Origin of the sequence: Flavobacterium filum DSM 17961 (genome assembly GCF_000425465.1) — a bacterium.
In the GTDB taxonomy this organism is placed as follows: Bacteria; Bacteroidota; Bacteroidia; order Flavobacteriales; family Flavobacteriaceae; genus Flavobacterium; species Flavobacterium filum.
Genome location: NZ_AUDM01000011.1, coordinates 1 through 57671 on the forward strand (window position 1 = coordinate 1; position 57671 = coordinate 57671).

The window sequence follows — 57671 nt, forward strand, 5'->3', positions numbered from 1 at the left end:
TGAAGTTCTCACAGAAAACACCGAAAACACAGAATAATGAATGATACAATATGGATTTTGCCATTAAGAAATTAAGGAACGATGCTTTTGAAAACTTGCCAGGGAAACGCAAATTGGACGGATTTGCTGAAGCAAAACGTGGATTTGAACAGATTTTAATAGCTTCGCTATAATGGATTGGAACGGAGGGGTTTGGTAATCAATTGATATTGGTTGAAACCTGAAACTTCTTTTTACTTCTGCTACCCTAGCCCCGATTGTAGTGAAAAGCCCGGATTGATGGGGTTGTGTGAGACTTGATTTAACAAAGCGACCAAAGGAAGCTCTTGGTAAAGCTTAGACGAACCAAGCCCAACAAACGGACTTGTAACGAAAAGCGGGATGAAGCTTCTGAAAATTACTAATCGAAACGAATGGCTTTAACCGGAGAAATTTTGGTAATAATATAAGATGGAATGAGTAAAACAATCAAACTGACTAGAATTGTACCCAAATTAAGCAATAGAATAAACAGCCAATTAAAATAAACAGGTGCTTCGCTTACATAATAGTTTTCCGGATTTAATTTTACGATTCCGAATTGTTGTTGGAGGAACATCAAAACTATGGCAATCAAATTTCCCCAAAGCAAACCTCTTACTATAATATGAAAGGCATTGAAAAGAAATATCTTTCTGACTGTCCAATTGTTTGCTCCGAGTGCTTTTAGGATGCCAATCATTTGGGTTCTTTCTAAAATCAAAACTAACAACGCCACCACCATATTAATAGTAGCCACCGCAATCATGATGACTAAAATTACTACAATATTGAAATCAAACAACAACAACCATTCAAAAATGAAACTGTATTTTTCTACAATTGTTTTACTGTCAAACATATAAGATGTTTGCTCATATACTTCTTCGCCTTTTTGTTCAATTTTATTAAAATCGTCGATGAATACTTCAAACGCACCTACTTCGTCGGTCCTCCATCGATTAATTCGTTGCACGTGACGAATATCGCCAAGTATGAAAGTGGCATCAAATTCTTGAAAGCCAGAATTATAAATTCCCACAATGGTAAAAACACGAAGGTTTGGCATTTCATTACTATCTTCTTTCATGAAGAAGGTATTGAATTTATCGCCTACTTTTAGAAACAAGCGATTGGCAAGATATTCTGAAATCAGCACTTCGGCATTCAGCTGCTCTTTTACATTAGGGATACGACCGTCTATAATATACTCTTCTAAATTTTCCCATTTATAATCGCTACCAACACCTTTGAAAATGACTCCTTCAAATGCTTTTTCGGTTCGGATAATTCCGGCTTTACTGGCTACTGCTTGAATATGATTGACTCCTTGAACCGTTTTAAACTCTGGATAAAAATCTTGTTTTTTGGAAATAGGATCTTTGCTTACTTCCGATTGATTGTCATCAAAATTGGAAATAATAATATGCCCGTTAAAAGCCGAAACTTTTTGGCGTATTTTTTGTTGTAACCCCAAACCTGTTGCTACGGAAATAATCATCATAATGATTCCGATTGCAATAGCGGTAATTGCAATTTTTATAATTGGCTTAGAAATACTACTTTTATGCAGTTTTGAAGTAGTTAATCTTTTAGCGATGAAATATTCTACGTTCAATGGATTATGATTTGTTGCAAATATAGATTTTTTTTGAGTGGCTGAGATACTAAGTAAGTTTGTGGCTGTTTTTTTTAATTATTTTTAGTATGAAATATTATTTTTTGAGTTTGGGTTTGATTTGTTTAATGATTTGTTGTGGAGGAAGTAAGAAAATAGAAAATAGAGAAAAGAAAATAGATGACAACGAAAAAAACAAAGAAATTTCAACGCTTCATGAAGTTTCAACATTCGCTGACTTAAAGACCGGAGCGGAAAATTATACTACCTATTTACCTATTTTAGCGGGAAAGAAAGTTGGTGTAGTAACCAATCAAACCGGAATTTTAAAAATCGAATCTGAGAATATTGTTATTGAAAATGGCACTAAAGAATATCAACGTATTTTTAGTAATGTACATTTAGTTGATTTTTTAATTGAAAGAAAAGTGCAGGTGCAAAAAATTTACGCACCCGAACACGGTTTTAGAGGAACGGCTGATGCCGGAGAATTAATTAAAGACGGAAAAGACACTAAAACCGGATTACCCATAATTTCACTTTATGGCGACAACAAAAAACCAAAACCAGAGCAATTAACCGGAATAGATCTGATGGTTTTTGATTTGCAAGACGTTGGTGCTCGTTTTTACACCTATATATCTTCTCTTCACTATGTTATGGAGGCTTGTGCGGAAAATAATATTCCGCTTATTGTTTTAGACCGACCCAATCCGAATGGAAATATAGTTGACGGACCAATTTTAGAAAAAGAATTTACGAGTTTTGTGGGCATGCATCCGATTCCGGTTTTACATGGGATGACCATTGGCGAATATGCTCTAATGATTAATGGTGAAAAATGGTTAAAAAATGGTGTTCGATGTCAATTGACTGTAATCTCATGTTTAAATTACAATCGAAACATGAAATATAGTTTACCTATAAAACCTTCACCAAATTTACCAAACGATCAATCTATCAATTTATATGCAAGTTTATGTTTTTTTGAAGGAACGAATGTGAGTGTAGGTCGCGGTACGGAAAAGCAATTTCAAATTTATGGTTCGCCATTTTTATCCAAAACAGATTTTAGTTTTACCCCAAAACCAAATTTTGGAGCCAAAGACCCAATGCATAATGGAAAACTATGTTATGGAGAAGATTTAAGTACCATCGAAAAAGTAAATCGTTTGGAATTAAAATGGCTCATCAAAGCTTATGAATCAACATCCGATAAAAAAGTATTTTTTAATTCGTTTTTTGTGAAATTGGCGGGAACAAAAAAACTTCAGGAACAAATTGAAAAAGGTGTTTCTGATGTGGAGATTAGAAAAAGTTGGGAGAAAGGGTTGAATGAGTTTATGAAAGTGAGGGAGAAATATTTGATTTATTAAATATATCTTTTACTATCCCACGGTTGAAACCGTGGGTTAAGTTTGCCTAGTTTAGTTTGAAAATAATCCTAAAATTAAGCTTTACAAATCTATTTGGATAGTAGGATTGATTTTCAATAAATCATCTACAAATTCTTTTTTTAGTTTTGGTGAAATTAGTACTTCATCATATGTATTATAAACAATTGCAATTCTATCTAACGATAATGCCGGAGAACTTAGTGGATTATTTGTTTTGTATATTCTTTTAATAGAATGAATATCAATTTTAATCCACCAAACTTTTAGCATTGTTCCTTCAATTATATATTTTATTTTTGAAAACATCCAAAACATAAAAAATAAAATTGAAATCATAGTGATTGACAAACCATATTGTTTTGTCAAAACACCTTCCACAATTGGATAACCAAAGATTCCCAAAATTAACAGTATTAGCCACCAATCTATTTTTGATCTATACGTTTTCATATTATAAAGGTAACTTTTTTTTCATTTCTTCCACAATATTATATGCGGCAGGACAAATGGCAACATTTTTCAATGTTAAATCTGATATTTGTTGAAATTTTTTACGATCCGTATGTGGAAATTCTCGACAAGCTTTTGGGCGAACGTCATAGATGAAACATTTATTATCACTTTCTAAAAATGTACATGGAAGCGACTTTAACACATAATCGTTGTCCTCATCAATTCTAAGGTATTGGTCGATGAATTGTTGTGGTTTTTGTTTAAAATGCTTTGAAATTCGTTCAATATCAGCCGAAGTAAAAAGCGGACCGGTTATTTTGCAACAATTGGCACACGCTAAACAATCCGTTTTTTTAAATTCGGCTTCATGTAAATCTTGCATTACATAATCCAAATTTTTGGGCGTTTTCTTTTTTAGCTTATCAAAATACTTTTTGTTTTCGATATGCTTATCTTTGGCAAGTTTAGCCAATGTGTCAATTTGAAAATGTGCCAATGTGTCAATTTTAAATTACTGCAAAGTTAAATAACTTTTAAACGCTTAAACTGCTATACTTTTAAACTTTTTATGAAAGACCTCTTTGGAAAAGCCATTCTAGACTATCAAACCGGAAATGATCCTGAAGATCTGATTACTGAAACATCTATTTCTGAAGCAGATGAAATGAGTGTGGCTTATTTGTTTCGTAGTTTTAAGGATATGCCAAAACTGGAACAAAAAGCTTTATCACTTTCCAAGGGAAAAGTTCTGGATGTTGGTTGTGGAGCCGGAAGCCATTCTTTATATTTACAAGAAAAAGGTTTAGATGTGAATTCGATTGATATTTCTGAAAACGCTATAAATGCTTGTCGATTGAGGGGTTTAACGAATTGTTTTGTTTCGGATATTTTATATCTGAATTCCTCTGAAAAATTTGACACTGTTTTATTATTAATGAACGGAACCGGAATTTTCGGCCAATTAAAAAACATAACAACCTATCTAAAAAAGTTAAAATCACTTTTAAATAATGGTGGTCAAATACTAATCGACAGTTCCGATTTAATCTATATGTATGATCAAGATGATGACGGTGCGTATGAGGTTCCGGTCGATAAATATTATGGAGAATTGACTTTTACCGTTCATTATAAAGGAGAAACCGAAAAACCTTTTGATTGGTTGTATTTAGATTACAATACACTTCAAAATGCTGCTCATGCAAACGGTTTGAATTGTGAATTAATTCAAGAAGGTGAACATTATGATTATTTAGCGAGATTGAGTTGTGTCTAATTTTATTGAATTGTAAGGTTTTGTGTTGATTCACAAGGTTTTAAATAGCTATTTAATTCGGTCATCCCACGTTTAAAACCGTGGGTTAAGTTTAACGTAGTTTATTTAAAAACAATTGGGATTTTTAATTCTACACTTACGGGATTACCATTTTTATAGGCCGGTTTCCATTTTGGAAAATTAGTAAATCCATTCAAGACTTCCATTGCAGTATCTACATCTTTGTATTTTACTAATTTAATTTTTTCCATTTTTCCTTCGGTATTAATGACAAATGAAACGATTAATTTTTCACCACCTTTGATTTTCGTTTTATCCAGTTGAGTCATCAAATACGTATAAAACATATCCATTCCACCAGGAAACTCAGGCTCCAGTATTTCTGAATTCAAATACACTTCATCTTCGCCTTGAATCTGTGCAAATGAAGGTGAAAAAGAAAAAACAAAAAGTAGTAAAAGAAAATAAAATCTCATTAAGGTATATTCAAATATTTATGTGTTTGCAACGACACTCTCCATTTTGGATTTTTCATCACATAATCAACAATTAACGGTGTCATTTCTTCTTTTTTGCTCCACTCCGGTTGTAAAAAAAGAATAGCATTTGAGTTCACTTGAGCTGCTTGCTCTTCGGCAAAAATAAAATCGTGTTTGTTATAAATGATAACTTTTAATTCATTTGCCATATCATAAGCACTTTGAACAGGAAGCTTATTTTTCTTTGGCGAAAGACAAAACCAATCCCATTTTCCGGTTACCGTATAACATCCGGAAGTTTCGATGTGAATGTTGATACCAACATTTTTCAATTTTTGAGTTAACGGATTCATATCCCAAGTAAGCGGTTCACCACCGGTAATTACAACAGTATCCGAATATTTTTTTGCGTTTGAAACAATAGTATCTGTTTCCGTGGGCGGATGAAGTTCTGCGTTCCAACTTTCTTTTACATCACACCAATGGCAACCTACATCACAACCACCAATTCTGATGAAATAAGCAGCTGTCCCTGTATGATATCCTTCGCCTTGAATGGTGTAAAACTCTTCCATTAACGGAAGCATTTCTCCTTTTTCAACCGCTAATTGTATTTCTTTTTGAAGCATTTTTTCTGAAATAAGTGTGCAAAGATAAGGAAATGGATGGTTTGATTATTCGATTTTTGGATTGTCAGAAAAAAAGAAGGCTTTTTTGAAATGTTATTTTTTGAATCATTTCCTTTTACTACATTTGAAATATAAATCTTTTATCATGAGTAAAGTCGAAGAATTCAGCACACACATTAAAAACGGATATGTTTGCAAAGGTGATTTTATAACGCTTGGTGGTGCCATGTTAGATGGTGTTCCGGTAGGTGGAGAAGCACATGTTAATATTGCTTTAAAAACCTTAAACCGTCACGGATTAATTGCCGGAGCAACCGGAACAGGAAAAACAAAAACCATCCAAGTGCTTTCGGAACAACTTTCTCAAAACGGAATTCCGGTGTTGATGATGGATATTAAAGGAGATTTTTCCGGAATTGCGATGCCGGGAATTGAACAATCTTTTATCACTGAACGTCATGCTAAAATCAATTTAGGGTATGAAAACAAAGGTTTTCCGGTGGAATTGATGACCATTTCCAAACAGAATGGGGTTCGGTTGCGAGCTACTGTTTCTGAATTTGGTCCGGTTTTATTCTCAAGAATTTTAGATTTGAATGATACGCAAGGTGGCGTTGTTGCGGTTATTTTTAAATATTGCGACGACCATCATTTGCCTCTTTTAGATTTAAAAGATTTTAAAAAAGTTTTACAGTATATAACCGAAGAAGGTAAAGCCGAAATTGAAAAAGAATACGGTCGGATTTCCACTTCTTCAACGGGTTCGATTTTACGAAAAATCATCGAATTAGAGCAACAGGGAGCCGATTTGTTTTTTGGCGAATTATCATTTGATATTGACGATTTAATGCGAGTTGACAACAATGGAAATGGATATGTAAACATCATAAGATTAACTGATATTCAAGACAAACCGAAGTTGTTTTCGACGTTTATGTTGAGTTTGTTAGCCGAAATTTATAGTACCATGCCGGAACAAGGTGATGCAGGACGACCCGAATTGGTTATTTTTATTGATGAAGCTCATTTGATTTTTGACCAAGCCAGCAAAGCATTGCAAGATCAAATTGAAACTATCGTGAAATTGATTCGTTCCAAAGGAATTGGAATTTATTTTATCACGCAAAACCCACAAGACATTCCGGCTGGGGTTTTGAGTCAGTTGGGTTTAAAAATCCAACACGCGTTGCGAGCTTTCACGGCAAACGACCGAAAGGCGATTAAAATGACGGCTGAAAATTATCCGTTGTCCGATTATTACAAAACGGACGAAGTAATTACGCAACTCGGAATTGGAGAAGCCTTTGTAACAGCCTTAAATGAAAAAGGGATTCCTACTCCACTAGTTGCCACAATGCTACGTGCACCAATGAGTCGCATGGATGTGTTAACGCAACCTGAGATTGAATCACACATTGCCAACTCTAAATTGGCAAAAAAATACAATGAAGTGATTGACCGTGAAAGTGCGTATGAATTACTAAATAAAAAAATAGCTTCTGCTGAAGAACAAGCCGCAAAACAAGCTGAAGAAGTGGCCAAACAAAAAGAAGCTCAAAAAACTACATCCACTACCGCTCGAAAAGCTCCTGAGAGTCAGACCACAAAAGCAGTTGTAAAAGTGTTAACGAGTGCTACTTTTATTCGAGGGGCTTTGGGAATTTTGAGTAAGATGTTTAAAAAATAAAAAAAGGTAATGGGTTAAGGGTAAAAGGTGAGCAAATATAGCTCGAACTCATTACCAATTACTTATCACCCAAAAAAAATGAAAGGATTCTTCACCATCGGACTACTTATACTTTCCAATATATTCATGACATTGGCGTGGTATGGTCATTTGAAATTTAAAGAGTTGAAATGGTTTGAAAATGCCGGATTAATTACGATTGTTTTAATCAGTTGGGGATTGGCTTTGTTTGAATATTTCTTCCAAGTTCCAGCCAATCGGATTGGATATGAGGGAAATGGTGGTCCGTTTTCCTTATTGCAATTAAAAGTAATTCAAGAAGTGATTACGTTGGTTATTTTTGTGATTTTTTCAATGCTGTTCTTTAAAACCGAAACGTTTAAATGGAATCATTTTGCGGGAATGTGTTGTTTGGTGTTGGCGGTTTATTTTATTTTTAGAAAATAGAGAAAAAAAACAGAGAATAGACGTTATGAAAAAATATTTCATCCAAAAATCGCCATTCATTGTTCCAACAACTGATGGAAAATTAATCGAAGAACATTTCGGTAAAGCTTCCGATGGCAACTGCAACATTTCCATCGCTCACATGATTGCTCCGCCGCATTGGAGTGAACCATTTCAAACGCCTGAATTTGATGAATATACTTTTATCATTAAAGGAAAAAAACAATTTATTATTGAAGACAAAGTAATTGTTTTAGAAGCTGGTCAATCCATCAAAATTGAGAAAAACACACGTGTTCAATATTCCAATCCGTTTGAGGAAGTGTGTGAATACATTGCCATTTGCCAACCAGCATTTGATTTTGAGAAGGTGCATCGGGAGGAAGCGTAATTTATTTTGAAAGTAGCGAAATAATCTTCACTTCTACTGCTTCGCTATCCCAAATGGTTTCAATATTTTCCATTTGCATCACTTCTTCCATGATTTTATTTTGGAAATCGCCTATGGCTAAAGCTTCGGAATAGGGTTGCAAACTAAAGGTTACTCGGCTATACAATGGCATCCATTTATCTGGATGTTTATCGGAAAACCATTTTTCAATTTTCTTTTGCAATAAGAATTTTTCATCTGCTGTTTTGGCACTCATTTCCATGAAATTGCGGTAGGAAAGTTCGGCAATTGCATCCGCGTTGGGTTTTCGGGATTTTTCATACGCTTTGAAAATAGCTTCCCAATCATCGCCGTATTTTGCAATCATTTCATTTAAAACCGTGATGTCTTCAAATCCGGCATTCATTCCGTGACCATAAAAAGGAACAATGGCATGAGCCGAATCGCCAATTAAAGCCACTTTATCGGAATGCGTCCAAGGAAAACACTTCATCATGACTAAATAACTAGTTGGATTTTTAAAAAAATCTCGCACCAAATCCGGAATTACTTCTTTCGTATCAGGAAAAAACTCGGCAAAGAAATCAACTAAGGTTTTTTCGTCTTTCAAGCTTTCAAAAGAATTTTCACCTTCAAACGGCATGAACAATGTACACGTAAACGAACCATCCAAATTGGCCAAAGCCATCAACATGAAATTTCCTCTAGGCCAGATGTGTAGCGAATTTTTATCAATTTTGTGCGAACCATCCGGATTGGCAGGGATATGCAATTCTTTATAGCCAATATGCAAAAATTCTTGTGAATAATTGAACATACTCTGACGTTGCATCCGATGGCGAATTCTGGAAAAAGCTCCATCTGCACCAAAAACTTTGTCGTATTTTAAATCGGTCCACTCACCTCTTTCGGTTTCTCCGATGTGTAAAGTCGCATCTGCCAATGAAACATCCCAAATGCGGTGTTCAAAAAAGAACTCAACTCCGGCTTCTTCTGCCAAGTCAATCATTTTTCGGTTCAAAACCCCACGGGAAAGCGAATAAATGGCTTCCCCTTCTTTTCCGTAATATTGGTAATTGAGTTTAGAATCTTTTAAATGAATGGCACGCTTATCAACCGGAATTCCAATTTTTTTGATTTCCTCGGTCAAGCCGATATCTTCCAACGCTTTCCAACCTCTGTTTGACATCACCAAATTGATAGAACGACCGGAAAATTCAACAGTGCGAATATCCGGACTTCGGTCTAAAACATGAACGGTATGCCCTAATTTTTTGAGGTAAATTGCCAATAAAGTTCCCACTAAACCGGAACCAACAACAGCAATTTTTTGTGGCGTTTGCATGATAAAAATCAAAAATTGGAATACAAAAGTACGGAATACCAAAAGATAAAACGACCTAAAAACGGGAAAATTTTGACTCAGAAAATATTTTGTTTAACTTTTTTATTTATTTATTAAACAATTTGTACTTTTGAAAAAAATTGCTTGTGAAAAAGTTTACCAAAGAAGCTATTCAAGAGCTTCCTAAAATTCCACGATTGAATTTGATTAATAGTTGTACCGGCTACAAATCGGCTAATTTAATCGCCACAAAAACAGCTGAAGGAGTTTCCAATGTTGCCATTTTTAGTAGTATCACGCATTTAGGAAGCGATCCTGCTCTATTAGGATTTATTCTTCGGCCGACAATTGTTCCCAGAAATACCTATAAAAATATTAAAGATGTAGGGTTTTTTACGGTGAATCATATTACGGAAACCATGATTGCAGACGCTCATCATTCCTCAGCTAGTTATGATGAACATATATCCGAATTTGATAAAACCAATTTGGAAGAAACGTATCATGAAGGCATTTCCATTCCGTTTGTAAAAGGTAGTCCGGTTCAAATTTTATGCAAATACCTCAACGAATATGACATTAAAGAAAACGGAACGATTCACATTATCGCTTCTATCGAAGAATTATTTGTTGAGGAAAACTTGATTCAAAAAGACCATTGGCTTCGATTGGATGAAGAAAACGTAGTAACTATTAATGGATTAGATGGCTATTGTGTCCCAAAATTATTAGATCGATTTGATTATGCCCGACCAAATGTTCAAACAAAATCCATCCTTTAAAAATGGCTCATAAGAAAGTACATCTTCCTCAAAAAAACTGCAAAACCTGCGGACTTCCCTTTTCCTGGCGAAAAAAATGGGAAAAGAATTGGGAAGAGGTTTTGTATTGTAGTGAGCGGTGTAGGAGGAATAAAGTTGGGAGTAAGGTGTAGGGAGTTTTCAGTCGCAGTCACAGTCGCAGTTTTCAGTTTAGTAGTAACCTTTAACCAATTACCTATAACTCATCACCATAAAAATGAACAATCTAGTTTGGTTTCGAAATGATTTACGCGTCAATGACAATCATTCCCTTTTTCAGGCATGTCAAAAGAAAGGAAAAGTGATTGGGGTTTATTTTCTGGACCCGAGACAATTTGAAATGACGCGTTATGGATTTAAAAAAACAGAAAAATTTAGAGCTAAATTTCTGTTGGAAACGCTTCGAGATTTGAAAAATAATTTAGCCGCTAAAAATATTTCATTGCTTATTTTTCATGATTTACCCGAAAATGTATTGCCAAAATTGGTAAATGAATATCAAATTTCTACTGTTTTTCTTCAGAAAGAATGGACGCAGGAAGAAGTCAATGTCAATAACAATGTCAAAATCAATTTAAATGGCAATGTCAATGTCAAAAACAACAACAATGGCAATTTCAAAAATCAAATTTCAAGGGTTGAATTTGTAGAAACGTACGACCAATTTTTATTTCATCCGAGTGATATACCGTATGCTGATTTTTCCAAAATTCCGGAAGTTTTTACAGAATTTCGAAAGAAGTGTGAAAAAGAATGTAAGGTTCGACCTTTAGTTGAAATTTCGGTTCAACCCAAAGAAAATTTGGTGGAAACATCCAATATAATTCCGAGTTTGGAAGATTTGGGATTGGAATCGTTCAAGATACATAAACATTCTGCTTTCCCTTTTCGGGGCGGAGAAACTTCAGCTTTGAAACGTTTGAGTCACTATTTTTTTGACAACGAAAAATTATCCCAATACAAACAAACACGAAACGGATTAATTGGCACCGATTACAGTTCTAAATTTTCCGCTTGGTTGGCCAATGGAGGCATTTCTGCTCGAACCATTTATTGGGAAGTTCAAAGTTATGAGCAAGAAATTTGTAAAAATGAAGACACGTATTGGTTGATTTTTGAATTGATTTGGCGGGATTATTTCAAATACATTTCGTTGAAACACGGCAACAAAATCTTTCAACTCGATGGTATTTTAGGAAAAAAATATGATTGGAAGTTCAATGAAAAAGCACTTCGTCAATGGATGAACGGCAATACGCGTGAGCCTTTTGTAAACGCCAATATGATTGAATTGCAACAAACCGGTTTCATGAGTAACAGAGGTAGGCAAAATGTGGCGAGTTATTGGGCCAAAGAATGGGAACAAGATTGGCGAGTAGCTGCGGCTTACTTTGAAAGCATGTTGATTGATTATGATGTCCATTCGAATTATGGCAATTGGATCTACAATGCCGGTGTGGGAAATGATCCGAGAGACCGAAAATTCAACATCAAACGCCAAGCGGAAATGTATGATGGGGATGGAAAGTATCAAAAATTATGGTTAGGTTAAATTAGTTTCAATTGACAATAAACATTTAAAGAAAAGTTGACACGGATTTCACGGATTAACACGAATTTAAAAATTTCACAGAGCAACTCTCAACTTGAAAACTGAAACTTGAAACAAAAAAAAGAGATTGCTTCGTGCCTCGCAATGACTATGAAAACACTTCGACTTATTCTCGGTGATCAATTGAATCACAACCATTCTTGGTTTCAACAAACCGATGAAAATGTCATCTATCTGATGGCAGAAATGCGTCAGGAAACCGATTATGTGAAACATCACATTCAGAAAGTCGTGGCGTTCTTTTTGAGTATGCGGAATTTTGCTTCGCACTTAAAAAGTAAAAATCATCAAGTGGTTTATTTTGAAATTGATGATATCAAAAATCCGCAACATTTAGAAGCATTAATACAACAAACTATTGAACATTATTCCATTCAAAAATTGGAATACCAATTGCCGGATGAATTTCGATTGGATGAGCAATTGAAGCAAATTTGCCAAAATCTCTCTATTCCAACAGAAGTTTTTGACACGGAACATTTTTATACAACCCGAACCGAATTAGCCGAATTTTTTCAAGGAAAGAAATTGTTATTGATGGAAAACTTCTATCGCATGATGCGAAAAAAGCACGACGTTTTGATGGTTGGAGCCAATCCGGTTGGAAATCAATGGAATTTTGATCACGACAATCGAAAAAAATACAAAGGCGAAGTTCCGGTTCCGAAGGCAAAAATTTTTCCAAAAAATGTGGAAAAAGTGATGCATCAATTGGAAAAAATGGAGGTTAAAACCTTTGGTTCTATTGATGTGGAAAAATTCAATTGGCCGACTTCACGTGAGGAATGTTTGGAGCAATTGCATTATTTCTGTCATCATTTGTTGAAACATTTTGGCGATTATGAAGATGCGATGCACACGGAAGAGAAATTTCTGTTTCATTCGAGATTGTCGTTTGCGATGAATACTAAAATGCTTTCGCCAAAGGAAGTGATTGAGCAAGTTGTCAATTACTATTATCAAAATGAAGCTGAAATTACCCTTTCTCAAGTAGAAGGTTTTGTGCGGCAAATTTTAGGTTGGCGAGAATATGTCCGCGGAATTTATTGGAAAGAAATGCCGAATTACGGACAAATGAATGCATTAGAAAACCAAAACAAATTACCCGATTTTTATTGGACAGGAAAGACGAAAATGAATTGCATGAGTCATTCCATTTCACAAAGTTTGGAAGAAGCGTATGCACATCATATTCAACGTTTAATGATTATTGGCAACTTTTCATTGCTTACACAAATGCACCCCGATGAAGTCGATGCCTGGTATTTAGGTGTTTATATTGATGCCATTGAATGGGTGGAAATGCCAAATACACGAGGCATGAGTCAATATGCCGATGGTGGAATTTTAGCCACCAAACCCTATGTTTCTTCGGGTAGTTACATTAACAAAATGAGTAATTACTGTGGAAGTTGTCACTATAATGTGAAAGACAAATTGGGCGAAAAAGCGTGCCCGTTCAACAGCTTGTATTGGAATTTTTTAGATGATAAAAAAGAGCATTTTAAAAACAATCAACGAATGGCGATGATGTTGAATTTGTTGAATAAGATTCCGGCGGAGGAATTGTTTCAGATAAAATTGAAAGCGAAGGAGATATTAGAAAATTTAGATGTTATTTAGACTTTGGTTTAAACACCAACTTTCTTGCACTTGCTTCAATTTCCTTTTTATTCATTTTCATCTTTCTAAATTTCCCTTCGTTATAAATCACTGCTTGATCGTCATAATGCTCACTCAACGGATTTCCCGATTGTCCTGTGGGAAGAATGCTCATACTGTTTTCAATATCTGAAAAGTCAATTATTCTTCGGGTGGAAGGTCCGGCTTTAACTTGATGATTTCCAGATTCAGTGAATGTAAACATCAAATTATTGATGACTTCATTGGAACCATTAATTTCAAACGGACCCACATTGAAATAACTTCGTAAAGCAGCGACTTCACCCAGTGGATGTTTGTGTTCTACTGTATGCACTTTATTCCAAGTCCATCCGGAAACTTGATTGCCCAATTTTTTTTCTAAATGTGAAATGGTTTGTTGAAAAGAATGCGTCAAAATTTCACTTCGCGTTTCTTTTTTATCCGACGTAGTTTTATTGTCCCACCAAGGTGAAGTTTCATTCGCAATTTGAAACGCAATCATTTGCTTCATTATATGCGTATTCAATAAAATCATAAAACGGTCTTTTCCTAATTCGTCTTCAAAGGTGTTTTGGAGATAATGATATAGAAATTGGTTGTAAATGGTGGGAGCAATATCGGTTAAAGCATTGCTTCCATTCCACTTTTTCAATTGGTTTAAAGCATTTTTTTCAATTTCAGATAAATCGTTTTGATTGATTCCATTTAAAATACTTTTTATGATTGAAGGTGAAACCGACGATTGATCATCGTTAATCATGTTCATAAAATCTTCTTTCGTCCAATCGTTTTTGGGTTCGAGTAATTGAACAATTCGTTTCGCACGATCTTCCGGCAAATAATAACCGGGATACAAATAATCATTTATCCGTTCTACTTGATTGTTGGACGAATAAACATAGTTCCAATCCGGATTAATGGCATACGGATTTTCGGAAAAATCGTAGTATTCTTTTTGCTCATCTTTCCCATTCGAGCCATCTAAAATAAAATTGACGTTGACATTTTTGGGCATTTTATACAATTTCCCGGAGGTAATCCAAGCGATATTTCCTTTGGCATCGCCGTACATGATATTCAATCCCGGAGCAGCAATCAACTCGATACTTTGATGAAAATCATTTAAACCTTTGGCATGCGAAAGTGAATAAACGGCATCCAAAATTTGATTTTTATGTTGCAAATACGTCCACCACATCGAGATGGGTTTGTCCTCCTTTAAACCTTCCACCAAACCGTTCATTAAAGGCCCGTGATGCGATTTTTTAACTTTTAAAACTACATCGGAACTGTCTTTTACTTTGATGGTCTTTTCAGCGACTTGATAGTTTTTAAATCCTTCCGGCGTTTGGTATTGGTTTTCATTTTCGGGATTGTTGGTTTCTAAGAACAAATCCATATCATCGTTTTCAAACATCGTCAATCCATACGCATAGTCACGATTATGTCCTAAAAGCGGAAACGGAGTTCCTGCTAAATAATACCCATACATTTCATAATCGGGCGTAACAATATGAGCTTCGTACCAAGTGGCCGGTTGCGAAAACCCAATGTGTGGATCATTGGCAAACAACACTTTTCCACTTTTTGTTTTTTTAGGGCCAACGACCCAGCTGTTACTACCAATAAAAGGAGGAATGGGTGATTGCTCCAACAATGAAGCTACTGATTTAGAAATTTCAGCATACGCTTCTGATTTCCCTTTGAAGCTTTTTAGTTTCGTATGAGCCAAAGAACCATCAATACCAAAATCTTTGAGGTAATCCATTCCCAATTCATCCCGAATATCGGTCAATAATGGATCGGTTTTTTGAGCCATAGCAAAGCTAAAAGCCATATATCCAAAAATGTTATACACGTCTTTGATGGTGAATTTTTGTTTTTGAACACCAACTAATTGAAACTCGATAGGCGTAGGCCCTTCATCTAAAAACTGATTGATTCCATCAAGATAGGCTAAGGTCAATTGATAACTTTCACTGTTTTTATCCAATTGAGCAATGGCTTTTTCGGAATCTTCGTCAATCCCTAAACCGGAGAAAAATTTGTCATTTTTAAGCATTACCGAACCAAAAATTTCGGATAATCTTCCCGGAGCAATGCGTCGCATGAGCTCCATTTGCCACAAGCGGTCTTGAGCATGCACATAACCTAAAGTGGTCATTGCATCTTTTTGAGATTGAGCGTAAATGTGTGGAATTCCGTATTCGTCAAAATAAACGGTGGTTTCTTTTTGGATAGAATTTAATACCACTTCGCCATCGTATTTTGGCGTTAAAAAGTAGGCATAACTTCCAACACCTATAGCCAAAATTACAAAAAGGATAAAAATGATAACTACAATTTTTTTCAGAATTCGCATGGGAAAGAATTTTGATTTAAAGTTACAAAAAAACCATTAAGAAATTAAGATTCATTAAGCTTTGATGCTCAATTTCATAACTTCTTAATGGTATAAAGTTTAAAAAATATTATTTACGTGGAAAGCTGATTTTCTCTCCTACATTCATTTTATTGTTTTTAGCTAAAGCACCACACATGTGAAATAACATTCGGGCTCCAACGTTTCCATCCCAATCATCATTTTCACCGGGAGCGACTTCAACCAAATCAAATCCGATGATTTCTTTGTCTGTTTCAGCTAAACGACTTAACAAATAAGCGGCTTGTTCAAATGAAAACCCGCCCGGAACAGGAGTTCCTGTGTTGGGACAATACCAAGGATACATCCCGTCAATATCAAAACTGATGCAGACTTTTTGCGGTAATGCCGCGATAATGGCATCGCATTGTTGTTGCCATGTTTTCCCTTCAAACGTTTCCTTTTTTAGGTCAGAATCGGTGTGAATGACAACTCTTCCGTTCTCTTTTTTTACCACCTCAACTTCTTGTTCGCAAAAATCACGAATACCCACTTGCACAATTTTTGAAATATGCGGAATTTGCAAGGCGTTATACATGATGGAAGCATGCGAATACGTGAAACCTTCATAGGCAATTCGCAAATCCATGTGAGCATCTAAATGAAGAATTCCGAAGTTATCATGTTTTTCAGCTAAAGCTTGGTAATAGCCTAGCGGTGTGCTGTGATCGCCTCCTAACAATACCACTTTTTTACCGTGATTTAGCCAATGTAATGTTTTTTCACGAACGGCTTCTACCATATCGGAACAAGCGTAATTAATTTTATCCAAGTTTTTTTGCAAACCGGGATGATGTTCAATTACCGAACCACTTTCAAGTGCTTCGATGATGGGAGCTGCTTTCTTTTTATATTTTTTTGAATTCTTTTTAACTCCTTTTGGCGATTCGTCTAAAAAGATGCCTAATTTCCATAATTCAGGAAATTCTTGGTGGTTTAAATCCACTTGAAAAGAAGCGTCTAAAATGGCTTCCGGCCCTTTTGAAGCACCGGAACCATAACTTACTGTTACTTCCCATGGAACAGGAATTACGATTATTTCACTGTCTTCAATGGAAAAAGGTAAGCCAAAAATGGTTGCATCGGCTAAGCCGGGTTGGCTAGGGTCGAAGGATTGGAGGATTTCTTGTTTTGTCATTTTTTGGATTGTTAGATTGTTAGATTGTTGGATTGTTAGATTGTTGGATTGTTTGAAAAACCAGACAATATGTTAATCTAAAAAATCGTATTTATTTTAATGTTGACATGAATTTTGCAATCATTAATGTAATTATATGAAGTTCATCTGATAAACCTTTTAAATCAGAATCATTCAAATAACCAACATCATTGGAAACCAACAACTGGGTTTCAATTTCATAGCATGAGCCAATTGCATTTTCTAAGAAAACTAAAAAATGTTTATTTGATGATTTTGCAGAGCCCTCGGCAATATTTGATGGAACAGATATAGCTGCTCTTCTCAATTGACTTATTAACCCGTAACGCTCAGAATCAGGAAAACTTTGGGTCACTTTGTAAATTGGTGTACAAAATTTTCTACTTAATTTCCATATTTCTAAATCTTTGTATCTATGCATATTATCTTGATTTTCATATTATTGGATGTTAAACTACTCGATTATCAAAACTTTCTAAAAATCCAATAATCTAACAATCCTATTTACTAATTCCTGCTTTTAATATTTGTCCAAATTCATACATGTCTTCAAAAGAGCAGTAGAACGGTGCAGGAGCTAGACGGATTACGTTGGGTTCACGCCAATCGGTGATGACGCCGTTTTTCATAAGATATTCAAATAATGCTCTGCCTTGACCGTGAAGATAGACTGATAATTGACAAGCTCGTTCTTCTTGGTTTTGGGGAGTGATGATTTCAAATTCGGTTCCGGCGATTTCGCGGTCAATTTCGTGGAGGATGAATTCTAAATAGGCCGTTAAGAGATTTCTTTTTTGAATTAATTTTTTCATGCCCACTTCGGCAAACATTTCAACTGAAGCTAAATAAGGTGCTAAGGATAAAATTGGTAAATTACTGATTTGCCATCCATCGGCTCCGTGAACGGGATCAAAATCGGGTTCCATTTTGAAACGACGCTCTTTATTGTGTCCCCACCAACCCGCAAAACGAGGCAAATCGTTGTCATGATGATGTCTTTCGTGAACGAAACAACCGGAAGCATTACCCGGTCCGGAATTCATGTATTTATAGCTGCACCAACAGGCGAAATCTACGTTCCATTCGTGGAGTTCGAGTTCAATATTTCCGGCGGCATGAGCCAAATCCCAACCTACATATGCACCGGTTTTATGTCCTGCTTCAGTGATGGTTTTGATGTCGAACACTTGTCCGGTATAATAGTTTACCCCACCAATTAAAACTAAGGCCAACTCCTCGCCTACTTCTTCAATTTTGGCAATGATATCTTCATGGCGAATGTTATGTTCTCCTTCTCTACGTTTGATTTCAACTATGGCATCGCTTGGGTCTATCCCGAGGTGTCGGGAGTGGAATTTCACTTGACTTTGAAACATGTATTGGTCGGAAGGAAAGGCTTTTTCTTCGCAGATGATTTTGTATTTTTTGGGTGTAGGTCGATAAAAAGAAACCATCATCAAGTGAAGGTTTACCGTTAAGGTATTCATCACTGTGATTTCGGAGGGTTTTGCTCCTACGATTCCACTTAACGGATTGGCAAAACGCTCGTGATAATCCCACCAAGGTTTGTCGGCATAAAAATGACCTTCAACGGCGAGTTTAGCCCAATCGTTCATGACTTCATCTACATACGCTTGAGTGCGTTTGGGTTGCAATCCAAGTGAATTTCCGGTGAAATAAATCACGTTTTTACCGTTTATACTGGGAAAAATAAATTCGTCACGGTACTTAAAAAGTTCGTCTTGTGCGTCTAATTGTTGGGCAAATTTGCGTGTATTTTGAAAATTCATGTAGTAGTTTGTTTGTTTGGTAAAGGTAATAATTTTTTGGATTGTAGGGACAGGTCGCGACCTGTCCGTACGGGGAAAAAGAAGAATTTTTATTCGAAAGAAGAATTTTTATTTGAAACACCATTTGCGTTAGGGATTGAAGCGGAAAGCCCGGAGCACCAAAACACATATTTTCTTTGGTTAAAAAAGCGACCAACGGAAGCTCTTTTTAACCTCTAGAAAATTGTGTTTTGGTGTGAGGACTTGGAGTGAAAAGCCCGTAATACGCCCAAAAAAAATCCCAACCGGAAAAGATTGGGATTTTGTATTTGAGAATCTGAAATGATTCCGAAATTTCGGAACAGATTAAATAATCAACATGGCATCACCATACGAGTAGAATCTGTATTTTTCTTTGATGGCTTCTTCGTAGGCTTTTTTCATTAAATCGTGTCCACAAAAGGCCGAAATCATCATTAAAAGAGTTGATTTTGGCGTATGGAAGTTTGTTACCATACAATTAGCAATACTGAAATCGTAAGGCGGATAGATGAACTTATTAGTCCAACCTTCATAAGGATTCATTGTTCTTGCAGAAGAAACCGAACTTTCGATGGCTCTCATAGAGGTTGTTCCGATACAGCAAACTCGTTTTTTGTTTGCAATGGCGTTATTTACCACATCACAAGCTTGTTGGGTAATGATTAGTTCCTCAGAATCCATTTTGTGTTTGGATAAATCTTCCACCTCAACCGGATTGAAAGTTCCCAAACCAACGTGTAAAGTCACTTCAGAAAAATTGATTCCTTTGATTTCAAGGCGTTTCATCAAATGTTTAGAAAAGTGCAAACCGGCAGTTGGAGCCGCCACAGCACCTTCTACTTTGGCATAGATGGTTTGGTAACGTTCTTCATCTTCGGGAGTAACTTCTCTGTTGATGTATTTTGGGATTGGGGTTTCACCCAACTCGGTTAATTTATTTCGAAACTCGTCATATGAACCATCGTATAAGAAACGAAGGGTTCTACCGCGAGAAGTGGTATTATCGATAACTTCAGCTACTAATGAATCATCGTCTCCAAAATACAACTTATTCCCAATACGGATTTTTCTGGCCGGATCAACCAACACGTCCCAAAGACGTTGCTCAGCGTTGAGTTCACGCAATAAAAACACTTCGATTCTGGCTCCGGTTTTTTCTTTGTTTCCGTACAAACGAGCGGGAAAAACTTTGGTATTGTTCATAATCATTACATCACCATCATCAAAATAATCGATAATGTCTTTGAATAATTTGTGTTCAATTGTTTTTTTTGCTCTGTTCACCACCATTAAACGAGATTCGTCACGGTTTTCTGCTGGAAATTCTGCCAATAATTCGGCAGGTAAATTGAAGTTAAAATGAGATAATTTCATATATAGTGATTAGTGAATAGTAATTAGTGAATAGTTTCACTAATTCTAAAATTCCGGTGGCAAATATACGATTGCGAAATAGGGGTTGTCAAGTGTTTTGTGGTTTATTTTTTTAATAAGTGGCTGAGTCGCTGAGTTTCTGAGTTTCTGAGTTTAATTTTTTGTGAAAATTTGGTTTATTAACTAATTTGAAATCCGAATTTTTCAAGATCATCCCAAAAAGTAGGATAAGATTTTGAGACGACTTCGGCTTCTTCTATACTAATAGGTGTCTTTAAGGCTAATGGTGCAAAGGCCATGGCCATGCGGTGATCTTGGTAGGTTTTGACGCTGATTTTTTTGTTTATTTTTTCTGATGGTTCCAAAGTTAAACTATCATTGGTAACAGAAACATTAGCTCCAAGTTTTGTCAATTCATTTTTTAACGCTTCTAATCTATCCGTCTCTTTGATTTTAAGTGTGTGTAATCCGGTTAAATGGCAACCCATTCCTAGTCCGAAACAGGTTACGGCGATGGTTTGGGCGATATCGGGGGAATTGTTTAGGTTAAAGGTGATCGGTGATCGGTGATGGGTGATTGCTTTTGAAATTGTTATTGTTTGATTGATATTAAAAATCGTTTCTACTCCGAAACTTTTATAGATTTCGACAAGGGCAGCATCACCTTGTAAACTGTTTTGTTTGTAACTTGAAAGCGTAACTTGGGTTCCGATTGGAGATAATGCGATGATGGAATACCAGTAGGAAGCGGAAGACCAATCCGACTCGATAGTTAGGAGTTGGGAGTTAGGAGTTGGGAGTGGATTAATTTTGATTTTATTTTCAATAAAAGATGTTTCTACTCCAATTTCATTAAGTAACGCCAATGTCATTTTGATGTAGGGAATTGACGTGATTTCTCCTTCTAAAGTTAACTCGAGACCGTTTTCAAGTTTGGGTGCAATTAATAATAAAGCTGAAATATATTGACTACTCACGTTTGCTTGAAGAGCAACTTTATTTTGAGTATTTTTTTTGCCTTTGATACGAATGGGTGGAAAACCTTGATTTTCTATGTAACTGATTTCGGCACCTAGTTGTTGAAGAGCTTCAACGAGAATTTTGATGGGACGCTCTTTCATTCTTGACGAACCGGTTAATATTACTTCATTTCCTTCTTGGATGGCAAAATAGGCGGTGAGAAATCGCATGGCGGTGCCGGCATGGTGGATGTCGATTATGGTTGTCTGTTGTCTGTTGTCTGTTGTCTGTTTTTGGATGGCTTTGAGCATTACATCAGAGTCATCAGAATTAGAGGTGTTTTCTAGAACTAAGTTGGGATATAGTGCTTGGAGCAATAACAATCGGTTGGTTTCAGATTTGGAACCGGTGATTGTAATTAACGATTGCTGATTGTTGATTGCTGATTGTTGAAGTTTAACATCCATTATTTAGTCACAACTTTAAGTCCGATGATGGAGATGATTAGGGTGCTGATAAAAAATACACGCCAAAACGTGGCAGGTTCTTTGAATAGAAATATACCAACAAGCACACTTCCAACGGCTCCGATTCCTGTCCAAACAGCATAAGCGGTTCCGATGGGTAATTCTTTGGTTACTTTGACCAGTAAAACCATACTGATTGTAAGGCAGACTAAAAATCCGCCATACCACAACCACATGGTTGTTCCGTTGGCTTCTTTGGCTTTGCCTAAACACGCGGCAAAAGCCACTTCAAATAAACCGGCGATGATAAGTAGAATCCAGTTCACTTCTTTTTTCTGTTTCTTATTTTTTCAAAGATAAACAATTCGGCCAAAGCCATGGAAACTGCCCAAAAAAGTATAAAAAACCAGGGATTATGGTTTTCATCTTGCAAAAAATAAGTCATTAACCAACCTATGAGTCCGTAAATAATCAAAGCGGTTATGAAATGAATGACTTTCTTTTTCAATCTATTTCAATTTCTCGTTATTGTGATGACGGTCGTGGTCACGTTTGGTTTTCAAGTCCATTTTTTTATCAAATGCAGCTTGCAAATCAACACCTGTTTGGTTGGCGAGGCAAAGCACTACAAAGACCACATCGGCTAATTCTTCGCCAAGATCTTTATTTTTATCGCTTTCTTTTTCGGATTGTTCGCCATAACGTCGGGCGATGATTCGGGCTACCTCTCCTACTTCTTCGGTAAGTTGAGCCATATTGGTTAATTCGTTAAAATAGCGAACACCGTGGTTTTTGATCCAGTTGTCTACTTCAAGTTGGGCGTTTTGGAGGTTCATTTAAATATGTATAAAAAATAACTAATTAAGTATGTTTTTAATTCCCTCAAAAGTAACAACAAAAAATTATTTTACAGCTTTTTTAACACCACTTGTTCATTTTCTTTGTCAACAATTTGCTTGAAAAAATCTTTAACAGCTTCATATTCTGTTTGAGCAATGTAGGAAACTAAAATTTCGTATTGTACCATAATTTGAATACTTTTTTCGGCTTTTTGTATAACATATTTATAGCTTCCCATATTGTCCGGTAATCCAATATTAATGGATGTGGGAATGGTTTCAATTGAATATCCGTCTGGAATATTTATGGTATAACTATATTTTGACTTAGTTGGATAAATGAAATCAATAGGAAATGCTCTTGTTTCTGAAACAAAGGGATTTGATTTGGTTGTTTGAAAGAACAAAGGCTTAAACAATATAGAATTCCCAACTATATCTGCACTTTGATCAGCCGAAAATGAATATGTTTCGTTTATTGGTTGATAAATTTCTTTATCGTTAGTTACTTCATAATTATCTAAAGATAAATTTTTATAATTATTTTCTAATTCATCTAACCAATTCTCTTTAGACTTGCCTATAAAATTTTCTCTAAATCTTTTAGCTTTATAGTTTGTCAATTGTCTTCTAAACTTGCCGGTAAGTTTTGCATTTGAATCTAATGTAAAACTAACAAAACCGTTATCTTGGCTTGGTGTAGTAACAAAAAGTGAAATTTCTTCGTTATCACCATTCTTTTTGATTAATCGTCCTTTCCAATTCAACGCTCTTTCAGGCAACATATTAACAGTTGAAAAAGGATCTGTAGCGTCCAAAAGAACCATTCCATTTGGTAATGTTACACTTGCCACTACATAATTAAAACCATCTCGTGTTGGAAACAAAGGAATTCCGTGTTTTCGCGTGCTTACTAAAACCGGATTTGCATCAAAACCGGAAGCATTTAACATATTAATTAAATTTAGATTGACCTCAGCTGTATTTCCAGAACCAAGTTTATATGCTTCTTTTACACCAGTTTTACAAGTAAAACCATTTTTTTCATTCCATTTTACTTTTTGTTTACAAAACTCTAGAATTTTTACTAATTTTTCTTGTTGAGAAGTTCCCTCACTTAAAATTAGATTTAATTCATTTTCAAAATAGCCAGTTTTTTTTAATTCTTTACCAAAATCTTCTCTGAAGAAAATGGATTTTGCTACATCCTCCCAGGATTGAGCATAGTTATTAAAATTACCACCAGGAAACTTTGTAGATTGCAACTCCATACTATAGGAAGAACGGTAATTGTCCATATTTGTAACATATGGTTCTTCTTCAAGCGACGGAATATTTCTGGAGATTATTTCATAAACATTATTTATATAAGGTATTTCTTCTTTATATGCTTTAGCTTTTGATGATCCTGAATTTTCAAACCCAGTGTATGTGATTTTACCTTGAGAAGCATATTTTTTTAGATTCAAAGGTAAATATCCTTTTATATTTGGTCTAAACACATAATACTCAGGAATTGAAATCTTTATATCTAAAACATTCAAAGGAATTGAATATTGACATAATATTTCATCAATATTTTGACTAAATGGTGAAGTAACTTTGTATCGATATTCAATTATACAGCCAGGCTTTAAATTTGGCATTGTAAACTTAACCTCTGTGGTGTTTTCAGATATTTTATTTTCAAAAACCTGGTCTTTTTTTAATTTTGTTTCAACAATTTTACCATTTTCAATATTATATGTAACACCATCAACTCTAGAAATAAATTCGCTATTTGTTGGTATTCTGTATAAATACTCTGTGCTTTCCGCATATGAAAAACCTTCTTGTTTATAAATTTTTATTCTAAAAATAATATCTTTTATTTGAACAAATTGCCCTTTATTTTGGTCAAATTCATAATAAACGTGTTGCCTTTTATACAAAATGGTAGCATTTGCATTTTTATCTGTTTCATGTTCTTTTTGTTCTAAATCTGCTATTGTAATTTTTTCTAATTTAAATTCTTGTGCAGTTGATATCAAAAAGAAAAACAATGCATTTAAAATAAGTAGCTTTTTCATATTTATTAGTTTAGTTGAATTAAAAATTTGGCATTATCAAATTTGTTTACTTCGATTAAAAAATTTCTGAAATCATTATAATCAGTATTGTTATGTTGAGCCTCAAAAAGTGTAAACTTTCTTTTATAAACAATTTTATGTTCATTAACGGTTATGTCAAATTGATATATACCGAATTTTGTTTCAAGCAATGTGTTTTGTGGCAATGCTTCAATTTTTGAATTTTCCGGTAATAAAAATTCAATTTCGTCAAATTCTGTAAAACCTCTCTTGATGTTTACAGGTTGCTTTCTTGTTCGAATTTTATCCGGAATATTTTCCCATCTTGAAAACGGATTTACATTTACAATCAATTGATTTGCATTTTTAAGAGCAAATTTTTCCACTTCTAAATCGAATTTTTCTTCCCAAGTTTTTGCTTCATTATTCCTTTTGGTTGAAAATTCTTTTAGCATAATCGGATTATAATAATCCCAAATTTCTCTATAAAAATCTTTTCGTTCATTTTCTGTTTTGTATTCTAAAGCATATCTACTCTCAACAGTTATCCCTTTAAAAACCTTGTCTAAATTCGCTTTCATTTTAGCATCAGAAAACAAAGCAACAGTAGCTTTTGAATAGATAACATTCTCTTTTTCATCATACTTTTTTGTTTTTTCAATCTTGCCTCCTTCAGGCGTAACGACTAACACTTTTCTATCTTCATTACTTGAACCAATTTCTCCAAATGCACTCTTTTGACTAGTACACTCTAACCAAATATTTTCTTTTCCGGGAATACACAATATCATGTGATTTCCTTGTAAAAATGGCATTTCAGTTATAAAATCTTTTTTATCCGCATCATTTGAAATAATCGTATGATATGCATTTATACCCACCGCTTTTAATAATGCAAAAGTGTAGTTGGTCAAACCTTTACAGTCACCATAACCTAATCTATCTACATCGGCTGCTTTCATGGGCTGCCAACCACCTATTCCTAATTGAATAGACACATAACGTGTTTTATCTTGTACATATTTATACACTATTTTTGCCTTTTCCTCATCAGTATTTGCATTTGAAGTCAATTGCTTAATTTTTTGTATGGTTGTTTCAGGTAATTCAAATTGTGTTTTGTAAAGGTCATCATAAAACCATTTTCCTAATTCTTCCCAATTATTGGCTTTTCCTTCTTTTCCTTTTAAACTAAAATGATTTAAAGCAAAATACGATATTGGAAAAAATTCATGGCTAGGAATGCTGTAACTTTCTCTTTTTAAAGATTTTAAATTACTCAATCGATAAACAGTTGCATTACCTTCATTCTTCTTTTCCACTTTAAAATTTTCAAAATTTTTATCTAAAACATTGCATTTGATTTCTGGTTGAACAATCAATTCAAAAGAGGCATTTTCAATAGCAATACCATAATTTTCAAACGGTGACCATCTTGGCAGAAAGGCAGTATCAGACGATTCATAACTGTAATCAAATTGAATAATAAAAGGATAATTTATTGGCGTATATTCAATGTATTTTAGTCTATCATCTGACTGAATGGTGATTGCATCATTTGAAGATACATCCTTAAAATCATTTTTTTTGAATTTTTTAATTTCTATACCGTAGTTGTTGTAAATCTTAACTTCTAATTTTTTGATGGAAGTCTTATCATCATAATTCAAATAAGGTATGTTCTTTTGATAACCTATTTCATTATATACTATAACGGTTTTAGTGACTTGATAAGCATATAAATTAAATTTTTTGATTTCTAATTTCTCCTCAAGTTTTTTAATCACAGCATCTGCATTCTCTTTAAGTTCAGCCGAAACATCGATTGAAGTTAAATTTTGGGCATGAGATATGATTTGAAAAAGAAGAAAAAAGGATACAAAAAGACGTTGACACATATAAATACATGAAAAATTATGCAATGAAAATTGCGTGATATACTTTTTTTGGAAATTGTGTTTTTCAAATTTAACACAATTTTTGTAAAAAACAAATTACTCTTTGTTTTTCGTGTCGATTAGAATCGTAACCGGTCCATCGTTTAAAAGTGAGACTTTCATGTCTGCACCAAACTGCCCGGTTTGTACTTTTTTTGCTAAGTCTTTTTCGACTTGTTGAATAAATTGATTGTAAAGTGGAATCGCAAATTCGGGTTTTGCTGCTTTAATGTAAGATGGCCGATTTCCTTTTTTGGTAGAAGCATGAAGTGTAAATTGACTTACAACGATTATATCTCCATCTATATCTTTCACGGATAAATTCATCACGTCATTTTCATCACCAAAGATGCGAAGGTTGACAATTTTAGACGAAAGCCATTCGATGTCTTCCTTAGTATCTACTTCTTCAATTCCCACCAAAATCAATAATCCTTTTTGGATGGAAGCCACAATTTCTCCATCAATGGTTACTGATGACTGTGAAACTCTTTGAATAACGGCTTTCATTTATTATGATAGAAGTTCAACTCCTTTAGTTTTTCAATTAATGAATTTTTAAACTTTATATATGATGATAAATTATCTAATTTTGACAAATCAATACTCTGTCCAATTATTTGATATAAATCTGATATATCTAAGCCTTTATTTCTCTTTCTTTTTGTTAAATCTTCTTTGGAAAGTCTAATTATATCTTCAATTAAAAATTTAGGATTCTTAATTAATTCAGGATTAAGATGAATTCCTAGTTCTGCATCTGTTTTGGCTATACCAATTTCGTCTTTTAATAAATCTCTATCAGCTATCATCCAAGATTCTGTCATTTGTATTGGAACAATTGCAACTAAGTTTTTACAATATTCATCATTACCCTTCTGTAATAATAATTCTAAAGCAGGATTAATTTTTGTATTTAAAACTAAATCATCATTTTCATCATCTGAATCCGTATGAATAAATAAAAGTAAAATTCCGTATTTTTCTTGACCTAGCTTAGATGCATATTGAACTTGTTCGTTAAAACTCATTCCTTTTTTATTAAAGTCTAAAATTACAAGTTCTGTTTCAATGTCACCGGTGCAATCATAGGCTATTTCAAATAGTGTTCTTTCAACCACACTAGACAAAAATCTAATATCTGTTTTTCCCTCTGTATATAATCCGGCTAAAATAAAATTACTCATGGCGTTTAAAAAATTGTATCTTCAAATTGTGCGGTTTTTAAATAATCATTCACTAAGGACAACGTTAATTTTCTATCTTGCTCAGAAAAAATTAAACTTAATTGTTGAATAGAATTATCTTTTATAACCGGACTTATTTTTGTTGAATTAAGCTTTAATCTTTTCCCATTTAATTCAACAATGGAATTTCTCATTTGAGCATACCATATACTAACATTGGAATCTTTTTTCCAAGTTTCCATATTCCCCACTAAAACCGGAGAATGGGTGTTGACGATGACTTGTCGTAATGGAATATCAATTTCGTTAAAATCAACTGTTAAATCTTTTAAAAGTTCAGTCATGGCTTTAATTCTAAAGGGATGAATACCATTTTCAGGTTCTTCAAAGCAAAGTAATCCTGTATGCTTTTCATCATATTCTAATATGCACAATGCCAAAACTCTTAAAGTTCCTTCTGAGAGAACTCGTGAAGAGAATTCTTTTTTATCAACGTCTTTAAGTTTGATTAAATATTGTTTATTTTCATTATCATCAATCACATCTACCTCAACAAAATTTGGTAAGAAACTATTTAGTTTTCTTGAAATTTCTTTTAAAGAATATTTATCTGTTTGTTTAATTCTAAATAATGCCGCAGCTAGATTTTTCCCACTTACAGAGATAGTGTCTTCACCATTATTTTTGCTCGTAGCTTGTCTTAAATCTTCCGGATTTAATTGCAAAAATTTCCAACTTTTCATTTCTTCTTTGGCTGCTAATACGTGAGGAAAATCTACGGTATCAAAACTACTTAAAACAGTTCTTGTTGCATTACTTAGAGGGAATCTTCTTTTATTTCCAGTTGTTCCATCTTGTGGTACTTGGATTATATCTATTCCATTTTCATTTACACTTTCAATGTAAGGAATTCCTCTTTTGCCAGTACCTACCTTAGGTCTCCAAAACTCTAAAGATTTTTTTGGGAGAATAGTTGTAACCCATTTATCTTCTTGATGATTTAATTTAAAAAGATTTTCTTTAGAAACAGCCAAGTCTTGAATTCCAGATTGATTAGTTATTCTCTTAATTGAAAGCTCATATCTAAGTCTTGTATATTTTAACTTAGCTTCATTTCCCCAGGCGTCTTTAACATTTTTATTAACTAACATTTCTATGACAAATTCCATTTCATTAGCATAATTGTCATCTCCATATTGCGTAAATAATTCGATAAATTCTCCTCTTTGTTCACTAAATGCTCTCTTTAAATTATCAGTGTCAGCAAGTCGAGATAACAAAGTCAACGCATCAAACAAATTGCTTTTACCTGAGGCATTTGCTCCTGCAATCACTGTAAATGGGGTGAATTCCATTTCAAAATTATGAAAGGATTTAAATCCGTTAATTTTGAGATATGTTATCATAGTAAAGAAAATTTAATTTCAAATATAATGCTTTATTAATCAAAATCCTGATTTCTTCCCTCTGCATAAATGTCATTTCGGTATTGTTCTTCGTCACCTTCTAAAATCTGGAGATAACTTTTGTATCGCGACCATGCAATTTTGTCGTCTTCTAAGGCTTTTTTTACCGCACAATGCGGCTCATCTTTGTGTAAACAATTATTGAATTTACATTGATTTTCCAACGCAAAAAACTCCGGAAAATAGCCTTTGATTTCTGATTTTTCCATGTCCACAATACCAAATCCGCGAATTCCGGGCGTATCAATAATTTTTGCTTCAAATGACAAATCAAACATTTCAGCAAACGTTGTGGTATGCTGTCCTTGTTGATGTAAGTCAGATATTTCTTTTGTTTTTAAATTCAGATTAGGTTCTAAAGCATTGACTAAAGTTGATTTCCCAACTCCGGAATGACCGGAAAACATACATACTTTTCCTTCCATCATTTTTTTTAGTTCTACTAATCCCTTTCCGGCTGTAGCCGAAACCCGAAGGCATTCATAACCAATTTGAGAATAAATGTATTGCAAAAACAATTGATCATCCAAAGTTGCATCATCGTAGGTGTCAATTTTATTAAAAACCAACACAGCTTTGATGTGATAGGCCTCGGCAGTAACTAAAAATCGATCTATAAAACTCGTAGTTGTTACTGGATTATTTATCGTAACCAATAAAAAAACAATATCAATATTGGAGGCAATAATATGCGTTTGCTTAGAAAGATTAACCGACTTTCGAACAATATAATTCTTTCTATCATGAATGTTATGAATATTTCCGGTAACCGCATCAGAAGTTTCATCAATTTCAAAATCAACAACATCGCCCACCGCAATTGGGTTGGTACTTTTGATTCCTTTCATACGGAATTTCCCCTTAATCCGGCAATCATAAAACTGATTGTTTTCGGCTTTAACGGTGTACCAACTCCCGGTAGATTTATAAACGATTCCTGTCATCTAATTTAATAATTCTTACAAAGGTAAAAAACATACTTTGAATTGTAGTAAAAACTAATTTATATAAAAAAGGTTGCCCTTTTTTGGACAACCTCTCTATTTTAGTTTTCTAGAATCAACCTTCCTAATCTGTCTTGCTTTTTTCTGGAAGAGTAAGTGATTAATTCATTTTGACTTTTTCTATAATAAACACCCGGCCTTAAAACTAATTCATTTTTAATAACCTCTTCAGGATCCTTTCTGGTAATAGAACCTTTGTCATCAAAAATAAATAACGTTGGTACTGCATTATTATAATTTCCAAGTGATTTTATTTTTTCAATATCTGTAATACCTTTGTTTTTTACGTTATCATTAAAAATTATATTCAAAATACCATTTTTATAAATTGGAATTGCACCTAAATATTCCGGTCCTTTACCCATTTGTGTCAAAGGTATCATAATTGAACCTCCAACTGTAAAACTTCCACTACTTCCTGAAAATCCTAAACCAATAGACATTGTTGTAATTGCTGCAGATTGTTCTTTTGGAAGCACATTACTCCAATCTAACGAACCGTCAGGTTTTAATGAAGTTATAATAATTTCATTTTTAACATATGTTACAGGTGTAAACGCAAGAGGACCAATCCCCTGAGAACTTCCCACTATAACTAATTGATATTCAGACAACACAATTAAACCGCCATCATTTTTTTCAATAATATGTGTAATATTATACAAAGGCTTAACATCTTTCCCCTTTTTAGCTCTTCTTTCCCCTAATAACTTCACTTTTGTAGGGTAATCAAACTCATTGAACTTTAGATTATCATTAGTATTATTCGTCAAATTAACCGTTGCATTATAAATCCCTTTCAGTTCTTTATTTGCCTTTCCATTATCTCTAACACTAGAATAAAACCCAACCAATTGTAGCGAATTATTATTAGTAGACATCATTTTACAGTTAATGATTTCTTTTCCTTTAATATTGATATCAACAACTTCTTTTTTATATCCATTTGCTCTTTTAAAAACATGGACTTGAAATTTTTCAACTTGTTCTTTCTTTTTACTATCTCTATAACTTTCATTAATAACAATAAAAACGTCATCTTGATAATTCAATTCAAAATCTGATATAGAAAATTCAAAATCTTTTTTATTGTCATCAAAAACCACCTTTTCTTCATATTTAAATAAAGTAGTTAAATAATCATCAAACAATCTTACATCATATTTTACAGCGTCTTCTTTTGGGAATTTTGATGCATGCATAATTAACAAAGCACCTTCATCCTGAGAAAGTTTGAAATAAAAACTACCCCGTTCAGATTTTTTAGCAACTGAAGCATCAAAAAGTGTAGTTGATTTTTTACTCATTACACCTTTTTCAGAAATTTCAGAACCAACTAAATTAAAAATTTTATCTTTTTTGTTAAAAACACTACCAATAGCATATAACTTCCCGTTTAACAAGAATATATCTTCAAAATCAATCTCTCTATCAGAAATTTGAGGGATTACTATTTGATTAGAAGAAATAGGTTTCATAGAAGCCGATTCAAATACTTTCAAAAAGTAGTCTTCTTTATCTTTCAAACCTAATGCATAAATTTTATTGTTGTGTTCTCCTATGATTTTGACAATTTTTTGTTTGTCTTCTGGCAATTCTTCTCCATAGGTCATGCTGATTTTTTCAATTTTGTTCTGTGCATTTCCAATTAAACTTACCAACGCAATAAAAACAAAACTTAAAAGAAATTTTCTCATTTTTCTGTTACAATTTATATGTTATAATTAAAACTAATATTGCACAATAGTACGAAAAACATGATGATTTGCAAATTATATTTCTCTCATTTATTTATAATCTTCTCTTGATGATCGATACTTTCCTGATGAATTGCTTTAAAAAGTTGCACTATAAAATCTTCACTCAATCCTTTTTGACTTCCTTCTGCAATCATTTTATCTAAAATTTCTTGCCATCTTCTATTTTGTAAAATCGCTACATTTTTTTCTTTCTTCAATGAACCAATTTGATCCGCAATCTTCATTCTTCCTCCTAAAATCTCTAGAATTTTACTATCAAATTCATCTATTTGAGTACGTAATTTATTCATTCTCATCGTATAATCATCGGCTTCATCGGTTTCTTTCCGAACGCGTAAATCGTGGAAAATTTGTTTCAAAACAGTTGGTGTCACTTGTTGAGCTGCATCACTCCAGGCATTATCAGGATCAATATGTGTTTCGATGATTAATCCGTCATAATTCAAATCCAAGGCTTGCTGCGACACTTCCTGAATCATATCTCGCTTTCCGGTAATATGCGAAGGATCACAAATTAAAGGCAAATCTGGAAATCTGTTTTGCATATCAATCGCAATTTGCCACTCCGGATTATTACGGTATTTTGTTTTTTCATACGTTGAAAATCCACGATGAATTACGCCTAATTTTTTGATGTTGGCATTATACAATCGCTCTAAACCACCAATCCACAAAGATAAATCGGGGTTGACAGGGTTTTTTAGTAGTACAATTTTATCGGTTCCTTCCAAAGCATCGGCAATTTCTTGAACGGCAAAAGGATTCACGGTGGTTCTGGCTCCAATCCACAACACATCGATATCGTGTTCTAAAGCTAATTTTACGTGAGCCGCATTGGCAACTTCTATTGCCATAAGCAAACCTGTCTCTGCTTTGGCTTTTTGCAGCCATTTTAAACCAATCGCTCCTACTCCTTCAAATCCGCCGGGTCGAGTTCGTGGTTTCCAAATTCCGGCACGAAAAATACTTACATCAGAATTTTTTAATTCATGAGCAATTTTTACTACTTGTTCTTCAGTTTCTGCACTGCAAGGTCCTGCAATTACTAACGGATGATCTAATTGAAAATCGGTTAACCAGTTTTTTAAATTTTTATCGTTTTTCATAGCTGTTATCGGTTATCGGTTGTCGGTTGTCGGTTGTCAGATAACTGATAACGGACAACAGACAACTTTTCATTTTAAAATTTCTTTAATTCTGTTAGTGTTTTTCATTTCATTAAAAATGGCTTCGTAATCATCTGATTCTAAAAATGATTTAAAAGATGATAAATTAACGATATACTCTTCTAACGATTTGACAATTTGTTTTTTATTTTGTTTAAAAATGGGTGTCCACATTGAAGGTGAACTTTTAGCCAATCGAACAGTACTTTCAAATCCACTTCCGGCCATATCGAAAATATCTTTTTCGTCTTTTTCTTTTTCGATAACGGTTTTCCCTAGCATAAATGAACTGATGTGCGACAAATGTGAAACATACGCAATGTGTTTGTCGTGCGATTTTGGTTCCATATAGCGAATTCGCATCTTCAAATTTCGGAATAATTCTAATGCTTTTTCTTGTTTTTTATAGGCTGTTTTTTCAATTTCACAGATAATATTCACCTTGTCTTCAAATAAATTTTCAATGGCCGCATTTGGTCCTGAAAACTCTGTTCCTGCAATGGGATGTGTCGCTAAAAAATTGCTTCTTCTAGGATGATTCTCTACTACTTCGCAAATTGGTTTTTTGGTTGAACCGACATCAATTACAATTGTATGGTCTGAAACGCAATCCAGAATTTTCGGCAAAAGTAGCAAAGCTACATCAACCGGAACAGCTAAAATGACAAAATCCCCATCAAGATCATCGTCTAAATTTCCTTTTTGATGAATTAATCCCAATGATAATGCCTCGTTGAGATGATTTTCATTTGAATCAATTCCAACAATTAGTGCGTTTTCATACAACCTTTGAACGTCCAAAGCCATTGAACCACCAATTAATCCTATACCAATAATTGTTACTTTCATATCAAAATCGTGCTAAAGCTTCCTTAATTTTTTCTTCTTCGATACACAACGAAAACCGAATATATCCTTCGCCATTACTGCCGAAAATTGTTCCGGGTGTGATAAAAATATCTTTTTCCGATAAAATGGCATCAATAAATGCTTCAGATGAAATTACATCGTTTGGAAGTTTTGCCCAAATGAATAATCCAACACTATTTTTATCATACGAACAACCTAATTTTTCAACCAATTTAAAAAGTAAATTTCTTCGTTTGGTATAAATTTCATTTTGACTTTCAAACCAATCTTTATCTAAATTCAAGGCTTCAATTGCTCCTTTTTGAATTCCATAAAACATGCCGCTATCCATGTTGCTTTTCACTTTTAAAACGGAATCTAAAAAGGTTTTGCTCCCCAAAATCATTCCTACTCGCCAACCTGACATATTGAACGATTTGCTCAAAGAATTAAGCTCCATAGCGACATCTTTTGCTCCTTCCACCTGAAAAATAGACATAGGATGATCATTCAAAACAAAACTATACGGATTGTCATTCACAATTAAAATATGATGTTTTTTTCCGAACGCAATTAATTTTTCAAAAACTTCAATTGTAGCATTGGCTCCGGTTGGCATATGCGGATAACAAACCCACATGATTTTGACTTTGGTTAAATCTAATTTTTCAAGAGCTTCAAAATCTGGAAGCCAATTGTTTTCTTCCATTAAATCATAAGAAACAGGCTTAGCTTGCACTAATTCTGTAACAGACGCATAGGTTGGATATCCCGGATTTGGAATTAAAACCTCATCCGATTTGTTCAAAAAAGCCATTGAAACATGCATGATTCCTTCTTTGGAACCCATTAAAGGCAAAATTTCGGAGGCAAAATCCATCGAAACATTAAACTGATTTTGATAGAAAGTAGCCATCGCTTTTCGAAGTTCAGGTAAACCCTGATAACTTTGGTATTCATGAGCTTTTTTATCGTTCATGGAATGTTGAATGGCATTCACTACAGAAAAATGCGGCAATAAATCCGGACTGCCAATTCCCATATTAATGATTGGTTTTCCTTCGGAAAGCAATTGATTAACTTCCCGCAATTTTTTGGAAAAATAGTATTCTTGAACCGAATTCAAGCGGTCTGCGGTTGCTATCATAATCGTGCATTTTTATATTCGCCTAATACTTTAAAATGTCTGGTTATTTGTTGTAAATTCATTTTTGCTTTTTCGTAAAATTCATATTTATCAAAAACAACATCAATAAAAAATGAATATTGAAAAGGTGTTTCAATAATAGGTAATGATTGAATTTTGGTCATATTTAGTTGACAATCGCTAATCATTTTCAACACAAATGCCAAGTTGCCGGGTTTGTCTTCCAATTCAAATTTCAAGGAAGCTTTATTGATTTCGTTTTTTGGAATTTCTTTATTCACCGATTTTACGATGACAAAACGAGTGGTGTTATTTTTTATGGTGTGAATATCTTTTGCCAAAATCTCCAAATCATATAAATCTGCTGCTTTTACACTTGCAATTGCGGCCACTCCGAGTAAGTTTTGTTCTTGAATGTGTTTGGCTGTTTCGGCTGTATCAATGCTTTCAATTAATTTGATATGCGGATAATTGGAAAAGAAAACAGCACATTGCAACAACGCCATTGGATGCGATTGCACTTCCTTTATATCTTCAATTGTTTGACCTTTTAATGCCAAAAGGTTATGATGAATGTCTAAATAATATTCGCCAATAATATGCAAATTGTTAGCGTCAATCAAAGCATAATTTGGAATAATCGAACCGGCGATAGAGTTTTCTAACGCCATAATTCCTTTGCTTGACTTATCGTTGATGACATTTTTAACCAGACTTTCAAACGAATGACACTCTACCAAATCAGTTGGTTCAGAAAAATAATTTTCAGTCACTTGATGGTGAAATGAACCTTTTATACCTTGTATTGCTATTTTTGTTATCATATAAATAAAAAAATCCCGACTCAAATTGAATCGGGATTTATATTTGTTGTGAATTAAAAATTTACCTTACATAACACAATACCAATCCCGATTTTTTTCCAAAGAAAAAATAAAAGAAATTAGTAAAATAATATGTGTTGTGTGAAATCATTATTTGATTTTGAATGGCTAATATACTAAATTATTTTAATTAAAATACTTTTTAGAAAAAAAAGGAGTTAAATAAAAAACTTTACTTTTGCCTTAAATCTGTCTTACATGTCAATAGAAGTTAAAAATATTTCAAAAATGTATGGTGCTCAAAAAGCATTAGACAACATTTCATTTTCTGTAAAAAAAGGAGAAATAGTTGGTTTTTTGGGTCCAAATGGAGCAGGAAAATCGACATTGATGAAAATTTTGACCACTTACATTACTGCTGATGAAGGTAGTGCTTCGGTGAATAATTATGATGTAGCTAATGCGAATCAAGAAGTTCAGAAGATTGTTGGCTATCTACCGGAACACAATCCGTTATATTTAGATTTATTTGTTCGGGAATATTTGGCTTTTAATGCGGATGTGTATAAAGTTTCCAAAAACAGAATTCAAGAAGTGATTGATTTGACTGGTTTGACCCCTGAAAGTCACAAAAAAATCGGTCAATTATCAAAAGGATATCGTCAACGTGTTGGTTTGGCTACAGCTTTGTTGCACAATCCGGAAGTATTAATTTTGGATGAACCAACAACCGGATTAGATCCGAATCAATTGGTTGAAATCAGAGATTTGATAATAAACATCGGAAAAGACAAGACTGTTTTTCTTTCTACGCACATTATGCAAGAGGTGGAAGCTATTTGTGATCGAGTAATCATTATCAACAAAGGAAAAATTGTTACCGATAAAAAATTGGATAAATTAATCTCTGATGAACAAGAACAAGTGATTGAAGTAGAATTTGACAAGCCAGTTTCAGAAGAATTGTTTAATTCATTATCCAACTTTAAATCTGCTAAAAAAATCAATGATTCTGTTTGGGAGATTACTTTTTTATCTTCAGAGGATATGCGATCAAAACTATTTGATTTTGCCAATGAAAATGGCTTGAAAACCCTTCAAATTCATTTGAAAAGTAAAAATTTGGAAGCTATTTTCAGAGAAAAAACAAAAAAGTAATTAGTTATAAATTATCCTTCCTTGATAGTGTCTTGTTACATTAACTGATGAAGGAGTAGAATGGATAACTAAATTCCCTGTTGCATATAAATCCCCTGTAATGTTTTGAATTACATTCACATGCATATCATTAAATCCTCTGTGGTAAAGTCCAAAATTTGTAACTTCTAAATTTTCAGCTCTCAGAATACCATTACCATTATAAAAACCTACAAAACAATCAATGGTTTTTCCTGAAAGATAATAATTTGCTACATTATTATTACCAATACTTAATTGATTACATTCTAATTCTAAAATAAAATCACCTGTACCCGCACCGTCTAAACCATCACCGTCTTTATCCATAGCAATTAAGGTAAGGGAAGGATAAGTTAACAATCCGTCTGAAACAATTTTTTGTTCCGTTTTTGATTTAATTTCAAGGATATTGGGTGCCGTAATGTAAACGATTGTTTGTCCGTAATCACGAACCCAATTACAAGTTGTATTATCTTTTAACAAAAGTGTATTGTCAATCACTTTTACATCAATATCATCAATCAAATTTTCACCTGAACGAACTTCAACTTTATAATTTTCACCCTGTTTGATAACCAAACCAATCCCTTTATATACTCTAATGTTTTCAAAAGAAGTTACTTCTACCTCTTTAGTAACCATTCTTCCGGTTGATTTTACACAATCTGCAGGATTGTCACAGCTAAATATCAATATAGAAAACAATAATATGTAAAACGCTTTTTTCATAATTTAAAGTCTAACACCAATTAAAAATTCCATTGCTTCTGCTAAAAAAACATGCGTTTTGATTGATAAACCGGTATAAATATTTTTGGTGAAATAATATTTCATTCCTAATCGATCATAAACAGGAATATCAGATTTATAAGGTTGATATACATAATATCCCAATTGAGCTTCTAATGAAATACGATTGATAAATAATTCATACCCAACAAAAACACCAACTCTTTTATAATCAGTATCAATAGACACATCTTCATCGGGATAAGCAATGGCCATAAATTTAATATATTCTTTATAGGATTGCGTAAAAAAAACTTCTGTACCTAATTGAAAAGCACTTTTTCTACTGATACGTTTGTCAACATAAAATGCTGGATGATAGAAAGGCTTTTGTCCGCTTCCAATAATAGGACTTTCACTAATTCCGGCTCTTAAAACAAAATTATACTTTATTGGTTCTGTAACTTTTTGCTTTGGCAAAGAATCAACATGTTTTTCTAGTGGTTCTTCGAAATTATAGGTAACACCAACATTTATTCCATATGTATTTACGCCACTATTTGGAGCTTTTATTCTTCCGTTTGAAAAATGGGTAAACAATAATCCCGCTTTTAAATCAAACTTATCGAAAATTTTTGTTGTATAATTTAATGCGAAATTGGTATTTGCTACGATTTTAGAACCAAAAGCAGCATTTTTGTTATTGTCTTCTTTATCATGAGGATCAGTAGTATAAGCAACTCCTTGTGCAATTTTAAACTGCAGATGTCGATTTAAAAAATAAAAATTATAAAGAGCTCCGGCTGCATATACTTTTCCTAAAATATCATTTTTAAAATCTTGATAAATAAAGTAGCCCCCATAATCCGGATAATTAAATGCTCTTTCCCATTCTTGATGTCCATACGTTTTTTGATAAACGCTCACAAAAACTCCATCAGGGTGTCCTTTTAAAAAATGTTGTAAATCATCGGTATGAGGTAAAACATTACCTTTAAAATATGTCACATCCAATGAAGTAGTTTCTGTTTTTTCTTGAGCAAACAAAAAATGACAAAAAAATAGGCAACTGAAAAATATCCTCATTACAAAAAGTTATACCCGCAAATATAACAGAATAAAATTAGTGTAGAAATTTTATTGCTTCTTCAAATTTCTGCTAAAAAATATCCTTCGCAATTGCTTTGATGTTTTCAGCTTTTCCCATTGAATAGTAATGCAAAACTGGAATTCCGGCTGCAACCAATTCTTTGCTTTGAGCTGTACACCATTCGATTCCGATTTGTTTGACAGCTTCATTGTCTTTTGCTTTTACAACAGCCATTATCAAATCATCTGGTAAATCCACTTTAAATCGATGCGGAATTAAATTCAATTGTTTTTTGGTGGCAATGGGCTTTAATCCCGGAATAATGGGCACGGTGATTCCGGCAGCTCTGCATTTAGCAACAAAATCAAAAAAACGTTTGTTATCAAAAAACATTTGAGTAATAATGTAATCGGCTCCGTTTTTTATTTTTTGTTTCAGAAAATGAATATCGCTATCCACACTTGGAGCTTCCATGTGCTTTTCGGGATAACCGGCAACGCCAATGCAAAAATTTGTACACGATGAATTTTGTAAATCTTCATCCAAATAAATTCCTTTATTTAGATTATGAATTTGTGTGACCAATTCCGAAGCATATTCATTTCCTTCTTTTTCGGGCTTGAAATAAATTTCGTTTTTCAAAGCATCTCCACGAAGAGCCACGACATTATCAATGCCTAAAAAATCTAAATCGATTAATAAATTCTCCGTGTCTTCTTTTGTAAAACCACCGCACAAAATATGCGGAATAGCATCTACCTCATATTTATTTTGAATTCCGGCACAAATTCCAACCGTTCCTGGACGTTTTTTTACAATTTTCTTTTGTAATAATCCGCTTGGCAATTCTTTGAATTCGTATTCTTCCCGATGATAGGTTACATCAATAAAAGGTGGATTGAACTCCATCAACGGATCAATCGAATCAAAAATAGATTGAATATTTTGCCCTTTTAATGGCGGTAAAATTTCAAAGGAGAATAAAGGTTTGCCGTTGGCGTTTTCGATATGTTGGGTTACTTTCATTTTCGGTTAACTGTTATTGGTTGTCGGTTGTCGGTTAACAGATAACGGACAACAGACAACGGTTTTACTCTGCTATATTTGGCGAAAGCCATTTTGTCGCCATTTCTATACTGATGTTTCTTCGTTTTGCGTAATCTTCTACTTGGTCTTTTTTTATTTTTCCTAATCCGAAATATTTGCTTTCCGGATGAGCAAAATAATATCCTGAAACCGATGCTGCCGGCCACATTGCCATGCTTTCGGTTAATTTTACACCTATTTCTTCTTCTACATTTAACAATTTCCAAATGGTTGGTTTTTCCAAATGATCCGGGCATGCGGGATAACCCGGAGCCGGACGAATTCCGGTATAATTTTCTTTTATTAAATCCTCATTGGATAATTTTTCATCAGAAGCATACCCCCAAATTTCTTTTCGCACTTTTAGGTGTAAATATTCAGCAAAAGCTTCTGCTAATCGATCGCCTAAAGCTTTTACTAAAATGGAGTTATAATCGTCTAATTGTTTTTCAAATTCGGATGCTTTTTCATCTACACCAAATCCGGTTGTCACACAAAAACAGCCGATGTAATCTTGAATTCCGCTTTCTTTTGGAGCTATAAAATCGGCAAGAGCGATGTTTGGTGCTCCGGCAGTTTTTTGAGATTGTTGACGTAATGTGATAAAAGTTGTAGAGACGTTGCATGCAACGTCTGTACCAATGATTATATCATCATCATTTATCGAATTTGCTGGAAAAATACCCAAAATTCCTTTTGCTGTAAACCATTTTTCATTGACGATTTGTTCTAACATTTTTTGAGCATCTGCAAACAAATGAGTGGCTTGTTCTCCAACTACTTCATCGGTTAAAATGGTAGGATATTTTCCATACAATTCCCACGATTGAAAAAACGGTGTCCAATCAATGAAATCGACCAATTCTGATAACTCAACTTCTACGGTTTTTGTACCGATGAAATTGGGTTTTGTTGGCTGATAATTTTTCCAATTGAGTTGTAATTTGTTTTTTCTGGCTTCGGTTATCGATAAGAAATTCTTCTCTCTACTCCTATTTAAATAACCTTCACGAAGATGATCATACTCTTCTCGAACCGTTTTTGCATAAGCTGTTTTTGTTTCGGTTTGCAATAAATTTGTAGCAACTGTAACTGCTCGTGAAGCATCATTTACGTGAACAACGGTTTCTTTATATTCGGGTGCAATTTTTACAGCTGTATGAGCACGAGAAGTTGTTGCCCCGCCAATCATAATTGGAATTTTGATGTTTAATTTATCCATTTCTTTCGCCAAATAAACCATTTCATCCAACGATGGTGTGATTAATCCGCTTAGACCAATGATATCCACGTTTTCACGAATTGCAGTTTCGATGATTTTTTCCGGTGGAACCATGACACCCAGATCAATGATTTCAAAATTATTACAAGCCAAAACGACTGCAACAATATTTTTCCCAATATCGTGAACATCGCCTTTTACGGTTGCCATCAACACTTTTCCGGCAGACGAGGAAGCGGTTGAATCTTTCTCTTCTTCAATAAAAGGAAGCAAGTAAGCCACTGCTTTTTTCATTACTCGGGCAGATTTCACTACTTGTGGCAAAAACATTTTTCCGCTTCCGAATAAATCGCCAACGACATTCATTCCTGCCATTAAATTAATTTCGATAACTTCGATAGCTTTTGAAGCATTTAGTCTGGCTTCTTCCACATCAATTTCGATGAACTCATCGATTCCTTTGACTAATGAATTCGTTAATCGTTCTTGAACGGAACCATTTCTCCATTCTTGTATGGCTTTTTCATTGACTTTAAAATCGCCTTTATAACTTTCGGCTAATTCTAAAAGTCGTTCAGTCGCATCTTCTCTTCTGTTTAATAAAACATCTTCAACATGTTCTAATAAATTCTTATCGATTTCATCATAAATTTCCAACATTTCAGGGTTCACAATTCCCATTGTCATTCCGTTTTGAATAGCGTGATATAGGAAAGCGGAATGCATTGCTTCACGCACTTTATCGTTTCCACGGAAAGAAAAAGAAACATTACTTACTCCGCCGGAAACATTTGCGTAGGGTAGATTTTCACGAATCCATTTGGTGGCTCGGAAAAAATCTAATGCGTTTAATCTATGCTCCTCCATTCCGGTAGCAACGGGAAAAATATTAGGGTCGAAAATAATATCTTCTGCCGGAAAACCTACTTTATCGACTAAAATATCGTAACTTCTTTTGCAGATTTCAATTCTTCTTTCGTAGGTATCGGCTTGACCGTTTTCATCAAAAGCCATCACAATGACAGCTGCTCCATAACGTTTGATTAATTTGGCGTGATGAATAAAGGTTTCTTCGCCTTCCTTTAACGAAATGGAATTGACGACTCCTTTTCCTTGAATAACTTTTAATCCGGCTTCGATGATTTCCCATTTGGAACTGTCAATCATAACAGGAACTCGAGCAATATCGGGTTCGGCAGCAATTAAATTCAGGAATTTGGTCATGGCTTGAACACCATCCAACATTCCTTCGTCCATGTTGACATCGATGATTTGGGCACCGCCTTCTACTTGAGCACGAGCAATATCAAGAGCTTCTTCGTACTTTTCTTCTTTGATTAAACGAAGAAATTTTCGTGAACCGGTAACGTTTGTTCGTTCGCCCACGTTTACGAAATTCGTTTCAGGAGTTATAATGAGCGGTTCGAGACCGGATAATTTTAAATATTTTTTACAATCAGCTTCTGCCATTTTTTTATTTTTTGCCACGAATTGCACAAATTTCACGAATTTATTTCATGAAAATTACTGTAATTCAGGTTTTAAGGTTCTGGGTTTAAATTCCGATGCTACTTCTGCAATTAATTTGATGTGTTCCGGCGTTGTGCCACAACAACCACCAATAATGTTGATTAAATTGTCTTGCAAATATTCACGAATTAACGCTTGCATTTCTTCCGGAGTTTGATCGTATTGCCCGAATGCATTGGGTAAACCGGCATTGGGATGAGCGGATATATTGAGTTGTGTATTGTGTGCTAATCGTTTTAAATACGGTTTTAATTGATCGGCACCTAGAGCACAATTGAAACCGATGCTTAATAATGGAATATGTGAAATGGAAATTAAAAAAGCTTCTACGGTTTGACCGGAAAGTGTACGTCCAGAAGCATCTGTGATGGTTCCTGAAACCATAACCGGAATATCGAGGTTTCGTTCTTCTTTGACTTCTTCGATGGCGAAAAGGGCCGCTTTTGCGTTGAGTGTGTCGAAGATGGTTTCTACTAATAAAACATCACTACCACCATAAATTAGAGCTTCGACTTGTTGTTTGTAGGCAATGCGTAAATCGTCGAACGTTACGGCACGAAAACCGGGGTCGTTTACGTCCGGACTCATCGATGCAGTTCGGTTGGTTGGGCCAATGGAACCAGCGACAAAACGAGGTTTATCGGTGAATTCATCGGCTACCTCGCGGGCAATTTTGGCGGATTGGTAATTGAGTTCGTACACCAAATCTTCGAGATGATAATCGGCCATTCCGATGGTGGTTCCGGAGAAAGTATTGGTTTCTACGATATCTGCTCCGGCTTGAAAATAGGCTCGATGGACGGCTTTTACCGCTTCGGGTTGCGTGATGGAAAGTAAATCATTGTTTCCTTTGAGCGGATGTGGGAAATCTTTGAAACGTTCGCCTCGAAAATCTTCTTCGGAGAAATTGTTTCGTTGTAACATTGTTCCCATCGCTCCGTCGAGGACGAGGATTCTTTCCTGAATGGCTTTTTCTATTTTTGACATTTTATTTTTTTATTTAACCACGAAGTTCACGAAGGAATTTCGCAAAGTTCACTACCACTAATTTGTTGCACTGACACCTAGCCCCGATTGAAGCGGAAATTTTTTGTGGCAGACGGGTATTTTTTCTTGCTTTTAAAAAGCGACCAAAGGGAGCTCTTTTTGAAGCGTAGAAAAAAAGCCGGATGACACAAAAAATTGCAGCGGAAAGCGGGATTAGCTTCTAACTATAAAAATTATCAAGAAAAAGGAGGAAATAAATGGGTTATCTGTTCTCGTTTTTTGAACGAGATAGAATGTAGCACCTTCTACAGTTGCAGGGTTGCTAAGCTTTCACAGGGTCTAGTCCCTCCGGCTTTCGTGATAACGATCAGTATGTGTATGAACGGGGCAAATATAGAGAGATATTTGAAATAACAGAAAATTTTTCTACTATTTTTAAATATAATTTTTAATACAGTAAAATAATCTAAAATATAAACAATATATAGTTTTAATTTCAGTTTAAGTGAGGTTTATCTAAAAAAGATAATGCAAAGTGGTTAAAACACTAAAAAACAAAAAAATATTTTTTTAATCAAATAGTCTTTATACATTTGCATCCGAATCGAAGAGGAAAAATTTGAACTGATTGCAACCTCGTAAAAAAATGCTAAAGCAGAATACTCCTTTAGTTTTTACCCTGCAATTTTTTTTCTCGCTATTGTATTAATCATGCTGAAGCAATTCAGTTAAACTTAAAGTAATATTATGGCTTATTTATTTACGTCAGAGTCTGTGAGTGAAGGACATCCAGACAAAGTTGCGGATCAAATTTCAGACGCATTAATTGACAACTTTTTAGCATTTGATGCTGAATCAAAAGTAGCTTGTGAAACATTGGTTACAACCGGACAAGTAATTTTGGCTGGTGAAGTAAAATCTAACACCTATTTAGATGTTCAATCTATCGCACGTGAAGTGATTAGAAAAATTGGATACACTAAAAGCGAATACATGTTTGAGGCCAACTCGTGTGGTGTTCTTTCCGCTATTCACGAACAATCTGCTGATATTAACCAAGGAGTTGACAGAGCAAGCAAAGAAGAGCAAGGGGCCGGTGATCAAGGAATGATGTTTGGATACGCTACCAATGAAACTGATAATTACATGCCATTAGCATTAGATTTATCGCATGCTTTACTGATTGAATTAGCAGCCATTCGCAGAGAAAACAATGAAATAAAGTACTTACGCCCAGATGCAAAATCACAGGTAACTTTAGAATATTCAGACGATAACAAACCCGTAAGAATTGATGCTATTGTAATTTCTACTCAACATGATGATTTTGACAATGAAGCAGCGATGTTAGCTAAAATCAAATCGGATTTGATTGAAATTTTAATTCCAAGAGTAAAAGCAAAATATCCACAATATGCACATTTATTTAACGATAACATTACCTATCACATTAATCCTACCGGCAAATTTGTAATTGGAGGGCCTCATGGCGACACCGGATTAACAGGTAGAAAAATCATTGTAGATACTTACGGTGGAAAAGGAGCACACGGAGGAGGAGCTTTTTCAGGAAAAGATCCATCAAAAGTTGACAGAAGTGCCGCTTATGCCACAAGACATATTGCGAAAAACTTGGTTGCAGCCGGATTGTGTGATGAAGTTTTGGTTCAAGTATCGTATGCGATTGGTGTTGCCAAACCAACTTCTATCAATGTAAATACGTATGGTACAGCAAAAGTAAATTTAAAAGATGGTGAAATCAGTAAGATAGTGGAAAGCATTTTCGACATGCGTCCCTATTTTATCGAACAACGTTTGAAACTAAGAAATCCTATTTACAGCGAAACAGCTGCTTACGGACACATGGGAAGAACTCCTGAAACTGTAACAAAAAGTTTCAAATCTCCTGATGGAGCAGAAAAAACGGTAACAGTTGATTTGTTTACTTGGGAAAAATTGGATTATGTTGACCAAGTTAAAAAAGCATTCGGATTATAAAATTAACTAACTCAACCATAAAAAACCCTGACTCATATTTTGCAGTCAGGGTTTTTGCTTTTTACAAGTTGTATCTTAAGCTAAATATCAAATAGCGGGGCTGCACAAAATACTGTGAAGTTCTAAAACCAATCTGATTAAAACTATCATCATTCAATGAACGCGTATTCAATAAATTGGTCACCCCAACTCTATATTCCATTTTAGCATCTTTTTTACGATACGCCAAACTAGCATTTAAAAAATCATAACTATTTCTAACCGTTCCGGTTGAATTGGTATAACTATAATAATCATAATCGGCATTAAAGGAAAATCCGTTTAAGAAGAAATAATCTAATTTAGCAAAAGGTTGTTGAGTTGTAAAGGTGGTTCCTTGATAATCATTTAAAGTGATTGTATAACCGATTTCGATATTTGGCCATTTTGCAAATTGCGTTCCTAGTGAAGTTCGATAGGTTTGACTAAAGGATTCCGTAGTTTGTACAAAATCAGCACTGGTATTCAGTGGATCAGTTGGGTTCACACGAAGTGTGTTGAATTGCGACCAATTCAAATTGAATCCAATATTTGCTTTATAGAATTTTTTAAATGTTCGTTGATACCCTGCTGTTCCGTTAATACTTTTATTTTCGAAATTGGCATTTACTCGTTCGCTTACTTGATTAATTCCATTAAAAAAGGAACGATTTACAACAGGATCAGAGGTTTCAACATAATTTATATTTCCAAAAATAGTGGTATAATTGAATAAATTATATTTGAAATACCGCAAAGAATGCGTTTGTTGTAAGGCATTTTCTAAGTAACGATTTCCACGGTTAAAAGAGTTAAAATTGCTAAACGTAAACCCTTGTACAAATGAATTAATGTCGCTAAACAAATTGCTCATACGATAATTATACGTTAACGATTCTGATTTTTTAATTTGAAATTGAGCGAATAAATCCGGTAAAACTCTACTAAAATCATCTCTTACTCTTGAATCTAACTGGTCATTATACGTGTTGTACCGATGAAAACTAATTCCGGGATTGAATGTAAATTTTCCTTTGATAAATTTATAATGCACCCCTAAATATGCATCGTTAAAACTATAACGAACGTCATTGTTATAGGTGTCATCCGTCAAAGTCAAACGATTTCCGTTATCCAACAATTGAAAAATGGACGAATTATAACTTTGGTAAGAATTTGTGTTTCCTAATGTTATGTTGATATTGCTTTTGGCGGTTAAACTGTAATAATAATCTACTTTGGCGTCTATACGATTTGTTTTGACAAACCGTGCTTGATTGATGTTGAATGAACTTTGATTCACATCAAATAAGCCTAAATTAGCAAAAGGTTCATTTAACAAATCCGGATTATACAATGGATCTTCATCTTGGTATTGATGTTGCATTTCGAACGCCCACGTATTTTTTTCATTTTGTGTCCAAAAAATATTTAAACTTTGGTTTAACGTAATTGGGTCTTGCTTTTTAAATGAACTAATTTCATTAAAGGTCTCGTTGTCACCGGAAAAAGAAGTTGATTCTAATACGTTTGACTCTTCTTGATTAGAACGTTTAACAGAAACATCATAATCAAATTGAAAATTTGTATTTGGCTTGTATTTTGAACCTATTTTAAAAATGGAAAGATTATTGGTTACACGAGAAACATCGCTACGATTTTCAACTGTTTCAACATTGGTTGTATTGGGTTCAAAAATTTCGTTTCTTGATTGAGTATTTGTATTCGTTTTGTCTGAAGTTAAAACTGCAAATCCGCTTAAACTCCAAGTTTTTGTCACTTGCTGTGTGATGTTTGCTGCTCCAAATTTGGTGTCAATTTCTTCTGCTCGATTGTTTCGTTGCGTAGAAATTCCTAAATCGTTTGAAGAAATATTGAAATTGGTTCCACTTCTGCCAATGGTATTTCTAGCTCCACCGGTTAGTCTAAAATAATCCCTCAAAGAAAAAGGAACATCACCTATATTATTAAAGTTAGATATTACATTTACACTGGTTTTTGGACTGTAATAAAATAATTTTGGATTAATGATATATCGTTCATCCGGTCCAACTCCGGCAGAAATATCGCCAAACCAAAACTTATTTTTACCTTTTTTAAGTTTGATATTAATGGCAACATCATCGTTGTTGTTTTCTAATCCTCTTAATTGACTTACTTCGGTGTAATTTCGAAGTACTTGCACTTTATCCACCGCATCAGAAGGAATATTTTTTGACCCTAACTTGGTATCGCCTTCGAAGAATTTTTTTCCATCTACCAAAAGCTGAGTCACTTTCTTGCCTTCTACTTCAATTTCGCCATCTGCGTTTACATCTACACCAGGGAGTTTCTTTAAAACGTCTTCTAACTTTCGTTCTGTTCCCGTTTTAAAAGAATCGGCATTGTAAACAATTGTATCGCCTTTTATAGAAACCGGCATTTCTTGCACGACTTCAACACCTTCTAAACTTATTCCACCTTCTTTCAAGGTGATTACTTTTTGAATATTTTCGGTTTGTGTTTGAACCGTTAAATCCAATGATTGGAATCCTATAAAACTAACCTTTATTTTATAATTTGAATTGGGCTTTAAATTCAGTTGAAATTTACCTTTGTCATTGGTAATTCCATACGCATCCATGGCTTTTGTATCTTGATTAATAGCCATTACGTTTGCCATTTCAAGCGGTTTTCGTAACGTATCTTGAACAATTCCCTCTACCCTAACCGATTGAGCGAAACTTACATATGAAAAAAACAAAAAAAGGTAAATTGAAATTTTATATTTAAGCATATTTTTTAGTTGTAAAATTATCCGCCAATTCTGAATTGCATTCCACCTCTGCCACCTTGACCCTGATTCATTTCTCTCATTTCATTCATTTTTTCCATGACAATTTTATCATATTCAGCTTGTGTTACAACTTTACCGTTTTTAGGAGCTTTAATTTCTTTTTTCTCTTTTGTATTCAAAACAATCTTAGAACATAAAACAACCGTTTTACCATCTGTAACTTCTAAAATAAGACCAGGTAGTCCCCAATAGTTCTCCGGTCCTTGATTGATAGGGATTTCAGGAGTATACCATGCAGTTATGCTAATTTCTTTGGGCATCTCCCAACCATCCATAAAATTAGTAGTTTTCGCTTCTTCTTTTTTCTTTTCGCCTTCAGCTTTTTCATCTTTTTTATCTTCCGCTTTTCTTCTGAAATTTCTAAAATCTGACTGTGTTACCGGTCTAACCGCTGTGGCTTTATAACACGTATAATTACCGATTTGTTTGGTTTCGCCTTCTAATTTCCACTCATACTTTGGCAAACTGTCTTTTACTAAAAATTCTTTTCCAAAAAACTCTTTGTCAACTGTAAACATTTTTTCTTTCACATTTTTATAATGTGTTCCACCACCACCCATCATTGAAGTCATAAAACGCATTCCGCCACCTTGTCCTGGAGCATCTAATTTTTCTTCTTCTTTATAAATAGAAGCACTTTTATCGAAATTTAAAATGAACGTTTTTTCAAAAGCAGCCTTCATTCGTTCTTGAAACATTTTTTGCATTTCAGGCGTTATTTCTCTATTTCCAGAAAAACCAGCAGTCATATCTGCTGTACTGGTTTTAGATTCATACACAGCCATTCCCTGAAAATCTTGGGCAAAAACACTAATTACAGCTGCAAAAAAAGTAAGTAAAGTAACTACAATGGTTTTCATTTTATTGCGTTTTAAAATTGGTAAAACAAATATGACGAGTTGTAACGAGTTTTGTTACCAATTTTTTGTTAAAAAACTAATGGTTAAAAAGGAATTTCTACTAATTAAAGTGTACTTTAGCTATCATGAAAAAATTTATTCTTTTTCTTTGCTTTTTTATCATATCCATTGGCTTTGCTCAGGAAAAAGTTATTAAGCCTCAATTAGTAACAACTTCAACTTTAGTAGCAGATGAGTTTTTTGGGTCAGATTCTTTTGGCTATGTTTATTATAATAAAGCAAATGTGTTTTATAAGCAAAAAAACAAAGAGCTTTTTCAATATAAAAATTTAGCTTTAGGAAAAATAAAAGGGGTAGATTTACAAAATCCGTTAAAAATTGTTCTTTTTTATGAAGGGTTTAATTCGGTTGTCACCTTAGATAATCAATTGAACGAAACCTTGCTATTCAATTTTTCTAAAAACCAAAACAATCCAATTGTGACCTCAGCTGTAGGATTGGCTTCTCAAAACCGTTTATGGCTTTTCAATTCCTTGCCAATGCAATTGGGGTTGTATGATTTTAACAAACAACAATGGCAATCGCTTTCGCAACCTTTTCAAAGCCCGATTCAATATTATCAAACTGATTACAATAATTTTTATTGGGCTGATTCAAATAACAACATTTATAGTTGTGATATCTTTGGTAAAATAACCGCTTTAGGTACAATTCCAAAATTTGATGCTGTTCAAATTTTATCCTATGAAAAAGTTGTTTTTCAAATTGAAAATAAATTATTTTTCCATGATTTAAAAGACAACTCAACAATTGAAATTCAATTAGATAAAAAAATGATTGAAAAATTTCAAGTTAAAGACCAATTTTTGCTTATTTTTACCGAGAGCGAAATAAGTAAATATCAAATTCTTTTACCGTAATGCACATAGCAGTAGCAGGCAATATTGGAGCCGGAAAAACCACTTTAACACGACTATTAGCCAAACATTTTAAATGGGAACCGCATTTTGAAGATGTGGTTGACAATCCGTATTTGGATGATTTTTACCATCAAATGGAACGTTGGTCCTTTAATCTTCAAATTTACTTTTTGAATAGCCGATTCAGACAAATTCTACAAATTCGCGAAAGCGGAAAGAAAATTATTCAAGACAGAACTATTTACGAAGATTCCCATATTTTTGCTCCTAACCTGCATGCCATGGGTTTAATGACCAATCGTGATTTTAATAATTACAAATCATTGTTTGAATTGATGGAAAGCATGGTTCAATCACCTGATTTGTTGATTTATTTGAGAAGTTCTATTCCCAATTTAGTGAGCCAAATTCACAAAAGAGGGCGTGATTATGAAAATACGATTTCGATTGACTATCTAAGTCGATTGAACGAACGCTACGAAGCTTGGATTCAAAGTTACGACAAAGGAAAATTGCTAATTATTGATGTAGACAACATCAATTTCGTTGATAATCCCGAAGATTTAGGAATGATAATCAACCGAATAGATGCCGAAATAAACGGATTATTTTAGTACTAAAACATAGAAAATTGCCTCAATTTATTGAGGCTTTTTTATTGCATCGTATCAAACAACGATTTTACTTTTATGTTTTGTACTGGTTTTGACAATTTGATGAATCGCTTTTCTTTTGGCAATAAATCAAAATAATTATCTTCAAAAAACACTTCACCTTCTGAATAAATGAAAACATCTTTGGCTAAAATATCAGAGGAAATTTCAAAAGTAAAACTATCAATAGTTCTAATTTGAATTGTTGGCTTTTGAAGTTTTAATTCTTTAGGTTTTGCAAAAAAATAATTTGATTGAACTTCATTCAATTGCACTTTTAAAACGGTTTGTTGCCAATCGAATGATTTCAATTCCTCTTTCAGTATTTCATAAACAATTGTACTCGTATTTTCTTCAACACTAATTTCTTTCGAAGTTTTCCATAGTGATTTTCCCTCGAAGGAAAGCAATTCTAATTCCAATTTCCCTGAATAATTTTCGAAATCATCATTAACTAAATACACTTTATATTTATCATTTTCATTTGCAACCGAAAGCAGCAAATTCTCAAAACTTCGTTTCGCTTGATACTGAAAGGCTTTCCAATTCCCAAAATAATCCAATGAACTCCAAGACGTAACGGGCCAACAATCGTTTAATTGCCAATATAGCGTTCCCATACAATACGGTTTAGCTCTTCGGTGGGCTTCAATGGCGGTTTTCATGCCACGAGCTTGCAACAATTGGGAAACATACAGATAATCTTCAAAATCTTTTGGCACCACATAATCGCGTTCCATGTATTCGTTGATGGTTTCGTAACCTGTGGGATGTTTTTGATGATTTTTGAGGGCTTCGGAAGTGAAATTTAAATCTTCTTTATTAATTACTTTTTGTAAGGTTTCCATATTGGGCATACCTTGAAAACCGTATTCACTTACAAACCTTCCTACCTTTTTTTCATATATCTCAAAGGGTTCTTTTCCCCACCAAACGCCCCAATAATGCACATCGCCTTGGGTTAAACTTTCTTTTCTTCCCCAACCTTTCGATGGAGAAGACGACCAATAAATATTCTTTCCTTTCGGAAGCAAACTGTCTAATGTTTGCGGAATCATTTCATGAAATACTTTTTTGTAATCATTCCAAATTTGAGTTGAATCGGCTTTGGAATAATTAAATTGCTTTTGCCAACCCCAATTGTGCCAACCCTCATCATTTTCGTTATTACCGCACCAAATAGCAATACTTGGATGGTTTTGTAAGCGATTTACGTTGTCAATTACTTCTTGTTTTACATTTTCTACAAATTTTTCATCGCTAGGATACATTGCACAGGCAAACATAAAATCTTGCCAAACTAAAATTCCTTTGGCGTCACAAGCTTCATAAAAGTCATCATCAAAATAAACGCCACCGCCCCAAACGCGAAGCATGTTCATATTCGCTTTTTTAGCATTTTCAACTAAAGAAAAATAAGTGGAATCCGAAACTCGTGGCAAAAAACTATCAGGAGGAACCACATTGGCACCTTTCATAAACACGGATTTTCCGTTTATTTTGAAGTAGAAACTGCTTCCAATTTGGTCTTTTTCCTGAATTAATTCGATGGTTCTTAGACCAATATGTAGCTTTTTTGAATCCAATAATTGATTTTTATGACTGATTTCAACAGTAAAATGATATAAATTCGCATCACCTAATCCGTTACACCACCACAATTTTGGATTCGCAATTTCATAAGTCATTTTGATTTTATTCTTTCCTTTTTTCAAATTGAAAGTTTCTGATTTTTCATTAATTTTCAGCTGAATCGTTTTGACTTTGGAAACGTAAATTTCGGTTGTGAATTCTAAAATCGCTTTTTTGTCATTCAATTCGATTTGACTGTATTTTATGTTTTCAATTTTACCCGAATTCCAAAATTTCAATTGGACTGGTTTCCAAATTCCTGTCGTTACGAATCGTGGCCCCCAATCCCAACCGAATTGATATTGTGCTTTTCGAACAAAAACACGTTCTTTTTCAGGTAAAGTATACGATAATTTTTTCGCTTCTTCTTTCCCTTTTTGGACTACAGAATGAAAAACCACTTTTAAATGATTGGTTCCGATTTTCAAATGTGATTTGGAAGAAATGGTCCATTTTCGGAACATATTATCAGCATCTAAAACTACTTTCCCATTCAAATAAACGGTTGCATAGGTGTCCAAACCCTCAAATTCCAAATCAATGTTTTGATTTTTTAAATCGGCTTTTGAAATTGTAAAATGAGTTTCGTATTCCCAATTTTCATTTTCAATCCACTGCAATTGCTTTTCATTAGCTCCGAAAAATGGATCAGGAATTAGTTGGTTTTGAAACAAATCGGTATGAAGCGTTCCGGGAATGGTCGCTTTGTGTTTTTTTATTTCGTTTTGCTTATTGAATATCCAGTTTTCGGTTGACAAATTACGATAGGAAGTTTGTCCAAAAAAGAAAAAACAATTTAGACTGCATATGAAAACGAAAATATCTTTAACCATATAAGGCATATAAGTTTTTAGAGTGAAAGCTTAATTAAAATTAATGAAGCTCATTTAAGATTGCAACTTTTTCTTCAATTGAAAAATTTCCTCTGGACTAGCAATTTCACTTCCATCAGTAATTGCTGAAGAATGATACCAATTCGCATTAACCATTTCGTCTAATGCTGAAATATTAGTCGAACGCAATCCGCCACCAGGCATGATTTCGATGCGATTATTGGCTTGAATGACTAATTTTTTCATTACTTCTTTACCTTCGATGACATTTGGGAAAGTTCCGGAAGTTAGAATCGTTGAGAATCCACAAGATATCACATCTTCCAATGATTGTTCGTAATCTAAAACTTCATCAAAAGCTTTGTGAAACGTACATGGAAATGGTTTAGCTAATTCCACTAACGCTAAATTCTGTTCTATATTCATTGTTTTATCCTCTTTCATTATTCCAAAAACAAATCCGTTGATTCCTAATTTCTTGATGGTTTCAATTTCCGATTTCATTTGTTCCAATTCTGCTTCTGAATACACAAAATTTCCTCCACGTGGGCGAATCATTATATATAAATCAATAGTCAAATGTTCACGAACTTGTTGAATTATTTGATGATTTGGAGTAATACCGCCAACTGAAATATCCGCACATAATTCTATTCTATCCGCTCCCGCCTTTTGAGCAATCAAAGCCGAATCCAAATTAAAACAAGCGATTTCTAGTTTTTTCATTTCATCATTATTTCTGCAAAATCCATTGCCAAGCGGGTATAACGTCTATTGTTTTATTGTTTTTCTTAAAAATATCCTTCTGATTCATAGTGATGATAAATGCTTTTTCTTTCTTAAAAAAATCCATTGCTTGATACAATCCTTCGGTTTCACGATATAAGTTCATACTATTTAAGTCATAGCAAACTTGATATAAATCTTCGGGATGACCGTTTATTGTGGTTACAAAATCACATTCCCCTTGGTTTTGAAAATAGAAAATGTCTTTATATTTTTTTCGTAAATGTAAATACACTGCATTTTCTAAAACCGCTCCGTAATTTGGTGAGAAAACGATTTTATTTTGATGATACATCCCCAAATCAATAGCATATACTTTTTGTGGATTTCGTATTTGTTTTTTTAAAGAATAATCAAACAATGGAACAAATTCAACAATATACGCATCAGACAAAAACGAAAAATAATGCAGCAAAGTCGTAGCAGATTTCACCCCAAACATCCCAACCAACCCATTTGCCGAGATTAAATTCCCAATATTAGAAAGCAAATAAACGGTTAATTGTCTTAAACTATTAACATCCCGCAATCCGTGCCGAATGGCAATATCACGAATGATAATGTCATCTAATAACGTATTAAGATATGTTCCAACATTCGTTCGCAAATAATCCGGCATTCCTCCTTTTTGAAGATAATCTGCAAACGTTTTTTCACTTCCTTCCCGTTTAAAATAGGTCAAAAATTCACTATATGAAAACGGAAATAGCTCTGTAGAAAAATGCCTTCCCGTAAGGTGTGTACCTAACTCTCTACTCAGCAACGAAGCGTTTGAACCTGTAATGAAAACTTTAAAATCTTCTCTTAATAATTGATTAACAAATATTTCCCATCCTGAAATTATTTGAATTTCATCAAAAAACAACAACTTATTTTTTCTGTTTATAATTTCATTATATAAACGCTCAAAATCCTCTGTTGAAAAAGTTGCCAAACGAGGATCTTCAAAGTTTAAAAAAAGTGCTTTTTCTTGAAAGTTTTGTTGCAACACTTGCATCATCATGGTGCTTTTGCCACTTCGTCTGAGGCCAGTGATAATGCTTGCAAAACCCGTTGCATGAGGAATTTCTGAAGTCATTTCTCTTGAAACACCCCAATTTTTCTTTAGCCATGCGTAGGCTTGAGCTTGAATTACATCGGCTATGATTTGCTGACTAACCATACTTTTTTTAACAAATGTAGCTAAGAAAACATAAATTAAAAAATATTTTCCATTTTAAATGATAATTTTTTTTCATTTAAAATGAAAGATATTATCCATTATTAATGAAAGATAATGATTTATAATAAATAAATTTTAATTGAAACATACTATTTCAAATAATACTTCGCATCAATCAATTTATTCCCATTTGCATCATGAACAGCATAATTGAAACCACCTTGTATGCAATACGAACCATATTCTCCTTTTTTGTTTAATGCAATAAAACCAACTTGAATGTCTTTTAGATTTTTACCCCGATTTTGAGTCAGTTTCACAATTCGCATTACCGCTTCTTCACAAGCTTTTTGTGGCGATTTTCCTTGACGCATGAGTTCAACTACCAAATGACAACCGGTAATTCGAATGACTTCTTCACCGTGGCCTGTTGCAGTTGCTGCACCAATTTCGTTATCTACATACAAACCGGCACCGATTATTGGTGAGTCGCCAACTCTACCATGCATCTTAAACGCCATGCCGCTTGTGGTGCATGCTCCCGATAAATTACCCTGTGCATCTAACGCTATCATTCCGATAGTGTCGTGGTTTTCAATGTTCACTTTAGGTTGGTATTGACTGGATTTGAGCCAATCTCTCCACTCTTTTTCAGATGCTTCAATTAATAGATTTTCTTTTGGAAATCCTTGCGATAAAGCAAATTGCAATGCTCCTTCACCTACCAACATCACATGGGGCGTTTTTTCCATCACGGCTCTGGCAACCGAAATAGGGTGTTTGATATGCTCCAAACAAGCTACCGAACCTATATTTGAAAATTCATCCATGATGCACGCATCCAACGTTACACGTCCTTCCCTATCTGGACGACCACCATACCCAACGCTTCTCTCAGACGGATCAGCTTCGGTAAGTTTTACGCCAACTTCAACGGCATCGAGTGCACGACCTTTGTTTTTCAATATTTCCCAAGCGGCTTCATTGGCTTGCAAACCAAAATTCCAAGTAGAAAGTACTATAGGTTTGTTTGATTTTCCGGAAAAAAATTCCGGTTCCACCGTTTTTGATTGAAAGGATTGCAAGGCTATTCCCGCGGATGCGAGAGCTGTTGTTTTTAGAAAATTTCGTCTGTTTGCCATATTATTCCACACTAATTTCGTCCATAAATAACCAAGCTTCATTACCGGCACCTGGTTTTCCATCGGGAATGGTACCGTAATTTTTTACTATAACTTTGAGATACCTAGCTGTTGTTTTAGGAAAACTTTCAACCAATTCTCCGTTTTGCTTTGCAATTTGTTCTTGAGATATAGTTCGAATAATAGTGAAAGAAACTCCATCATTGGAAACCAAAAACTGAATTTCTCTAGGCAAATAAATCCAACTACTCTCACCGTTAAACGTATTCAAACTCACTTTTTCAAAAGAGGTAGAAGAGCCATAATCGATAGTAGCTTCTAAATCTTTACCTGAAAAACCCAACCAATTTTTTCCAAAACGAAGTAAATCTCCTTTTACACCATCTACTAAAGTAGCGGCTCCACCTTTCCCATAGGTTTTACTCGGTTCGTGTTTTAGCAAAATTAATTTTCCTGAAGACTTGGTAATGAAAAACGTTTGTGAAATTGTTGCACTTTTGGCTTGACCTGCTTCAAAATAGGCTGATTTTACTGTACAACTTTTATCTATTTGTATGGAAGAATTGTATGTTTTTGAATCGGCTTTGGGTTCAGAACCGTCCGTAGTAAATCGAATTCCGGAAGCATTTCTACTTTTCAAAGCATAATAGATTTGATTATTTTGAACCGAAATATCCGAAACCACTTGATAAATGGCTTTACTAAAATTGATGCTTTTTTGGCTCCAACCTTTCATGTGGTGCACCACTCGATTTTCAAAAGCTTTATAGT

50 protein-coding genes and 1 riboswitch (1 of these 51 running past the window's edge) are annotated in these 57671 nt (G+C 34.1%); of the genes, 13 read left to right on the forward strand and 37 right to left on the reverse strand.

What is annotated here, in order from left to right:
* Positions 1-400: 400 nt before the first annotated feature.
* Positions 401-1636 carry an ABC transporter permease gene (locus tag H601_RS0107770; RefSeq protein WP_026710980.1) on the reverse strand — a complete coding sequence of 412 codons (1236 nt, stop codon included), beginning with the start codon at positions 1634-1636 and terminating at the stop codon, positions 401-403.
* A gap of 128 nt (positions 1637-1764) precedes the next feature.
* Here H601_RS0107770 and H601_RS0107775 point away from each other — a divergent pair, with 128 nt between their 5' ends.
* Positions 1765-3012: an exo-beta-N-acetylmuramidase NamZ family protein gene (locus H601_RS0107775; RefSeq protein WP_156900370.1), complete on the forward strand. Its 1248-nt coding sequence runs from the start codon at positions 1765-1767 to the stop codon at positions 3010-3012.
* 81 nt (positions 3013-3093) lie between these two features.
* Here H601_RS0107775 and H601_RS16135 read toward each other — a convergent pair whose 3' ends face one another.
* Together H601_RS16135 and H601_RS0107785 are read right to left on the reverse strand one after the other, a co-directional pair.
* Positions 3094-3483, reverse strand: a complete 390-nt coding sequence (locus H601_RS16135; protein ID WP_051220698.1) for a PH domain-containing protein — start codon at positions 3481-3483, stop codon at positions 3094-3096.
* 1 nt (position 3484) lies between these two features.
* Complete coding sequence (locus H601_RS0107785) at positions 3485-3982, reverse strand: YkgJ family cysteine cluster protein (RefSeq protein WP_026710982.1); 498 nt, start codon at positions 3980-3982, stop codon at positions 3485-3487.
* A gap of 72 nt (positions 3983-4054) precedes the next feature.
* Between H601_RS0107785 and H601_RS0107790 the strand changes: the two genes are divergently transcribed.
* The gene (locus H601_RS0107790; RefSeq protein ID WP_026710983.1) at positions 4055-4762 is read left to right on the forward strand and encodes a class I SAM-dependent methyltransferase; all 708 of its coding nucleotides are present in this window, start codon (positions 4055-4057) and stop codon (positions 4760-4762) included.
* A 101-nt stretch (positions 4763-4863) separates the two neighbouring features.
* Here H601_RS0107790 and H601_RS0107795 read toward each other — a convergent pair whose 3' ends face one another.
* Both H601_RS0107795 and H601_RS0107800 read right to left on the reverse strand, forming a co-directional pair.
* Positions 4864-5238, reverse strand: a complete 375-nt coding sequence (locus tag H601_RS0107795; RefSeq protein WP_026710984.1) for an energy transducer TonB — start codon at positions 5236-5238, stop codon at positions 4864-4866.
* Positions 5238-5870 carry a 7-carboxy-7-deazaguanine synthase QueE gene (locus H601_RS0107800; protein ID WP_026710985.1) on the reverse strand — a complete coding sequence of 211 codons (633 nt, stop codon included), beginning with the start codon at positions 5868-5870 and terminating at the stop codon, positions 5238-5240. Before H601_RS0107800 ends, H601_RS0107795 begins: the two co-directional genes overlap by 1 nt.
* Before the next feature lie 145 nt (positions 5871-6015).
* Here H601_RS0107800 and H601_RS0107805 point away from each other — a divergent pair, with 145 nt between their 5' ends.
* From H601_RS0107805 to H601_RS0107815, 3 genes are all read left to right on the forward strand, one after another.
* The gene (locus tag H601_RS0107805) at positions 6016-7557 is read left to right on the forward strand and encodes a helicase HerA-like domain-containing protein (protein WP_026710986.1); all 1542 of its coding nucleotides are present in this window, start codon (positions 6016-6018) and stop codon (positions 7555-7557) included.
* A gap of 78 nt (positions 7558-7635) precedes the next feature.
* The gene (locus H601_RS0107810) at positions 7636-8004 is read left to right on the forward strand and encodes a DMT family protein (RefSeq protein ID WP_026710987.1); all 369 of its coding nucleotides are present in this window, start codon (positions 7636-7638) and stop codon (positions 8002-8004) included.
* A gap of 25 nt (positions 8005-8029) precedes the next feature.
* On the forward strand, positions 8030-8395 hold the full coding sequence (locus tag H601_RS0107815; protein WP_026710988.1) for a cupin domain-containing protein: 366 nt from the start codon (positions 8030-8032) through the stop codon (positions 8393-8395).
* A 1-nt stretch (position 8396) separates the two neighbouring features.
* On the opposite strand, the gene H601_RS0107820 is transcribed toward H601_RS0107815, so the two are convergent.
* The gene (locus H601_RS0107820) at positions 8397-9740 is read right to left on the reverse strand and encodes an FAD-dependent oxidoreductase (RefSeq protein ID WP_026710989.1); all 1344 of its coding nucleotides are present in this window, start codon (positions 9738-9740) and stop codon (positions 8397-8399) included.
* Between the two features lie 146 nt (positions 9741-9886).
* On the opposite strand from H601_RS0107820, the gene H601_RS0107825 reads away from it, so the two are divergent.
* The 4 genes from H601_RS0107825 to H601_RS0107835 all read left to right on the forward strand — a co-directional run bounded on the left by H601_RS0107825 (position 9887) and on the right by H601_RS0107835 (position 13775).
* The gene (locus H601_RS0107825) at positions 9887-10522 is read left to right on the forward strand and encodes a flavin reductase family protein (protein WP_026710990.1); all 636 of its coding nucleotides are present in this window, start codon (positions 9887-9889) and stop codon (positions 10520-10522) included.
* A 2-nt stretch (positions 10523-10524) separates the two neighbouring features.
* Entirely contained in the window at positions 10525-10674 is a 150-nt protein-coding gene (locus H601_RS16335; RefSeq protein WP_084139954.1) for a DUF2256 domain-containing protein, read from the forward strand.
* An 83-nt stretch (positions 10675-10757) separates the two neighbouring features.
* The gene (locus H601_RS0107830; protein ID WP_026710991.1) at positions 10758-12092 is read left to right on the forward strand and encodes a DASH family cryptochrome; all 1335 of its coding nucleotides are present in this window, start codon (positions 10758-10760) and stop codon (positions 12090-12092) included.
* 150 nt (positions 12093-12242) lie between these two features.
* Complete coding sequence (locus tag H601_RS0107835) at positions 12243-13775, forward strand: cryptochrome/photolyase family protein (protein WP_026710992.1); 1533 nt, start codon at positions 12243-12245, stop codon at positions 13773-13775.
* On the opposite strand, the gene H601_RS0107840 is transcribed toward H601_RS0107835, so the two are convergent.
* The 19 genes from H601_RS0107840 to H601_RS0107940 all read right to left on the reverse strand — a co-directional run bounded on the left by H601_RS0107840 (position 13768) and on the right by H601_RS0107940 (position 36237).
* A complete protein-coding gene (locus tag H601_RS0107840) occupies positions 13768-16158 on the reverse strand; it encodes a penicillin acylase family protein (protein WP_026710993.1) in 2391 nt (796 codons plus the stop codon). The two genes, H601_RS0107835 and H601_RS0107840, sit on opposite strands and share 8 nt — an antisense overlap.
* A gap of 109 nt (positions 16159-16267) precedes the next feature.
* Positions 16268-17356: an agmatinase family protein gene (locus H601_RS0107845; RefSeq protein WP_026710994.1), complete on the reverse strand. Its 1089-nt coding sequence runs from the start codon at positions 17354-17356 to the stop codon at positions 16268-16270.
* Between the two features lie 91 nt (positions 17357-17447).
* Positions 17448-17798 (reverse strand): four helix bundle protein, encoded by a 351-nt coding sequence (locus H601_RS0107850; RefSeq protein ID WP_026710995.1) that lies wholly within the window; start codon positions 17796-17798, stop codon positions 17448-17450.
* 79 nt (positions 17799-17877) lie between these two features.
* Positions 17878-19167 carry a kynureninase gene (gene kynU, locus H601_RS0107855; protein ID WP_026710996.1) on the reverse strand — a complete coding sequence of 430 codons (1290 nt, stop codon included), beginning with the start codon at positions 19165-19167 and terminating at the stop codon, positions 17878-17880.
* 345 nt (positions 19168-19512) lie between these two features.
* Complete coding sequence (gene queA / locus H601_RS0107865) at positions 19513-20562, reverse strand: tRNA preQ1(34) S-adenosylmethionine ribosyltransferase-isomerase QueA (protein WP_026710998.1); 1050 nt, start codon at positions 20560-20562, stop codon at positions 19513-19515.
* A 179-nt stretch (positions 20563-20741) separates the two neighbouring features.
* Positions 20742-21989, reverse strand: a complete 1248-nt coding sequence (gene aroA / locus H601_RS0107870) for a 3-phosphoshikimate 1-carboxyvinyltransferase (protein WP_026710999.1) — start codon at positions 21987-21989, stop codon at positions 20742-20744.
* Positions 21989-22315: a DMT family transporter gene (locus tag H601_RS0107875; protein ID WP_026711000.1), complete on the reverse strand. Its 327-nt coding sequence runs from the start codon at positions 22313-22315 to the stop codon at positions 21989-21991. The genes aroA and H601_RS0107875 overlap by 1 nt, the downstream gene beginning before the upstream one ends.
* Before the next feature lie 183 nt (positions 22316-22498).
* Positions 22499-22825, reverse strand: a complete 327-nt coding sequence (locus tag H601_RS0107885) for a nucleotide pyrophosphohydrolase (RefSeq protein ID WP_026711001.1) — start codon at positions 22823-22825, stop codon at positions 22499-22501.
* Between the two features lie 71 nt (positions 22826-22896).
* Entirely contained in the window at positions 22897-24897 is a 2001-nt protein-coding gene (locus tag H601_RS0107890; protein ID WP_026711002.1) for a DUF3858 domain-containing protein, read from the reverse strand.
* Between the two features lie 5 nt (positions 24898-24902).
* Complete coding sequence (locus tag H601_RS0107895) at positions 24903-26795, reverse strand: DUF3857 domain-containing protein (RefSeq protein ID WP_026711003.1); 1893 nt, start codon at positions 26793-26795, stop codon at positions 24903-24905.
* Between the two features lie 96 nt (positions 26796-26891).
* On the reverse strand, positions 26892-27344 hold the full coding sequence (gene dtd, locus H601_RS0107900; protein ID WP_026711004.1) for a D-aminoacyl-tRNA deacylase: 453 nt from the start codon (positions 27342-27344) through the stop codon (positions 26892-26894).
* Complete coding sequence (locus H601_RS0107905) at positions 27341-28021, reverse strand: DUF4276 family protein (protein ID WP_026711005.1); 681 nt, start codon at positions 28019-28021, stop codon at positions 27341-27343. Before H601_RS0107905 ends, dtd begins: the two co-directional genes overlap by 4 nt.
* Positions 28022-28026: 5 nt before the next feature.
* Positions 28027-29427, reverse strand: a complete 1401-nt coding sequence (locus tag H601_RS0107910) for an AAA family ATPase (protein ID WP_026711006.1) — start codon at positions 29425-29427, stop codon at positions 28027-28029.
* A gap of 35 nt (positions 29428-29462) precedes the next feature.
* On the reverse strand, positions 29463-30431 hold the full coding sequence (gene rsgA, locus H601_RS0107915) for a ribosome small subunit-dependent GTPase A (RefSeq protein WP_026711007.1): 969 nt from the start codon (positions 30429-30431) through the stop codon (positions 29463-29465).
* Positions 30432-30532: 101 nt separating this feature from the next.
* Positions 30533-32188, reverse strand: coding sequence for a hypothetical protein (locus H601_RS0107920; protein WP_026711008.1), 1656 nt, complete (start codon positions 32186-32188; stop codon positions 30533-30535).
* 86 nt (positions 32189-32274) lie between these two features.
* Positions 32275-33357 (reverse strand): bifunctional 3-deoxy-7-phosphoheptulonate synthase/chorismate mutase type II, encoded by a 1083-nt coding sequence (locus H601_RS0107925; protein ID WP_026711009.1) that lies wholly within the window; start codon positions 33355-33357, stop codon positions 32275-32277.
* Between the two features lie 69 nt (positions 33358-33426).
* On the reverse strand, positions 33427-34266 hold the full coding sequence (locus H601_RS0107930; RefSeq protein ID WP_026711010.1) for a prephenate dehydrogenase: 840 nt from the start codon (positions 34264-34266) through the stop codon (positions 33427-33429).
* A 1-nt stretch (position 34267) separates the two neighbouring features.
* Positions 34268-35413 (reverse strand): pyridoxal phosphate-dependent aminotransferase, encoded by a 1146-nt coding sequence (locus H601_RS0107935; protein ID WP_026711011.1) that lies wholly within the window; start codon positions 35411-35413, stop codon positions 34268-34270.
* A complete protein-coding gene (locus tag H601_RS0107940; protein ID WP_026711012.1) occupies positions 35410-36237 on the reverse strand; it encodes a prephenate dehydratase in 828 nt (275 codons plus the stop codon). The genes H601_RS0107935 and H601_RS0107940 overlap by 4 nt, the downstream gene beginning before the upstream one ends.
* 258 nt (positions 36238-36495) lie before the next feature.
* Between H601_RS0107940 and gldA the strand changes: the two genes are divergently transcribed.
* Positions 36496-37395, forward strand: coding sequence for a gliding motility-associated ABC transporter ATP-binding subunit GldA (gene gldA / locus H601_RS0107945; protein ID WP_026711013.1), 900 nt, complete (start codon positions 36496-36498; stop codon positions 37393-37395).
* Here gldA and H601_RS0107950 read toward each other — a convergent pair whose 3' ends face one another.
* The 5 genes from H601_RS0107950 to H601_RS16820 form a co-directional block, all read right to left on the reverse strand.
* Positions 37396-38145 carry a head GIN domain-containing protein gene (locus H601_RS0107950; RefSeq protein ID WP_026711014.1) on the reverse strand — a complete coding sequence of 250 codons (750 nt, stop codon included), beginning with the start codon at positions 38143-38145 and terminating at the stop codon, positions 37396-37398.
* Positions 38146-38148: 3 nt separating this feature from the next.
* Complete coding sequence (locus tag H601_RS0107955) at positions 38149-39231, reverse strand: acyloxyacyl hydrolase (RefSeq protein WP_026711015.1); 1083 nt, start codon at positions 39229-39231, stop codon at positions 38149-38151.
* A gap of 73 nt (positions 39232-39304) precedes the next feature.
* The gene (gene metF / locus H601_RS0107960; RefSeq protein WP_026711016.1) at positions 39305-40261 is read right to left on the reverse strand and encodes a methylenetetrahydrofolate reductase [NAD(P)H]; all 957 of its coding nucleotides are present in this window, start codon (positions 40259-40261) and stop codon (positions 39305-39307) included.
* A gap of 64 nt (positions 40262-40325) precedes the next feature.
* Positions 40326-43013: a methionine synthase gene (gene metH / locus H601_RS0107965; protein ID WP_245571628.1), complete on the reverse strand. Its 2688-nt coding sequence runs from the start codon at positions 43011-43013 to the stop codon at positions 40326-40328.
* A gap of 54 nt (positions 43014-43067) precedes the next feature.
* Positions 43068-44060 (reverse strand): homocysteine S-methyltransferase family protein, encoded by a 993-nt coding sequence (locus H601_RS16820; RefSeq protein WP_026711018.1) that lies wholly within the window; start codon positions 44058-44060, stop codon positions 43068-43070.
* A gap of 259 nt (positions 44061-44319) precedes the next feature.
* A riboswitch (SAM riboswitch) is annotated at positions 44320-44427 on the reverse strand.
* A 380-nt stretch (positions 44428-44807) separates the two neighbouring features.
* Between H601_RS16820 and metK the strand changes: the two genes are divergently transcribed.
* The gene (gene metK / locus H601_RS0107975) at positions 44808-46058 is read left to right on the forward strand and encodes a methionine adenosyltransferase (protein ID WP_026711019.1); all 1251 of its coding nucleotides are present in this window, start codon (positions 44808-44810) and stop codon (positions 46056-46058) included.
* Between the two features lie 61 nt (positions 46059-46119).
* Here the strand turns inward: metK and H601_RS0107980 are convergent, their stop codons facing one another.
* Together H601_RS0107980 and H601_RS0107985 are read right to left on the reverse strand one after the other, a co-directional pair.
* Positions 46120-48852: a carboxypeptidase-like regulatory domain-containing protein gene (locus tag H601_RS0107980; protein WP_035655734.1), complete on the reverse strand. Its 2733-nt coding sequence runs from the start codon at positions 48850-48852 to the stop codon at positions 46120-46122.
* 17 nt (positions 48853-48869) lie between these two features.
* Positions 48870-49772, reverse strand: coding sequence for a GLPGLI family protein (locus H601_RS0107985; protein ID WP_026711021.1), 903 nt, complete (start codon positions 49770-49772; stop codon positions 48870-48872).
* Positions 49773-49897: 125 nt separating this feature from the next.
* Here H601_RS0107985 and H601_RS0107990 point away from each other — a divergent pair, with 125 nt between their 5' ends.
* Together H601_RS0107990 and H601_RS0107995 are read left to right on the forward strand one after the other, a co-directional pair.
* Entirely contained in the window at positions 49898-50692 is a 795-nt protein-coding gene (locus tag H601_RS0107990; RefSeq protein ID WP_026711022.1) for a hypothetical protein, read from the forward strand.
* Positions 50692-51306: a deoxynucleoside kinase gene (locus H601_RS0107995; RefSeq protein WP_026711023.1), complete on the forward strand. Its 615-nt coding sequence runs from the start codon at positions 50692-50694 to the stop codon at positions 51304-51306. The genes H601_RS0107990 and H601_RS0107995 overlap by 1 nt, the downstream gene beginning before the upstream one ends.
* A gap of 41 nt (positions 51307-51347) precedes the next feature.
* Here H601_RS0107995 and H601_RS0108000 read toward each other — a convergent pair whose 3' ends face one another.
* From H601_RS0108000 to H601_RS0108020, 5 genes are all read right to left on the reverse strand, one after another.
* Positions 51348-53735 carry a glycoside hydrolase family 2 protein gene (locus tag H601_RS0108000; RefSeq protein ID WP_084139955.1) on the reverse strand — a complete coding sequence of 796 codons (2388 nt, stop codon included), beginning with the start codon at positions 53733-53735 and terminating at the stop codon, positions 51348-51350.
* Between the two features lie 129 nt (positions 53736-53864).
* Complete coding sequence (locus H601_RS0108005) at positions 53865-54536, reverse strand: copper homeostasis protein CutC (protein ID WP_026711025.1); 672 nt, start codon at positions 54534-54536, stop codon at positions 53865-53867.
* 7 nt (positions 54537-54543) lie between these two features.
* Positions 54544-55758, reverse strand: coding sequence for an ATP-binding protein (locus H601_RS0108010; protein ID WP_026711026.1), 1215 nt, complete (start codon positions 55756-55758; stop codon positions 54544-54546).
* A 149-nt stretch (positions 55759-55907) separates the two neighbouring features.
* A complete protein-coding gene (locus H601_RS0108015; protein WP_026711027.1) occupies positions 55908-56900 on the reverse strand; it encodes an isoaspartyl peptidase/L-asparaginase family protein in 993 nt (330 codons plus the stop codon).
* 1 nt (position 56901) lies between these two features.
* Positions 56902-57671 carry the final stretch of a glycoside hydrolase family 20 protein gene (locus H601_RS0108020; protein WP_026711028.1) on the reverse strand. It continues 1522 nt past the right edge of the window, so only the last 770 of its 2292 coding nucleotides appear in the window; its start codon lies off the right edge, out of view; its stop codon occupies positions 56902-56904.

Excerpts from the sequence above, each read along its gene's own strand:
- H601_RS0107940 (WP_026711012.1), bottom strand. The coding sequence starts at position 36,237 with ATGATAACAAAAATAGCAATACAAGGTATAAAAGGTTCATTTCACCAT.
- H601_RS0107790 (WP_026710983.1), top strand. The coding sequence starts at position 4,055 with ATGAAAGACCTCTTTGGAAAAGCCATTCTAGACTATCAAACCGGAAAT.
- H601_RS0107820 (WP_026710989.1), bottom strand. The coding sequence starts at position 9,740 with ATGCAAACGCCACAAAAAATTGCTGTTGTTGGTTCCGGTTTAGTGGGA.
- H601_RS0107840 (WP_026710993.1), bottom strand. The coding sequence starts at position 16,158 with ATGCGAATTCTGAAAAAAATTGTAGTTATCATTTTTATCCTTTTTGTA.
- H601_RS0107990 (WP_026711022.1), top strand. The coding sequence starts at position 49,898 with ATGAAAAAATTTATTCTTTTTCTTTGCTTTTTTATCATATCCATTGGC.
- kynU (WP_026710996.1), bottom strand. The coding sequence starts at position 19,167 with ATGAATTTTCAAAATACACGCAAATTTGCCCAACAATTAGACGCACAA.
- H601_RS0107995 (WP_026711023.1), top strand. The coding sequence starts at position 50,692 with ATGCACATAGCAGTAGCAGGCAATATTGGAGCCGGAAAAACCACTTTA.
- metH (WP_245571628.1), bottom strand. The coding sequence starts at position 43,013 with ATGGCAGAAGCTGATTGTAAAAAATATTTAAAATTATCCGGTCTCGAA.
- H601_RS16335 (WP_084139954.1), top strand. The coding sequence starts at position 10,525 with ATGGCTCATAAGAAAGTACATCTTCCTCAAAAAAACTGCAAAACCTGC.
- H601_RS0107930 (WP_026711010.1), bottom strand. The coding sequence starts at position 34,266 with ATGAAAGTAACAATTATTGGTATAGGATTAATTGGTGGTTCAATGGCT.
- dtd (WP_026711004.1), bottom strand. The coding sequence starts at position 27,344 with ATGAAAGCCGTTATTCAAAGAGTTTCACAGTCATCAGTAACCATTGAT.
- H601_RS0107795 (WP_026710984.1), bottom strand. The coding sequence starts at position 5,238 with ATGAGATTTTATTTTCTTTTACTACTTTTTGTTTTTTCTTTTTCACCT.
- H601_RS0107950 (WP_026711014.1), bottom strand. The coding sequence starts at position 38,145 with ATGAAAAAAGCGTTTTACATATTATTGTTTTCTATATTGATATTTAGC.
- metK (WP_026711019.1), top strand. The coding sequence starts at position 44,808 with ATGGCTTATTTATTTACGTCAGAGTCTGTGAGTGAAGGACATCCAGAC.
- metF (WP_026711016.1), bottom strand. The coding sequence starts at position 40,261 with ATGAAAGTAACCCAACATATCGAAAACGCCAACGGCAAACCTTTATTC.
- H601_RS0107810 (WP_026710987.1), top strand. The coding sequence starts at position 7,636 with ATGAAAGGATTCTTCACCATCGGACTACTTATACTTTCCAATATATTC.
- H601_RS0107815 (WP_026710988.1), top strand. The coding sequence starts at position 8,030 with ATGAAAAAATATTTCATCCAAAAATCGCCATTCATTGTTCCAACAACT.
- H601_RS0108010 (WP_026711026.1), bottom strand. The coding sequence starts at position 55,758 with ATGGTTAGTCAGCAAATCATAGCCGATGTAATTCAAGCTCAAGCCTAC.
- H601_RS16135 (WP_051220698.1), bottom strand. The coding sequence starts at position 3,483 with ATGAAAACGTATAGATCAAAAATAGATTGGTGGCTAATACTGTTAATT.
- queA (WP_026710998.1), bottom strand. The coding sequence starts at position 20,562 with ATGAAATTATCTCATTTTAACTTCAATTTACCTGCCGAATTATTGGCA.
- H601_RS0107935 (WP_026711011.1), bottom strand. The coding sequence starts at position 35,413 with ATGATAGCAACCGCAGACCGCTTGAATTCGGTTCAAGAATACTATTTT.
- H601_RS0107910 (WP_026711006.1), bottom strand. The coding sequence starts at position 29,427 with ATGATAACATATCTCAAAATTAACGGATTTAAATCCTTTCATAATTTT.
- H601_RS0108015 (WP_026711027.1), bottom strand. The coding sequence starts at position 56,900 with ATGGCAAACAGACGAAATTTTCTAAAAACAACAGCTCTCGCATCCGCG.
- H601_RS16820 (WP_026711018.1), bottom strand. The coding sequence starts at position 44,060 with ATGTCAAAAATAGAAAAAGCCATTCAGGAAAGAATCCTCGTCCTCGAC.
- H601_RS0107885 (WP_026711001.1), bottom strand. The coding sequence starts at position 22,825 with ATGAACCTCCAAAACGCCCAACTTGAAGTAGACAACTGGATCAAAAAC.
- H601_RS0107775 (WP_156900370.1), top strand. The coding sequence starts at position 1,765 with ATGATTTGTTGTGGAGGAAGTAAGAAAATAGAAAATAGAGAAAAGAAA.
- H601_RS0107850 (WP_026710995.1), bottom strand. The coding sequence starts at position 17,798 with ATGCATAGATACAAAGATTTAGAAATATGGAAATTAAGTAGAAAATTT.
- H601_RS0107805 (WP_026710986.1), top strand. The coding sequence starts at position 6,016 with ATGAGTAAAGTCGAAGAATTCAGCACACACATTAAAAACGGATATGTT.
- H601_RS0107895 (WP_026711003.1), bottom strand. The coding sequence starts at position 26,795 with ATGTGTCAACGTCTTTTTGTATCCTTTTTTCTTCTTTTTCAAATCATA.
- gldA (WP_026711013.1), top strand. The coding sequence starts at position 36,496 with ATGTCAATAGAAGTTAAAAATATTTCAAAAATGTATGGTGCTCAAAAA.
- aroA (WP_026710999.1), bottom strand. The coding sequence starts at position 21,989 with ATGGATGTTAAACTTCAACAATCAGCAATCAACAATCAGCAATCGTTA.
- H601_RS0107955 (WP_026711015.1), bottom strand. The coding sequence starts at position 39,231 with ATGAGGATATTTTTCAGTTGCCTATTTTTTTGTCATTTTTTGTTTGCT.
- H601_RS0107985 (WP_026711021.1), bottom strand. The coding sequence starts at position 49,772 with ATGAAAACCATTGTAGTTACTTTACTTACTTTTTTTGCAGCTGTAATT.
- H601_RS0107890 (WP_026711002.1), bottom strand. The coding sequence starts at position 24,897 with ATGAAAAAGCTACTTATTTTAAATGCATTGTTTTTCTTTTTGATATCA.
- H601_RS0107905 (WP_026711005.1), bottom strand. The coding sequence starts at position 28,021 with ATGAGTAATTTTATTTTAGCCGGATTATATACAGAGGGAAAAACAGAT.
- H601_RS0107835 (WP_026710992.1), top strand. The coding sequence starts at position 12,243 with ATGAAAACACTTCGACTTATTCTCGGTGATCAATTGAATCACAACCAT.
- rsgA (WP_026711007.1), bottom strand. The coding sequence starts at position 30,431 with ATGACAGGAATCGTTTATAAATCTACCGGGAGTTGGTACACCGTTAAA.
- H601_RS0107980 (WP_035655734.1), bottom strand. The coding sequence starts at position 48,852 with ATGCTTAAATATAAAATTTCAATTTACCTTTTTTTGTTTTTTTCATAT.
- H601_RS0107800 (WP_026710985.1), bottom strand. The coding sequence starts at position 5,870 with ATGCTTCAAAAAGAAATACAATTAGCGGTTGAAAAAGGAGAAATGCTT.
- H601_RS0107845 (WP_026710994.1), bottom strand. The coding sequence starts at position 17,356 with ATGACAAAACAAGAAATCCTCCAATCCTTCGACCCTAGCCAACCCGGC.
- H601_RS0108005 (WP_026711025.1), bottom strand. The coding sequence starts at position 54,536 with ATGAAAAAACTAGAAATCGCTTGTTTTAATTTGGATTCGGCTTTGATT.
- H601_RS0107830 (WP_026710991.1), top strand. The coding sequence starts at position 10,758 with ATGAACAATCTAGTTTGGTTTCGAAATGATTTACGCGTCAATGACAAT.
- H601_RS0107920 (WP_026711008.1), bottom strand. The coding sequence starts at position 32,188 with ATGAGAAAATTTCTTTTAAGTTTTGTTTTTATTGCGTTGGTAAGTTTA.
- H601_RS0107925 (WP_026711009.1), bottom strand. The coding sequence starts at position 33,357 with ATGAAAAACGATAAAAATTTAAAAAACTGGTTAACCGATTTTCAATTA.